Annotated in this window: 49 protein-coding genes and 3 pseudogenes (2 of these 52 cut by a window edge); 44 read left to right on the top strand and 8 right to left on the bottom strand. The window is 34.8% G+C overall.

The window, feature by feature from the left end:
* Both NLG42_RS09225 and NLG42_RS09230 read left to right on the top strand, forming a co-directional pair.
* Positions 1-400, top strand: the 3' portion of a protein-coding gene (locus tag NLG42_RS09225) for a hypothetical protein (protein WP_257683560.1). It extends 560 nt beyond the left edge of the window; the window shows 400 of its 960 coding nt (coding positions 561-960); its start codon lies off the left edge, out of view; the stop codon is at positions 398-400.
* Positions 401-438: 38 nt separating this feature from the next.
* On the top strand, positions 439-1,470 hold the full coding sequence (locus NLG42_RS09230; RefSeq protein WP_257683561.1) for a hypothetical protein: 1,032 nt from the start codon (positions 439-441) through the stop codon (positions 1,468-1,470).
* A 511-nt stretch (positions 1,471-1,981) separates the two neighbouring features.
* On the opposite strand, the gene NLG42_RS09235 is transcribed toward NLG42_RS09230, so the two are convergent.
* Positions 1,982-2,446: a JAB domain-containing protein gene (locus NLG42_RS09235; protein WP_035685144.1), complete on the bottom strand. Its 465-nt coding sequence runs from the start codon at positions 2,444-2,446 to the stop codon at positions 1,982-1,984.
* A 390-nt stretch (positions 2,447-2,836) separates the two neighbouring features.
* Between NLG42_RS09235 and NLG42_RS09240 the strand changes: the two genes are divergently transcribed.
* The 28 genes and pseudogenes from NLG42_RS09240 to NLG42_RS24475 all read left to right on the top strand — a co-directional run.
* Positions 2,837-3,880, top strand: a complete 1,044-nt coding sequence (locus tag NLG42_RS09240) for a tyrosine-type recombinase/integrase (protein ID WP_035685141.1) — start codon at positions 2,837-2,839, stop codon at positions 3,878-3,880.
* Positions 3,881-4,079: 199 nt separating this feature from the next.
* Positions 4,080-4,685 (top strand): hypothetical protein, encoded by a 606-nt coding sequence (locus NLG42_RS09245; protein WP_257683562.1) that lies wholly within the window; start codon positions 4,080-4,082, stop codon positions 4,683-4,685.
* A 283-nt stretch (positions 4,686-4,968) separates the two neighbouring features.
* On the top strand, positions 4,969-5,196 hold the full coding sequence (locus tag NLG42_RS09250) for a helix-turn-helix transcriptional regulator (protein ID WP_257683563.1): 228 nt from the start codon (positions 4,969-4,971) through the stop codon (positions 5,194-5,196).
* Positions 5,196-7,028, top strand: coding sequence for a site-specific DNA-methyltransferase (locus NLG42_RS09255; protein WP_257683564.1), 1,833 nt, complete (start codon positions 5,196-5,198; stop codon positions 7,026-7,028). Before NLG42_RS09250 ends, NLG42_RS09255 begins: the two co-directional genes overlap by 1 nt.
* Positions 7,025-9,493 carry a DEAD/DEAH box helicase gene (locus NLG42_RS09260; protein WP_257683565.1) on the top strand — a complete coding sequence of 823 codons (2,469 nt, stop codon included), beginning with the start codon at positions 7,025-7,027 and terminating at the stop codon, positions 9,491-9,493. The genes NLG42_RS09255 and NLG42_RS09260 overlap by 4 nt, the downstream gene beginning before the upstream one ends.
* 378 nt (positions 9,494-9,871) lie before the next feature.
* Positions 9,872-10,273, top strand: coding sequence for a hypothetical protein (locus tag NLG42_RS09265; RefSeq protein ID WP_257683566.1), 402 nt, complete (start codon positions 9,872-9,874; stop codon positions 10,271-10,273).
* A gap of 4 nt (positions 10,274-10,277) precedes the next feature.
* Positions 10,278-10,502: a LapA family protein gene (locus NLG42_RS09270; protein WP_257683567.1), complete on the top strand. Its 225-nt coding sequence runs from the start codon at positions 10,278-10,280 to the stop codon at positions 10,500-10,502.
* 215 nt (positions 10,503-10,717) lie between these two features.
* Positions 10,718-11,038 carry a hypothetical protein gene (locus NLG42_RS09275; RefSeq protein WP_257683568.1) on the top strand — a complete coding sequence of 107 codons (321 nt, stop codon included), beginning with the start codon at positions 10,718-10,720 and terminating at the stop codon, positions 11,036-11,038.
* A gap of 248 nt (positions 11,039-11,286) precedes the next feature.
* Positions 11,287-12,282: a helix-turn-helix transcriptional regulator gene (locus NLG42_RS09280; protein WP_257683569.1), complete on the top strand. Its 996-nt coding sequence runs from the start codon at positions 11,287-11,289 to the stop codon at positions 12,280-12,282.
* A gap of 107 nt (positions 12,283-12,389) precedes the next feature.
* Positions 12,390-12,791 (top strand): hypothetical protein, encoded by a 402-nt coding sequence (locus NLG42_RS09285; protein ID WP_257683570.1) that lies wholly within the window; start codon positions 12,390-12,392, stop codon positions 12,789-12,791.
* 4 nt (positions 12,792-12,795) lie between these two features.
* Positions 12,796-13,020 (top strand): lipopolysaccharide assembly protein LapA domain-containing protein, encoded by a 225-nt coding sequence (locus tag NLG42_RS09290; RefSeq protein WP_257683571.1) that lies wholly within the window; start codon positions 12,796-12,798, stop codon positions 13,018-13,020.
* Positions 13,021-13,038: 18 nt separating this feature from the next.
* Positions 13,039-13,617: a hypothetical protein gene (locus NLG42_RS09295; protein ID WP_257683572.1), complete on the top strand. Its 579-nt coding sequence runs from the start codon at positions 13,039-13,041 to the stop codon at positions 13,615-13,617.
* A 62-nt stretch (positions 13,618-13,679) separates the two neighbouring features.
* On the top strand, positions 13,680-14,393 hold the full coding sequence (locus NLG42_RS09300) for a sll1863 family stress response protein (RefSeq protein ID WP_257683573.1): 714 nt from the start codon (positions 13,680-13,682) through the stop codon (positions 14,391-14,393).
* A complete protein-coding gene (locus NLG42_RS09305; protein ID WP_257683574.1) occupies positions 14,374-15,174 on the top strand; it encodes a transporter in 801 nt (266 codons plus the stop codon). The genes NLG42_RS09300 and NLG42_RS09305 overlap by 20 nt, the downstream gene beginning before the upstream one ends.
* A gap of 1 nt (position 15,175) precedes the next feature.
* On the top strand, positions 15,176-16,045 hold the full coding sequence (locus NLG42_RS09310) for a mechanosensitive ion channel family protein (protein WP_257683575.1): 870 nt from the start codon (positions 15,176-15,178) through the stop codon (positions 16,043-16,045).
* A 184-nt stretch (positions 16,046-16,229) separates the two neighbouring features.
* Entirely contained in the window at positions 16,230-17,030 is an 801-nt protein-coding gene (locus NLG42_RS09315; protein WP_257683576.1) for a hypothetical protein, read from the top strand.
* 196 nt (positions 17,031-17,226) lie between these two features.
* On the top strand, positions 17,227-18,381 hold the full coding sequence (nhaA, locus tag NLG42_RS09320; RefSeq protein WP_076388494.1) for a Na+/H+ antiporter NhaA: 1,155 nt from the start codon (positions 17,227-17,229) through the stop codon (positions 18,379-18,381).
* On the top strand, positions 18,371-19,669 hold the full coding sequence (locus NLG42_RS09325) for a DUF389 domain-containing protein (protein WP_257683577.1): 1,299 nt from the start codon (positions 18,371-18,373) through the stop codon (positions 19,667-19,669). Before nhaA ends, NLG42_RS09325 begins: the two co-directional genes overlap by 11 nt.
* A gap of 243 nt (positions 19,670-19,912) precedes the next feature.
* Positions 19,913-20,314 carry a hypothetical protein gene (locus tag NLG42_RS09330; RefSeq protein ID WP_257683566.1) on the top strand — a complete coding sequence of 134 codons (402 nt, stop codon included), beginning with the start codon at positions 19,913-19,915 and terminating at the stop codon, positions 20,312-20,314.
* Between the two features lie 4 nt (positions 20,315-20,318).
* The gene (locus tag NLG42_RS09335) at positions 20,319-20,543 is read left to right on the top strand and encodes a LapA family protein (protein WP_257683567.1); all 225 of its coding nucleotides are present in this window, start codon (positions 20,319-20,321) and stop codon (positions 20,541-20,543) included.
* Positions 20,544-20,758: 215 nt separating this feature from the next.
* Positions 20,759-21,079, top strand: coding sequence for a hypothetical protein (locus NLG42_RS09340; RefSeq protein ID WP_257683568.1), 321 nt, complete (start codon positions 20,759-20,761; stop codon positions 21,077-21,079).
* Between the two features lie 259 nt (positions 21,080-21,338).
* Positions 21,339-21,770, top strand: coding sequence for a hypothetical protein (locus NLG42_RS09345; RefSeq protein WP_257683578.1), 432 nt, complete (start codon positions 21,339-21,341; stop codon positions 21,768-21,770).
* A gap of 20 nt (positions 21,771-21,790) precedes the next feature.
* Entirely contained in the window at positions 21,791-22,618 is an 828-nt protein-coding gene (locus NLG42_RS09350) for a hypothetical protein (protein ID WP_257683579.1), read from the top strand.
* Between the two features lie 35 nt (positions 22,619-22,653).
* A complete protein-coding gene (locus NLG42_RS09355; RefSeq protein WP_257683580.1) occupies positions 22,654-22,890 on the top strand; it encodes a hypothetical protein in 237 nt (78 codons plus the stop codon).
* Between the two features lie 525 nt (positions 22,891-23,415).
* Positions 23,416-33,555, top strand: a complete 10,140-nt coding sequence (locus NLG42_RS09360) for a choice-of-anchor L domain-containing protein (protein WP_257683581.1) — start codon at positions 23,416-23,418, stop codon at positions 33,553-33,555.
* Positions 33,556-33,612: 57 nt separating this feature from the next.
* Positions 33,613-34,521 (top strand): PorP/SprF family type IX secretion system membrane protein, encoded by a 909-nt coding sequence (locus tag NLG42_RS09365; protein WP_257683582.1) that lies wholly within the window; start codon positions 33,613-33,615, stop codon positions 34,519-34,521.
* A 2-nt stretch (positions 34,522-34,523) separates the two neighbouring features.
* On the top strand, positions 34,524-36,464 hold the full coding sequence (locus NLG42_RS09370) for an OmpA family protein (protein ID WP_257683583.1): 1,941 nt from the start codon (positions 34,524-34,526) through the stop codon (positions 36,462-36,464).
* 522 nt (positions 36,465-36,986) lie between these two features.
* Positions 36,987-37,361: pseudogene (locus NLG42_RS24475) on the top strand (DDE-type integrase/transposase/recombinase); the annotation flags it as partial.
* 481 nt (positions 37,362-37,842) lie between these two features.
* Here the strand turns inward: NLG42_RS24475 and NLG42_RS09380 are convergent.
* Entirely contained in the window at positions 37,843-38,244 is a 402-nt protein-coding gene (locus NLG42_RS09380) for a hypothetical protein (protein ID WP_257683584.1), read from the bottom strand.
* Positions 38,245-39,480: 1,236 nt separating this feature from the next.
* Here NLG42_RS09380 and NLG42_RS09385 point away from each other — a divergent pair.
* The 11 genes and pseudogenes from NLG42_RS09385 to NLG42_RS09435 all read left to right on the top strand — a co-directional run bounded on the left by NLG42_RS09385 (position 39,481) and on the right by NLG42_RS09435 (position 46,609).
* The gene (locus tag NLG42_RS09385) at positions 39,481-40,056 is read left to right on the top strand and encodes a tyrosine-type recombinase/integrase (RefSeq protein WP_257683585.1); all 576 of its coding nucleotides are present in this window, start codon (positions 39,481-39,483) and stop codon (positions 40,054-40,056) included.
* 11 nt (positions 40,057-40,067) lie between these two features.
* Positions 40,068-40,733: a hypothetical protein gene (locus NLG42_RS09390; protein WP_257683586.1), complete on the top strand. Its 666-nt coding sequence runs from the start codon at positions 40,068-40,070 to the stop codon at positions 40,731-40,733.
* Between the two features lie 42 nt (positions 40,734-40,775).
* A complete protein-coding gene (locus NLG42_RS09395) occupies positions 40,776-41,021 on the top strand; it encodes a hypothetical protein (protein WP_257683587.1) in 246 nt (81 codons plus the stop codon).
* Positions 41,022-41,118: 97 nt separating this feature from the next.
* Complete coding sequence (locus NLG42_RS09400; RefSeq protein WP_257683588.1) at positions 41,119-41,562, top strand: hypothetical protein; 444 nt, start codon at positions 41,119-41,121, stop codon at positions 41,560-41,562.
* 134 nt (positions 41,563-41,696) lie between these two features.
* Positions 41,697-43,244: an IS21 family transposase gene (istA, locus tag NLG42_RS09405; RefSeq protein WP_257683589.1), complete on the top strand. Its 1,548-nt coding sequence runs from the start codon at positions 41,697-41,699 to the stop codon at positions 43,242-43,244.
* Between the two features lie 22 nt (positions 43,245-43,266).
* Positions 43,267-44,007, top strand: a pseudogene (gene istB, locus NLG42_RS09410) (IS21-like element helper ATPase IstB).
* A 110-nt stretch (positions 44,008-44,117) separates the two neighbouring features.
* Complete coding sequence (locus tag NLG42_RS09415) at positions 44,118-44,843, top strand: tyrosine-type recombinase/integrase (RefSeq protein ID WP_257683591.1); 726 nt, start codon at positions 44,118-44,120, stop codon at positions 44,841-44,843.
* Between the two features lie 46 nt (positions 44,844-44,889).
* Positions 44,890-45,021 (top strand): hypothetical protein, encoded by a 132-nt coding sequence (locus NLG42_RS09420; protein WP_257683592.1) that lies wholly within the window; start codon positions 44,890-44,892, stop codon positions 45,019-45,021.
* Between the two features lie 221 nt (positions 45,022-45,242).
* A pseudogene (locus tag NLG42_RS24480) lies at positions 45,243-45,362 on the top strand (hypothetical protein); the annotation flags it as partial.
* Positions 45,363-45,419: 57 nt separating this feature from the next.
* Positions 45,420-46,112 carry a JAB-like toxin 1 domain-containing protein gene (locus NLG42_RS09430; protein ID WP_413614450.1) on the top strand — a complete coding sequence of 231 codons (693 nt, stop codon included), beginning with the start codon at positions 45,420-45,422 and terminating at the stop codon, positions 46,110-46,112.
* Between the two features lie 11 nt (positions 46,113-46,123).
* Positions 46,124-46,609, top strand: a complete 486-nt coding sequence (locus NLG42_RS09435; protein WP_257683593.1) for a hypothetical protein — start codon at positions 46,124-46,126, stop codon at positions 46,607-46,609.
* Positions 46,610-46,853: 244 nt separating this feature from the next.
* Here the strand turns inward: NLG42_RS09435 and NLG42_RS09440 are convergent, their stop codons facing one another.
* Positions 46,854-48,098, bottom strand: a complete 1,245-nt coding sequence (locus tag NLG42_RS09440; RefSeq protein ID WP_257683594.1) for a relaxase/mobilization nuclease domain-containing protein — start codon at positions 48,096-48,098, stop codon at positions 46,854-46,856.
* The gene (locus NLG42_RS09445) at positions 48,086-48,475 is read right to left on the bottom strand and encodes a MobC family plasmid mobilization relaxosome protein (RefSeq protein WP_257683595.1); all 390 of its coding nucleotides are present in this window, start codon (positions 48,473-48,475) and stop codon (positions 48,086-48,088) included. Before NLG42_RS09445 ends, NLG42_RS09440 begins: the two co-directional genes overlap by 13 nt.
* A gap of 744 nt (positions 48,476-49,219) precedes the next feature.
* Between NLG42_RS09445 and NLG42_RS09450 the strand changes: the two genes are divergently transcribed.
* Complete coding sequence (locus NLG42_RS09450) at positions 49,220-49,435, top strand: hypothetical protein (RefSeq protein WP_257683596.1); 216 nt, start codon at positions 49,220-49,222, stop codon at positions 49,433-49,435.
* 88 nt (positions 49,436-49,523) lie between these two features.
* Here NLG42_RS09450 and NLG42_RS09455 read toward each other — a convergent pair whose 3' ends face one another.
* Positions 49,524-49,769, bottom strand: coding sequence for a hypothetical protein (locus NLG42_RS09455; protein WP_257683597.1), 246 nt, complete (start codon positions 49,767-49,769; stop codon positions 49,524-49,526).
* Between the two features lie 1,039 nt (positions 49,770-50,808).
* Here NLG42_RS09455 and NLG42_RS09460 point away from each other — a divergent pair.
* A complete protein-coding gene (locus NLG42_RS09460) occupies positions 50,809-52,329 on the top strand; it encodes a MauE/DoxX family redox-associated membrane protein (RefSeq protein ID WP_257683598.1) in 1,521 nt (506 codons plus the stop codon).
* Positions 52,330-52,419: 90 nt separating this feature from the next.
* Positions 52,420-52,689, top strand: coding sequence for a DUF6520 family protein (locus NLG42_RS09465; RefSeq protein ID WP_166920144.1), 270 nt, complete (start codon positions 52,420-52,422; stop codon positions 52,687-52,689).
* 81 nt (positions 52,690-52,770) lie between these two features.
* Here NLG42_RS09465 and NLG42_RS09470 read toward each other — a convergent pair whose 3' ends face one another.
* The 3 genes in view from NLG42_RS09470 to NLG42_RS09480 are tightly spaced (at most 20 nt apart) and all read right to left on the bottom strand, a layout consistent with a single transcriptional unit that may run on beyond the window.
* The gene (locus tag NLG42_RS09470) at positions 52,771-55,410 is read right to left on the bottom strand and encodes a S9 family peptidase (RefSeq protein ID WP_257683599.1); all 2,640 of its coding nucleotides are present in this window, start codon (positions 55,408-55,410) and stop codon (positions 52,771-52,773) included.
* A gap of 20 nt (positions 55,411-55,430) precedes the next feature.
* The gene (locus tag NLG42_RS09475) at positions 55,431-56,861 is read right to left on the bottom strand and encodes a RagB/SusD family nutrient uptake outer membrane protein (RefSeq protein WP_257683600.1); all 1,431 of its coding nucleotides are present in this window, start codon (positions 56,859-56,861) and stop codon (positions 55,431-55,433) included.
* Between the two features lie 16 nt (positions 56,862-56,877).
* Positions 56,878-57,671, bottom strand: partial view of a SusC/RagA family TonB-linked outer membrane protein gene (locus NLG42_RS09480; protein WP_257683601.1) — the final stretch only. Its footprint extends 2,140 nt past the window's final position; 794 of the gene's 2,934 nt are visible here — the last part of the coding sequence; its start codon lies beyond the right edge, outside the window; it ends in the stop codon at positions 56,878-56,880.

The following is a 57,671-nucleotide window of genomic DNA, read 5'->3' on the forward strand; positions in this document are numbered from 1 at the left end:
TGATTTAAGTGAAGAAGACCCAGGGAAATTAGAAAAGGAAGTTAAGGAAAGACTAAACGAAATTGCTGGTTTATATCGTAATAAAGATATTGAAGGCATAGCAAGAGAACAAGTAAAAAGATCAATAGAATTAGCCCAGGCATATTATTTTAACACAAAAGAGAAAACAGCAACATGGGAAAGTGAATTACAAGACGCTCTAAATGAATCTAAAGGTATTGAAGTACTTAGTGGTAAAATGAAACTAATGGCTAATGGTAAATTAGTTACAATACTTGTAAATGATGGTCCATTTAGATGTGAATCTATAATCCGTAGTGACGTAGGTGATTCCTATGATTTTTATCCTCAATATTTCTATCGACCTAAGGAAGGAGCTAAACTAGAAGTAATACGTTAGAATATGAGAGAAGCATTTATATCCATAAAAAATTTAAAATGAAATTCAAACAATTAATATTAACAATATTTCTTACGCTCACAATTATAAGCTGTAATTCACAAAATAAAGAAACATATTGGGAAATAACCAATATTTATAGAGAAGATAAAGAAGAATTTAAAGGTTTGACAGGTTACTATATGCAAGAAATACTTGATAATAACTTTCATTTTATAAAAAAAAATGACAATCTCTATTTTGAATTACCTGAAAAATTTAATGTAAATCTCAAAGATTTTAAAAGTCTGGAACAAATAAAAATAAAAACTCGCAATTTGCTTAACATGTATGATTTTGTTTTTAGTGGTCAAACATTCAAAATAAAGTTTAAAGATGAGGCAACCTTTTCAAATTCAAAAAACACTATTATTGAATTTAGTCAGATTTCAAAAGAGAAATTTGAAAATGATATCAAGGAGGAGCTTGCCTATGCAGAAGAAGTAAAACAAAAAATAAATACTTTAAAAAGTGATTTAGTTTTAAAATCTCAGATAAAATTAAATGAAATCGTAAAACTCCCACTTAAAAAAGATACAATACAAAATGACAAAGGACAAAACATTGTATTGAAAATTCCTCAATACACTAAATTAAAAGAATCTGGCGATATAAAAAACCAGGTGTTTGATGCTATAAAAATTGGAACTTTTAAGGATTATTCTAAAATTTATGATTTTATAGACCCAGAAAATGATTACGGATTAAGTCAGCTCACAGTTTGGGTTTCTACTGATCAAGCAAATTTTGATATTGAGGACTATGTAAATGAAAATACAAATAATGTTATTCTAAAAAAAGAAAACAATTATATTGTTGGATATCAGATTAGTTATGATTTTAACACTGAGAAAGCAGTTGCAAACTCCTTATTTTGTCTAAAATATTATAAAATAGATAAATCTCATGTGTTTATTTACTCTGACATATATTTATATGAAAATGGCAAGATTATTCCTGTCGAAAAAGTAAATAAAATTTTGAATTTCAATCATTTAATATCTCAAAACATTATAATTGAAAATAAATGATTACGTATTATTATATATCCAGATCGCTCCGATATTTAGACAACGATAGCGCAGATTTGTAATCTGGGCACGCAAAGAGAATCAGAATCAGATAAAACCAAAAAAAGCTTTAGATTTCTCTGAAGCTTTTGCCTCGCTCCTCGAAGAGTTCTTACGAAAGGCTGTGTGAATGTCTCTGACTTCGCACCCGCAATCTAAATCAAATTCTAGTGTTAACAACAAAAAAGCTCCAGATTTCTCTGAAGCTTTACTTAGTAGTTCGCCGCGGCGAAGGCTCGAACCTGTGTCCGCCGCGGCGGATATGAGCTTGACTAGCTGTTAAAATTTTGAATAAAAAAAAACACCATCTTTTTCAAGTGGTGTTTTTCTTAGTAGCGGGAAGCATTCAATTATCTAACCATTTTATTGAAGATTACTATATAATTATTGCACTTGCATCTTAAAAATATACATAGGATAATCTTTAACTTTTTTGGATATCTTTTATAGATAAAAATAGTTAAAAAGGCGCTTATAAAGCGCCTTCATCAGCAAAGGAGTAGTAGGATTCGGAAGTTATAATTAATGAATCCAGTAAGGTGATGTCAAGGAGCCTTCCTGCTTCTTTTACTTTTCGAGTTATCTGTTTATCGGCTTCAGAGGCTGTTAGGTTTCCTGAAGGATGATTGTGGATCATCATCAAAGATGTGGCATTTGCCTTAAGAGCTGCTGAGAATATTAATCTAAGATCTACAACAGTTCCTGCAATTCCTCCAGAAGAAATTTCGTAAATACCAAGTGCTTTATGAGCGTGATTCAAAAGCAATACTTTGAACTGCTCGAAGAATTCTATTTTATTATAATCCCAAGCTGAAAGCATTAGTATATATGCATCTTTTGAAGATTTGATTTGTGGTCTTTCAGAGTTTTTTACTTTTGTTTTGTAGATCAGTTCAATTTCAGATACAGTCTGCCAGTTTTGATTTAAAGTTTCCATAGTTTCTATATTTTATATTAATTATGGAACATTCGCTGGGAATCGCTCAGCAAGCGCAAAAAGCAACGCAATAAAGCAGGAATTTTTTCCTGCATTTATGGGGGAATTTTTTGCTAGCGCCCGCAGGTGATTCCCGAACTTTGTGACGAAATTAAATAAGATTAAGAAGAATAAAGAGCCGTTTGATTACCTAATTTTAATAGTGAAAGATCACTATACTATGAGTGAAGAAAAATTAAACTCTTCGATGATTAAAATATAAAACTTTGAAGGGAATTGATAATTGCACGATCTATCAAAATTCAGCTTATTTTATTACTCTTCTTTTGTCTTTATACTCATTTTGAGATTGATCTTAATTTATTATTTTAGTAGTTAAATTGCATAAGTATGAGATGGGAAGCCAAAATTATTACTCATAAAAAAGAAAAAAGAATTGCAGTGTATTTTGAAAAAAATGCCGAATTAATAGTTCGAATAAAAAAGCTAACAGGTTCTCGCTGGAGTCAAACTTTGGGAGTTTGGCACCTTCCTGATACGGTTGAAAATAGAGAGCGATTTCATTTGGCACCTCCCTCTTATTCCTTACCATCAGAAGACGGCATTGAGCAAATCGAAAAATTCAAACAAATACTGCGTTCCAAACGTTACAGCGAAAACACTGTTACGACTTACAGCGAAGCCCTGAAATCTTTTTTGGTTTTCTACCGGGAGAAAGCGGTTGCCGAAATTACGAACGAAGATGTGATTGTATATAATAACGAGTATATCTTAAAGAATAATCTTTCGGCTTCTTACCAAAACCAAATCGTTAATGCTATTAAATTGTTTTTTCAAACCATTCGAGAAACCAAGATGATAGTGGATAAAATTCATCGTCCCAAAAATGCCAAAACCCTACCTAATGTTTTGAGCAAAGAGGAAGTCAAATTGATTTTGAATGCCCATAGTAACATCAAACACAAAATGATGCTTTCGCTGATATACAGTTGTGGCTTGCGCTGTGGTGAATTATTAGCGCTTAGACCTGTTCATATCGATTCTAAAAGAAATATTGTATTGCTTAAAAACTCCAAAGGGAAAAAAGACAGAATTACACCTTTATCTCCTAAAATTTTAGAAATGCTTCGGGAATACTATGTCTTATTTAAACCCACAACCTATTTGTTTGAAGGTGCAAATCCTGGTGAGCCCTATTCAGAAAAAAGTTTGCAAAGTGTATTAAAACAAGCACTCAAAAAAATTGGCATAACAAAACCTGTAACTTTACATTGGTTGCGCCATAGTTTCGCTACACATTTACTTGAAAGCGGAACTGATTTAAGGTATATTCAAGAACTATTAGGCCATCAAAGCAGTAAGACCACCGAAATTTACACCCATGTTAGTACGAAAAGTATTCAACAAATAAAAAGTCCGTTTGATGATTTATGAAATAAAAATCCTATTTTTGAAAAGAAATAATACTGACAATTGTCAGACATAGCGACCCAATTTGGGGTAGATAAGTCGGACGTAGTCAGACATATATACAAGTTAGCAGAGATTTTGAAAGAAACCCGTAGAAATGAAGTATACAATATTGTTTTTAATAGTTTTTATATCTTGTGACAATCCGAGAAAAAATCAAAATATGATTCCTAAAAAAAAGATTTCTAAAGAAAATGTTCTTAAGGATATTTCAATTTTGAGAAAATGTGGATTCTTTGAAGATTTAAAAAAGCTTAATGATGAAGAAGTATTTGAAAAATTACATTTGAATAGAATTGAGAAGTATTCCAAAATATTTGAAAAAAAATACGACCCAGGAATGGAATTGGACGAATTTGATTTAGCTTGTCTAGATGAGCGAAAAATGATTTATTTAGATTTAGAAGCTGATGTTTGTGCTGAAAACAATGTATATACAAACGTAATTGAAATGTTTTCAAATCTATCAAATGGCTCATTCAAACCTCAAAACATTACTGAAAAATGGCAAAGTCCTTCCGGACCAATTACAATTGAATTTAAACTAGATGATGAAATTATAAAGTTCAATCCCAAATATTCTGAAGATTGGTTAGACTCAAAAGTATTTGAAATTTGTCAAGAAAAAACAAAAGCAAAAAATACTAGAATAGTTGAATGTCTTGGCGAAAGCAGATATGGATACGGTCAAAATATTGCTTTTATGAGAATAACCGAAACTGAACAAAAAATTTTAAAAGACAATTACAAATATAAATTCCGTGAATAAAACCTCTGCTAACACACGCTACAAGCAATTTGGGCATTTGGCACAATGGGAAAATTGGTTTGTATTTGGAAGATTTGGCAAATCCGAAAGATAACGCTTCCTTAATCCCAAACTGCTTGTAGCGCGAGAACGTTGTGCGTCAGTGTAAAAAGCCAACGCTCGGTCAAGCACATTTGGTTTTTGCCAACACATATAGCCAACGCTCAAAAAACCAAAAGAGCTTGCCCTTACCCACCGCTGAAAAAAAACGACATTACGTCAAAAGTTTATATATTTGCACCTGATGCTAATTAATATGAATAAAAAAGCAATTAACAGACTGAAAGTTGTTTTGGTAGAACAAGGTAAGACCAATAAATGGCTTGCCGAAAAACTCGACAAAAACGAAACGACTGTTTCAAGATGGTGCACGAATGAAGTGCAACCGTCTTTAGAAACCTTAATTCAAATTAGCGAACTACTTCACATTGACGTGAAAGAATTGATAATATCTAACAAAGAGAATATATAATGGCGACAGAAAAGGAACTACTTGCTGAAATAGAGGCACTAAAAAAGAAATTGGAAGTTGCCAACAACCGAATTAAAACCGAGAAATACGGAATTACTTGGTTGGACGTGCCAGAAGCATTTGAGGAAGAAAGCGAAAACCAACTTCCTATTTTGACAGAAGTAAAAGAAAAAACCATAAAAAATGAGGATGGAAAGCCAACCCACATTTTAATTGAAGGCGACAATTATCATTCTCTTACTTGCTTAAACTACACACACAAAGGCAAAATTGACCTAATCTATATTGACCCACCTTACAACACAGGAAAGGACGGATTCACATATAAAGACAAAAGGATAATCGACAAATTTCCTGATGGAACTACTGTACCAAAAGACTCACCATTACGTCACAGCTATTGGCTTTCTTTTATGTACAAAAGATTGGATTTAGCAAAAGACCTACTCAAAGACACAGGAAAAATAGTTATAAGTATTGACGACAATGAAGTAGCTAATCTTGTCTTGCTTTGTGCAAAAGTATTTGGAAGTTATAATCAAGTAGCGGTTTTGCCTACGATAATGAATTTAAAGGGTAATCAAGACGAATTTGCATTTGCAGGTACTCACGAATACACAGTTATTTTTGCAAAGGATATTTCAAAATGCAAATTCAATCAATTTGATTTAGATGATTCTGAATTAGAAAAATGGGATGAAGATGATATTGGACACTTTAAAAAAGGTGCACCAATGAGAGCGACAGGTGAAGAAGATAAAAGAGAAGATAGAGCAGAAATGTTTTATCCAATTTTCATAAAAAATGAAGAAGCCTTTATTTTAACTGAACAGGAACATTCAAAACTGTACGATAAAGAAACTAAAACATTTGATGATGATTTTTTAAAAAAGGTAATAGCCAAATACGAACAAGAGGGATTTGAAACAGTTTTACCATTTTCAGGAAGTGAATATGGTAGATGGCGTTGGGGATTTTCAGAAAAAAATAGAAGGAGACTAAAAACTGATGTAATAATAAGTCGTACTAAAAATGGCATTTCGTTATACAAAAAACAACGACCTGATTTAAACGAACTACCAACAAAAAAACCAAAATCGCTCTTTTACAAACCAGAATATTCAAGTGGTAATGGAACAGCACAATTAAAGAATATTTTAGGTTACAAAGCTTTTAAAAATCCGAAACCAATTGATTTAATCATTGATTTAATTCAATTATCAACAGACAAAAAATCAATTGTTTTGGACTTCTTTGCAGGTTCAGGTACAACACTGCACGCTTGTTTAGAACTGAATAAACAGGGGCATACTATCCAAAATATTATTTGCACAAATGATGAAGGTAATATTTGTTCAGAGGTTACATATCCAAGAATCAAGAGAGTAATTGAGGGATATACCGATTTAAAGAAAAACAAAATAGAAGCTCTTGGAAACTCGTTAAAGTTCTACAAAACCGATTTTGTTGGTTCAAATAGCATTCTTTCAGCCACTGATGAAGATAAATCTTTATTGGCTCACAAAGCAGGCTATTTGCTTGCCATTGCAGAAAGCACATTAGAAGAAATAGAATTAAGCAATTGCTTTCAACTCTTTGAAAACGATAAAAAAGTAACAGCAATATATTTCAAAGAAGAAATGACAGAAATGGAGACTTTTTTAGAAAAAGTTGAAAACATAGAAAAACCAATCAATTTGTATCTTTTTAGTTGGGGCAACAAAAGTGAGTTTGAGGCATTGTTCGACCATTTGGAACACATTACCATTAAAACTATTCCACAGCCTATTTTAGAGATTTACAAAAAGATTTACAACATAGTTACAGTATGAGCAGATTTAATCCCTTAAACTTTCAGCAGAAAGCCATAGATAAATTGGTTTCCACTTTCACGAAATTGTGGGGCAACGCAGAACCGCAAAGACTTTTAGCGTTCAAATCACCAACAGGAAGTGGAAAAACATTTATGGTTGCCAATTTTGTGCATAGCCTAAACGGTATGCCAACTTGGGATTATGATAAAGCCTTTATTTGGATTACGTTTTCGGAAGATTTGGCAATGCAAAGCAAAGATAAATTTCACGAGTATTTTGATACCAATCTTGAAAATGGTTTGCTTACGGTAAACGATTTTAAACAAGGTAAACTCTATAAAAATGATATTCTTTTTATCAATTGGCAAAAGTTGGTCGCTTCTAAAAAAGAAAGCAGATTATTAAGACGACCAGACGAAGAAGAATTTCTAAAAGAGCAAGGTTACTATTTTGAGGACTTGATAGAAAACACACATAAAGAAGGTAGAGAATTTGTTTTAATCATAGACGAAAGTCACAAAAACCGTGATACGAATTTAGCGCAGGATGTTATTGATATTATATATCCAAAAGTAATTCTCAATGTTTCCGCAACACCAAAATACATACCTAATAGAGATGAAGAAGATGAAGGACTTGCAGGGTATGTAAGCGTAAAACGTGAAGAAGTAGTTGAAGAAGGATTAATCAAAGAAAAAATCGCAGTTCAAACCGAAGAAGATTTAGCAAAATATCCAAACAAAGATTTAGACGAGTTGCTTTTAGATTTGGCAATTGAACGTCAACAGGAACTCAAAGCAGAATACAAAAAATTAGGCAAAGACATAAATCCATTGATTTTAATCCAATTGCCAAATGACGATAGTCGTTTGAAAGAAGCAGGACAAAAAACCAAAGAGGAAATAGTTTTAGATTACCTTCAAAAAAAGAAAATCAACATAGACCGAAATGTTGCTTTATGGTTTGACGGCAAGCAAAAAAATATGGACTTCATTACGCATAATGAAAGTGATGTGGGTTTTATGCTTTTCAAACAAGCCGCAGGAACAGGATGGGATTGTCCGAGAGCACATATTTTGGTGATGTTCAGAGAGATTAATTCTGCTTCCTTTTATGTTCAAACAATTGGTAGAATATTACGAATGGCAGAACCAAATCGTAAAGACGATTACAAAAACAATCCGAATTTAAGAACAGGATATTTATACACCAACTACAAGCGTAATGATGTAGAAATCCCAGACCAAGGAACTAAAAACAAACCATTTATCTATACTTCAAAACGCAAGGAAGATTTAGAAAATATTGAAGGTTTATATTCAGACTTTGTTTCTCGTGTAGATTATGGCGATTTAGGTCACGCAGTAAAATTTCAAATGGGTTTCTTAAAATCATTTGACAATTATTTTGGTTTTGATGAGCAAGACCACCCAGCCATTATGCGAGAAAAAATTCAAGCAAAAGGCATTGATATAAACCCAAAATTAACCAATAAATTGATTGTTGATGCAGAGTTTACAGACTATGATAAGCTCAATTTAGACTTTGCCAAAAAAGGACACGAAGAAGATTACGAAATTTCAAGAAATGATGTTGAGAAATTATTCAATTGGTATTGCTTTCAACTTCTTTCAGAACAAACAGAAACAGAAGCAAAAGTTTCAAACGTTTCTCGTTCTTGGTCGCCTTTAAAATCGGCATTCAGAGTTTGGTTTAAAAGCATATTTGACCAAGACAGCAATTTGTACTACCGTATTCTAATCAATGATTTAAACAAGGAGCAATCAAGTATTTTCAGACAAGCCTTAACTAAAACTTTGAAAGACTATTATCCTGTAAAAAAGGAATATCTTGAAAAGCGGAAAAAGGAAATAGAAAAACGAGAAGCACCACTTTTTGAGATAAAAGAAGAATACACTTTTACAGAAGATTATGCAGAACTTACTGCACAAGAAGGAACTTCTGCATTAAGTGCAATCCAACCTTTCTACTTGAAAAAAGAATACAAAGGACGTGAGAACGAACTCAAATTCTTAAACTATCTTGAACAGAAAAATGACAAGTTAGATTGGTGGTTTAAAAATGGAGATTCAGGAAAAGAGTTTTATAGCTTGAAATATTACAACACAGCGAAAAAAGAAGAAGCACTTTTCTACCCTGATTGGATTTTGAAATTCAAAGACGGTAGAATTGGAATATTTGACACCAAAAGCGGACAGACAGCTCAAAATCCAGAAGGACGTGCTGAAGGACTTGCCAACAAACTGAAAGAATTAAATGAAAGCGGTGGAAAATATGTTGGCGGTCTTGTAGTATTGGAGAATAACCAATGGTATTATTTCAATAATGAAAAGTATTTGTTAGAACCGACAGTAAACGGAGTTGAAGAACCACAAGCGGAATACAGAGTGAAATTCGACTACGATTATACACCAGGGAAATTGACAGAAAATTGGAAACCATTTAATGAACTGTTTGACTAATGCCAACGCTAAAAGCCATACACATTTGCAATTCGCACCAGCCCAAGCGAAAGCCAAAAATTGCAAAAGAGTATGTCTTTTCCAACGCTGACAAAAATACGTGCAAACGAATGAAAATCAAGACGAAAGAAGAACACCGAACGCACAACAGCACCTACACGCAAGTGGGGGTTCAGTGCTTCTATGAAAGTGAAGTGCTAAATCCAAGTTCTGTACTTTTACTGAAGTTCAGAGCTAAAAATCCCCACCTGCGTGTAGGTGCAAACCGTTATAGCCAATGGTAGGACGACAGACACAGCAAAATGACCACACATTTCAAAGGAGAGAATGCCGAAAATCTTTAAGAGTAGGTATTAAATAAAATTAAAAACAAAAAAAATGAGAACAATCAAACATTTAGCAATTATCGGAGTGGTAGCACTAATGTCAGCTTGTGCAAGCACAGCCAATTTTCCCGTTTCGAGCACAGTACCTGCTGCGAATATTACCGCTACAAAAAAGCAGGACAAAAACAAAAATTTTGTAATTGAAGTAACTGCAATAAACTTAGCGGAAGCTAGTAGATTAAATCCCCCTAAAAACAACTACAGTGTTTGGATAGTTGTTGAAAATGGAACCACTAAAAATGTTGGTCAATTAATTAACAAAAATGCTAAAAAAGCAACATTGAAAACAACAACTCCATTTAATGTTAAGGAAATTTTCATTACAGCTGAAGAACAAGGAAATTTGAATTACCCAGTTGGGACAGAAATTTCTCGAACTACTTTCAATAAGTAATGTTATGAAGTTTTTAAAAACATTTGTACTGCTACTCCTTTTTGGAGTAGCAGTTATTTTTATTGTACAAAACTTAGAAACCGTACAGTTGTCTTTTTTAAAATGGAGTGTTACTATACCTTTATCGTTTGCAACTGCTATAATTTACATTTTAGGTGCAATTTCAAGTGGTTTAATATTTTCAATTCTGAAAAAACTAACAATTGAAGATTCTGATAAGATAAGTTAATTTCTAAAAACAAACAATATGAGTACAGAAGAAAAAAATAATTTTGTTGAAACCTCTCAAAGTAAAACCAAAACACATTCAAAGAAAAACTTGTTGGCTTTTTCAAAAACAATAAAGCTGCAACAGTTTTAATCGTATTGTTGTTGGTCGTTTTTATCTCGTTTTCCATTAAAATTCGCATAAACGATAAAACCTTTAATAATGAGAAAACACAATTGATAACTCAATATGAAAGCAAAATTGACAGTTTGCAAATAAAGCACCTTGAGTTTGCTACAGAAGTTTTTTCGTGGTCAGTAAGAAGCGAATTACTAAGGAATAACACTGAAAATCTCAATCAATTACTCAGTATTTTTGTCCGACAGTCTGGAGCAGATTTGGTGCAACTTGTAAACCCAAAGGACAATATTGTTCTATTATCGTCAGACAAGAAATTTGAAGGAACTACTCTTGAAACAACAGGTTTTTCAAACCTTACAAACACTAAAGTTTATACAAAAGAAATTTTAGTAAAAATTGTCAGTCCTGTAATGTGATTTAACGATAAAATTGGGGTTCTGCTAGTAGTGTTGAATAAATAACCACTGGCTATAACAGCAGTTTGGCAAAATGGCGGGTTCAGTGCTAAATTGAACATTCGGTTTTCAAATGAAGTTTAGTGCTAAATTGAAAGTAAGTGCTTCTAAATCCGCCACTTCGCCAAGCTGCAATCCGTTATAGCCAATGGTAGAAAGTGTACTTTCCTGAAATAGGTTGACTAAAAATTAAAGAATCCAAGAAGAAAATGATAATAGATATAAATAACGGTAAAATTGAAAATTTACATAAATCGTTTAAAGCCAAATTAGGTACTAAGTTTGCGAAAAATGGTTATGAATACAAATCTGTAATTAGAAAAAAAGGAAATGATTTTACTATCAGCGGCTTTTCTTTCGGAAATGGATTTGATTTTAATTCAATAAATGGAAGTATTGAATCTCAATTTCAACTGGCAATAAAAGAAGATAATAACAATTATTTGCGTTTTATAATTATTAAGAGTGGTGAATTAATTCATACATTATCCAAAAATATTAGATACCGCTTGAATGATGGCTTTTCTTCAATTGTGGCAGCAAAAGGAATCAACCAACAATCAATAATACTTCCAAATCAAAAAAATATTGAGCTGTTTATTTTGCAAGTCGACACAAATAGATTTGAATTTGATTTGGATAATGCTTTTTTTTCAATTCCTAAAAATTTTGTAAAAGTACTTGGCAATGATGAAATGGAAGAACATTTTATTTATCAAAGTCACTATAGTTATTCTATTTCGGAAGTTCTCTCCGAAATTTTAAATACACCAAAAGAAGGTTTAACCAAACGATTTTTTCTCGAATCAAAAGCATTGGAACTTCTATGGATTAGCACAGAACAATACCTAAACGAATTGAAATATGGGTATGACAATACAGTGCTGAAAAAAGTAGATATGCAACTAATAACTAAAGCTAAGGAGTATATTCATCATAACTTCAACACACCTATTACACTCAGTATTTTGTCTAAAGAATTGGGAACAAATGAAACAAAGCTAAAAACAGGATTTAAAAAACTATACGGAAAGAGCTTCCTAAATATTTTAATGGCAGAACGTATGAATAGAGCTAAACTGTATTTGGAAGAAGAACAATTAAGTATAAAAGAAATTGCATTTGCTTGTGGTTATAAAAGCGTTTCAATGTTTACCTCAAGATTTAAAGAATATTATGGAATTTTACCAAGCAAGTTCAAATAATCTCAAAAAGGTGTATTTCTATCTGATGCGGGTCTAATAGTATACACCTTTCAAAATAAAGCTAATGAATATTATCTTTGCTAATAATAAATAAAATTAAAAAAAAAATGACAACAATTAAAAATTTAGTAATCATTGGTGTAGTTGCACTAATGACATCTTGTGCAAGCACAGCCAAGTTCCCTGTCTCAAGTACAGCACCTGCTGCGGATATCACCGCTACAAAAAAACAAGACAAACATAAAAATTATGTTATTGAATTAACTGCAAAAAACTTAGCGGAAGCTTCTAGACTGAATCCACCAAAAAACAACTACAGTGTTTGGATAGTAGTTGAAAATGGGGCAACTAAAAATGTTGGCCAATTAATTAACAAAAATACTAAAAAAGCAACCTTAAAAACAACAACCCCATTTAATGTAAAGGAAATTTTCATTACAGCTGAAGAACAAGGAAATTTAAATTACCCTGCTGGGATAGAAATTTCTCGAACTACTTTCAATAAGTAATGTTATGAGGATTATAAAAACATTTGTACTGCTAATCCTTCTTGGAGTAGCAGTTATTTTTATTGTACAAAACTTAGAAACCGTACAGTTGTCTTTTTTAAAATGGAGTGTTACTATACCTTTGTCGTTTGCAACTGCTATAATTTACATTTTAGGTGCAATTTCGGGTGGTTTAATATTTTCAATTCTAAAAAAACTAACAATTGAAGACCCTGATAAGAAAAGTTAATTTTTAAAAACAATCAATATGAGTACAGAAGAAAAAAACAATTTTGTTGAAACCTCTCAAAGTAAAACCAAAAACACATTCAAAGACAAAATTGTTGCCTTTTTCAAAAACAATAAAGCTGCAACAGTTTTAACCGTATTGCTGTTGGTTGTTTTTATTTGGTTTTCTATTAAAATTCGCATAAACGAGAAAAATTTCAATAATGAGAAAACACAATTGATAACTCAATATGAAAGCAAAATTGACAGTTTGCAAATAAAGCACCTTGAATTTGCTACAGAAGTTTTTTCGTGGTCGGTAAGAAGCGAATTACTAAGGAATAACACTGAAAATCTCAATCAATTATTAAGCGTATTTGTCCGACAGTCTGGGGCAGACTTGGTTCAACTTGTAAATCCAAAAGACAATATTGTTCTATTATCGTCAGACAAAAAATTTGAAGGCACTTCTCTTGAAACAACAGCTTTTTCAAACCTTACAAGCACTACAGTTTATACAGAAGCAAATTCAGTAAAAATTGTCAGTCCGGTAATGGGTTTTAACGATAAAATTGGGGTTCTAATCGTAGAGTTAAAATCTAACGATTCAGCACTCTGAAAGGCGGAATCCGAACAGCTTTACGAGTAGGAAAATTTAATCAAATTTAAAATCTAAACAAAATGAACAAAGAAGAATTCAAATCGAAAGCTAACCAAACCATTGATGAAATTTCAGCAAAAATCAATGAGTTAAAAGCAAAAAAAGAATCGGTAAAAGAGGATGTTAAGTCAAAATATGAAGAAACTATCAAGGATTTAGAATCTAAAAAATCTGACTTAGAAAGCAAATTTGCAGATTTGGAAAATGCTGCTGAGGAGAAATGGGAAGAAACGAAAGAGGTATTTTCTACCGCTTCCGATTCTTTTAAAGAAGGGTTTGATAAGTTAAAATCCTTATTTACTATCGTTGTATTGGCGTTAATTTTAGCGTCTTGTGGTTCGTCTGACAAAGACAATAAAGAAACAACTATAGAAGATGTTAAAGAAGAAGTATCTGATGTTGTGGATGTTTCTAAAGATTTAGCTGCTGAAAAATGGGAAGAACTAAACAAACAAGTTGAAGAAATGAAAGCTGACGTTGCATCAAGAGCAGATAAAGCGGAAGCAAAATATAAAAGTTTGAGTAAAGTGGTTCAGGAAAAACTAAAAACTCAAAAGCAAAAGGTAGATGGACAACAAGCTACACTAAACAAAAAAATGGAAGAATACCAAGCAGCCGCTAATGACAAAAAAGAAGAAGTAAAGGCTGAAATAGACCAACTAAAATCTGCTTTAGATGAAAGTATTTCTACTTTTGAGAAAGAAATGGAAGAAAATGAAAAACAAAAAAAGTAACCTGAAACTTACCGCAGTCCTATTTTTTTTTATTGTTTCAAGCACATGTTTTGGTCAGTTTAACGAAATTATTAGAACAGGTAGACCTGGGCAATCCATAGGTGCATTTACCGTTGGAAAAAATGTATTGCAATTTCAGCAAGGTATAAATTACTATTCCATTGAAGACACAAATCCTATAAAAGGGTTTGTGTCTAATAATATTATTAGATATGGTATTTCAGAAACAATTGAAGTAAGCACATTAATAGACTACCAAAATGAAGAAATTAGTTTTGAAAACAATACTTATAAACATAGAGAAGGCATAAGTAATTTACATTTTGGGTTTAGAGCACATATTAATGAGCAAAAAGGTTGGTTCCCTGTTACTGGGTTTCAAATGCGTTTAAAAATCCCAAATGTTTCTTGTGAGTTTGAAACTAAATACGTTGCGGCAGATATGATTTTTGTTGCCAATTGGGTTTTACCTAAAAACATGAGTTTAGCTACTAACTGGGTAATGTCATATAGTGGCAATGACCCTAATCCGCTTGGTAAATATGTTATAAACTTTGGTTTTCAAATTCATAAAAAGTTAAGTGGTTTTGTTGGTAACTATGGACAAATTAATCAATCTGTTTTTCAAACTCGTTTTGAAGGAGGGTTTGCTTATCTAATAAATAATGATTTTGCTATCGACTTGTCTTCTGGCTTCGGAAAAAATCAAGGTCTTACTGATTATTTTGTAAGTACAGGGATTAGTTATAGGTTTCTTAAATTTAGGAATAGTGTAAAATAATATGGAAAAATCAATACAGTTTTACAACGCAGTAATTCAATATTTTAGAGAAAACTACATCAACCTTGTTTTTATTTTAGCATTTGTAGTAGTTGGGTTTATAATTTCCAACTTCCTGCAACGCAGAGTGAAATTGAGGTTGGCCAAGAAATCGCCTAATCACATCACGGCTAATTTCACCTCGCAAATAGTGGGTTTTGTTCTGAAGTCAATTGTTGTTTTCACTACTCTTTATTTACTCGGGTTAAGTTCATTTACCAATAAGTTACTTTCTGGTGCTGGATTATTAACCTTTGTAATAGGTTTTGCATTAAAAGATATTGGCGAAAACTTTTTGGCGGGAATTATTCTCGCATTTAAAAGTCCGTTTAGGTTGGATGATTTAATTGAAGTAAACGGCATAACAGGTCATGTAAAAGATATAAGCATTCGAGAAACAATGGTAAAAACTCCCGATGGAAAAGATGTTTTTTTACCCAATGCCATTCTTCTCAAAAATCCCTTATTCAACTATACCTTGGATGGCTATCTGCGGTATGAATTTACAGTAGGCATTGCCTATGAAAACAACCCAACGGAAGCCATTAAAATAATCATTGAAAGAGTAAATAATGTGGAGGGTGTTTTGGAAGGCGACAAAAAGCCAATAATAGCGATTGATGAACTGGCTACAAACTCTATCAATATCAATGTGAAATTTTGGATAAATACTTTTAAATCTACCAAACGTTCTGTCCATAATAACATTCGTTCGCAGGTGATGAATGACGTTGTTGAAGCTCTAATAGCAGGCGGTTTTAGTTTGCCTGCAAATATTGTAGAGTTAAAAAACTATGACTTAGCGAACAAGCTAAAAGTAACAAGAGATTAAGTATACTAACTTGAAAGAACCACTGGCTATAACATCACCTATACGCAAGCAGGGGTTTCGTGCTTCGTAGGACAGGAAAGTGATAAATTTGAAGTTCAGTTCTTCGTAGGAAATTCAGTGGTTAAAATCCCTGCCTGCGTATAGCTGAGAAACGTTAGCACTCATTATAACAGAAAGATACCGAATGAAAATAAACTTCGACATCGACAAATTTGTAAGGCACTTAGAAAAGTATAAATCTGACTTGCCAACTTTATACAATTGGAACGCAAAAATTGAAAGGCTTGTTGAATTGGAAACCCTAACAGAAAGTCAAGTAAAGGAAATTAACGCATCATCTCGTTACGAAAAAGAACTTCAACTTAAAAAAATCGTCGGACGAAAACTAAACGAAACATTAAAGACAAATAAACCTTTATTTGACAAACTCTGTTTATGGGTTATTAAAGATTGGGGAGGTATTTTAACAGCCAAAGACGATGATACAATAAATCTTATCACGACCTTCTTAGAGCAAGACAAACCTGATTTTAATAGAATTGCTAGTTCTTCAAAAGTTGGCTCATATTTATTTCCAGACAGAAACATAATTTACGACTCTCGTGTTGCGTACTCAATTAATTGGATTATTTTATCAGAAAATGCAGGACAACAATACTTTCCAATTCCAGAAGGTAGAAATTCAAAAATGTCTGCATTTGATCTAAACGTATTGATTAGACTAAAAAATATTTCCGTTTATCACACACCTGACATCAAACATTTAGACCACAAACTTTTTATAAAAAACTCCGACAAGAAACTTTTCATAAATAAAAAAGACGCATACTACGAACTGAATAATCTCGTAAAGCAGATAAATCAAAAGTTATGGAAAGGTGACAAAGAAAAAGAGGAAAATTTATACTACACAGAAATGCTATTGTTTTCAATCGCAGACAGAGAAGTATTTATGGATATAACCAAAAGGTATTCTGAAAATTGACCGAAGAATAACGAGTGCTAACACACGCTACAAGCGATTTGGGCATTTGGTTTAATTTAAAAATGGTTTTGTATTTGTGAGAATTTGATTAAGCCGAAAAATAACGCTAATTTAGACCCAAACCGCGTGTAGCGCGAGAACGTTACCTGCAACCCTATGACAGAACGCATAAACAATCAACCGAGAGACAAAATAAATGAAAGCAACTAAAATATTTACAGATTTTTTTAACAGCGAAAAAGCAGGTGGTCTTGTTTTAATTGCTTGCACAATTTTATCATTGACACTTGCTAACTCAAATTTTGGAGCAAGTTATCACGACTTTTTCCAAAGTCAACTTGCAGGACACAGTTTTGAGCATTGGATTAATGATGGTTTAATGACTATTTTCTTTTTGCTCATTGGATTGGAATTAGAAAGAGAAATTTATCAAGGCGAACTTTCAAATATCAAAGACGCTTTATTACCAATTTTTGGTGCATTGGGTGGAATGCTGATTCCAGCAGGAATATTTTTGTTATTCAATTATGGAACTGCAACGCAATCAGGTGCAGGTATTCCAATGGCGACAGATATTGCTTTTGCTTTGGGAATTTTATCACTGTTAGGCAATCGAGTACCAACTTCTCTAAAAATATTTTTGACAGCATTAGCAGTTATTGACGATTTAGGAGCAATAATTATTATTGCCATTTTCTACACCAAAACTTTACTTTGGACAAACCTATTTATCGCATTAGGAATTTGGCTTTTGTTATTTATCATCGGAAAACTAAATGTGAGAAATTTAATTCCCTACTTAATAGGCGGAGTTGCAATGTGGTATTTTATGCTTCATTCAGGCGTTCACGCCACTATTACGGGTGTTTTGTTGGCATTTGCCATTCCATTTGGTAATGGAGGCGAAAAATCAACTTCGTATATTTTGCAACATTTTCTACACAAACCAGTTGCTTTTATAATTTTACCAATATTTGCGTTAGCCAATACAGCAATAGTTTTTAGTGGCGACATTTCACAAACATTGACAGAAAATAACAGCTTAGGAATAGCACTTGGTCTAATAGTTGGCAAACCTTTGGGTATTTTTCTTTTCGCACTTTTAGCAGTCACTTTTGGACTTTGCAAACTACCATCAGATTTAAATTGGAAGTCAATTTTTGGTGTAGGACTTTTGGCAGGAATAGGTTTTACAATGTCTATTTTTGTAACCTTACTTGCTTTTGACAACGAAACAATAATAAATAACTCAAAATTAATAATCTTAATTTCTTCATTAATAGCAGGACTTTTAGGTTTTTTTGTTTTGAACGGGATTTTAAACAAAACATATATAGACGATGAGCAATAAAGTGTTTGATTTTATTAATCTTCATAATGGTGAAGAGGAGCAAAAAAAAGTTTTAGAAAATATAAAATCCAATATTTCTTTTCGTGGTTCTAACTTATGGATTTTGGCTTGTGCAATCGTAATTGCATCAGTTGGTTTAAATGTAAATTCAACAGCAGTCATCATTGGTGCAATGCTTATTTCTCCATTAATGAGTCCAATAGTTGGAGCAGGATTTGCCTTGGCAATTTATGATTTCGAATTACTAAAAAAATCAGGAAAAAACCTTTTAATAGCAACTATTGTAAGTTTAGTAGTCGCTTCAATTTATTTTTTCATAAGTCCTTTTAAAGAAACTCAATCAGAATTATTAGCAAGAACATCTCCAAATATTTATGATGTTCTTATCGCTTTTTTTGGAGGTTTAGTAGGTGTAATTGCTCTAACAAGAGTAGAAAAAGGGAATCCAATTCCAGGCGTGGCTATCGCCACGGCTTTAATGCCTCCTCTTTGTACAGCAGGTTATGGTTTAGCGATAGGAAATTTTTCATATTTTTTTGGTGCTTTTTATTTATACACGATTAATTGCTTTTTTATATGTATTTCTACTTTTTTGATAATTAAATATCTAAAATATGAACCTGTAAGAAGTTTGAATCCTAAATTTGAAAAACAAATTAGATATGGCATCACTTCTTTAATTTTGATTATGATAATTCCAAGTTTTTATTTGGCATATAATCTACTCAATGAAAAAAAGTACGCTCAAAAAGTAGAACGGTTTATCTCAAATGAGTTTACAAATAAAGGCTACACAATTATTTATAAAAACACAAAATTTAATTCAAATCCTAAAAAAATTGAAGTCGCATTTTTGACCAAAAAATTTAATGCTGAAGAAATAAAAGTGTTAAATCAAAAGTTAGTTCAATACGATATTAGCAATACAAAATTAGAAATAAAACAAGATGCAAAAGATTTAAAAAGTGAAATTTTAAATGAATTAAATAATCAGAATAAAAATTTATCTGAAAAAGATGTTTTAATAAATAATCTTCAAAATGAACTTGGAGAATATAAATTTGATAATTCTGATATTCAGAAAGAATTAAAAATATTATTTCCAGAACTTAAAAATGTATCGTTTGGTAGACATTCAATAAATCAAAATACTGATAGTGCAAAAGTTCTAACAGTTGTTCTTTATCAAATTGACAATAAAAAGGAAAATGTAGATACAGAAAAAATCAGAAATTGGTTAAACCAAAAATTGAAAACAACAAATGTGAAATTAATTAAGCAAGAATAAGGGCAGCAGGTAACAGCAGTTTGGCAAAATGGCGGGTTCAGTGCTAAATTGGACATTTGGTTTTCAAATGAAGTTTAGTGCTAAAATGAAAGTAAGTGCTTTAAAATCCGCCACTTCGCCAAGCTGCAAAACGTTATAGCCAATGGTAGGACGACAGACACAGCAAAATGACCACACATTTCAAAGGAGAGAATGCCGAAAATCTTTAAGAGTAGGTATTAAATAAAATTAAAAACAAAAAAAATGAGAACAATCAAACATTTAGCAATTATCGGAGTGGTAGCACTAATGTCAGCTTGTGCAAGCACAGCCAATTTTCCCGTTTCGAGCACAGTACCTGCTGCGAATATTACCGCTACAAAAAAGCAGGACAAAAACAAAAATTTTGTAATTGAAGTAACTGCAATAAACTTAGCGGAAGCTAGTAGATTAAATCCCCCTAAAAACAACTACAGTGTTTGGATAGTTGTTGAAAATGGAACCACTAAAAATGTTGGTCAATTAATTAACAAAAATGCTAAAAAAGCAACATTGAAAACAACAACTCCATTTAATGTTAAGGAAATTTTCATTACAGCTGAAGAACAAGGAAATTTGAATTACCCAGTTGGGACAGAAATTTCTCGAACTACTTTCAATAAGTAATGTTATGAAGTTTTTAAAAACATTTGTACTGCTACTCCTTTTTGGAGTAGCAGTTATTTTTATTGTACAAAACTTAGAAACCGTACAGTTGTCTTTTTTAAAATGGAGTGTTACTATACCTTTATCGTTTGCAACTGCTATAATTTACATTTTAGGTGCAATTTCAAGTGGTTTAATATTTTCAATTCTGAAAAAACTAACAATTGAAGATTCTGATAAGATAAGTTAATTTCTAAAAACAAACAATATGAGTACAGAAGAAAAAAATAATTTTGTTGAAACCTCTCAAAGTAAAACCAAAACACATTCAAAGAAAAACTTGTTGGCTTTTTCAAAAACAATAAAGCTGCAACAGTTTTAATCGTATTGTTGTTGGTCGTTTTTATCTCGTTTTCCATTAAAATTCGCATAAACGATAAAACCTTTAATAATGAGAAAACACAATTGATAACTCAATATGAAAGCAAAATTGACAGTTTGCAAATAAAGCACCTTGAGTTTGCTACAGAAGTTTTTTCGTGGTCAGTAAGAAGCGAATTACTAAGGAATAACACTGAAAATCTCAATCAATTACTCAGTATTTTTGTCCGACAGTCTGGAGCAGATTTGGTGCAACTTGTAAACCCAAAGGACAATATTGTTCTATTATCGTCAGACAAGAAATTTGAAGGAACTACTCTTGAAACAACAGGTTTTTCAAACCTTACAAACACTAAAGTTTATACAAAAGAAATTTTAGTAAAAATTGTCAGTCCTGTAATGTGATTTAACGATAAAATTGGGGTTCTGCTAGTAGTGTTGAATAAATAACCACTGGCTATAACAGCAGTTTGGCAAAATGGCGGGTTCAGTGCTAAATTGAACATTCGGTTTTCAAATGAAGTTTAGTGCTAAATTGAAAGTAAGTGCTTCTAAATCCGCCACTTCGCCAAGCTGCAATCCGTTAGCGGTCAGCTTCAAAAACGAACCGCAAACGGGAAAGCCGAAAACCGAATGGAGTAAGCAAATTTAAATGGAAAAAAAAATGAAAAAAATAATTTTTACTTTAGCATTATTATTAGTAACTACATTTGGATTCAGTCAAAAACTTACTTATTCGAAAGATTATAATGGCAATACTGTGGCAAAAGACCAATATGGCAATATTGTAGCAACAGGTTCAACAAATTACAATGGAGATTTCGTATGGAAAGACAAATACGGTAATGTAATAAAAACTGATTCTGAAGATTATAACGGAAATACTGTTTCAAAAGACAGTTATGGAAACAAACAAAGTACACAATCTACTGATTATAATGGAAATGAAGTTGTAAAAGACCAATATGGCAATGTAATTTATACTTTATCAAAAGATTACAATGGAAATATTGTAAAAAAAGATAAATATGGAAATACTTTAGGTACTTATAAAAAAGACTATAATGGTAACTTGGTATTTTACCCGAACAATTAGTAAACTAATAACATTTGAAAATGAAATTCATAAAACATATAATTTGTATTCTTTTTTTATCATTAGGTATAAACGCTTATTCTCAATATATTCCAAGTACAACTACTGAATTTTCCAAATCAGAAAACGGAAGTATTGGAAAAGAAAAATTTACTTTTTCGTTATATAATTCATTTATTACTATTGTAGATAATTATTACAATACCTCTAAAAAATATGGCCCGATTTTTCTTGACGAAACAAGTTATGATAAGTATGGATATTATTCTGAATTTTACAAGCCCGACATTAAATCTGACCCTTTTGGTTTTACAAGCGGAAAAGCATTAATTGCTTACGTATTTACTTACACTTCAAAAGGTGGAAATATATTGTTCATTTTAGAAGCAAAAATTAATAGCCAACAAGTCAGTAGAAAAAATTTTTATACAAATGAAGGTTATAATAAACTAATTAGTAACCATTCTTCTAGTAATTCTGAATTAAAAGAAACCAATTTTGACATTTCTGATGTTATAATGAATTCAACTACTCTTTCTCAAATTATGGCTAAAATAAGTTTTTCGTTTGAACAAAGTGGCGAAAAGAAAAGAAGCGTTGATGGAGCATTTGATATTGTTACATACACAAATAGTAGTTTAATTCAAGCTCTTGTTAAATATACATCGCAAGGAAATGTTGCAGAAATTGTCTTTGTAATGCCTAAAACTTTTTCTGATTCAATTGATAATGAACTTATAAGGAAATATGGAACAAAATTTATTAATGGAGAAGAAGTAATTCAAAGAGGAGATTTAACTTATGCCATCAAATCTGATGAAAATATTGGAATTATTGTGATAAATTAAATATTAATAGGAAACGATAAAACCGAAAGTAAATTATGCAGAATAATCAAATGAAATACAAAATAAATCAAAGAGTAATTTGTGGTAATTTAAAGTGTTTAGTTATTGCCAACAAATCAAAACCTTATAGACCAAGTGTTGATGTTTATCATCGAAAAGAAATATTTCCTGAAAAGGATTATTTACTTTTCATATTAAAGGATATTACCACTGAAGAATATTTAGGAACTTTAGATGTTAACGAAAGTGAAATTGAGGATGTTGAATGGTAAAACATTGAAACCGAAAAAAAAGCCGAACCGCTAACAGCCGTTTGGCAAGATTGGGTTTATAGGCTTAATTGAAAGTTGGTTTTGTATTTGGAAAAATTTGTGTTTAACCGAAAAATCTCGCTTCTTTAATCCCCAACCTCGCCAAGCGCCAGAACGTCAGGCTGTGAAAAAACCTCTTTTTCAAACCAAAACCTCCAAATTTCAAGTCACTACAATTCAAATAAAGTCTTATACAGAATCACTTTTTTTAGGCTGCTAATTTCTGGGGATAAAAATTAGTTGTTTCAATATAGTATTTAATTAGAATTTCAAATTAATAATCCTTGTGGTTATTGATGTCCGTGGATGATTTAAAAAAAAACTCTTTTTTTTTTAAAAAATCAGCAACATTTTGCTTTTTATTTGTAGGTTTACAATGTTATTTTAAGTTTTTTTTGTCGGATTTTTTCTTCGTTATAAAAACCAATTTATAATTTATCTTGTATTTTAATTTAATATCCAATTTTTAATTAAAATTTCTATAGTATGAATAATTTTACACTCATTAATTCTGTAATTAAAAGTTTATTATCGATTTTCTATTTTCTATTTATCAAAGTACTATTGATTTTGAATAAGTTATTAAAGTTTAATTCTTTTTCTTTTTTTATAAATGTTTTTTTTCTTTTTAATATATCATCTTCAATATATGCTCAAGCTACTATTGTAACAAATCCTTCAAATTTGCAGATAAATACTGCTTTAAATGGGCCTGGAATAGTTATCGTTGGTGGAACATTGTCGGGAGGTGCAGCTGCTGCAACTTTACGTGCAAATCAAGTTGCCACCTTTTCTAATGGTATTAGTGGCGCTGGTTTGCAGATACCGAGCGGTGTGTACTTTACTACAGGAAGTGCCCCTTTCGAATTAGCAAACAAAAATACTGCTGTCCAAAAAAGTTTTAACCCTGCTGGAGCTACAACATTATCAGATCCCAATTTATCTTTAATTGATCCTACCGCAACACGTGACTTAGTATCGTATTCTTTTACAATAACTTTAGCACCGAATGTTTCGGGACTACTTTTTAGTTATCAATTTGGTTCAGAGGAGTTTCCAGATTATGTAGGTTCTAATTTTGATGATGCTTTTGGTTTTTTTGTTTCGGGGCCTGGTATTTCTGGAGTTCAGAATTTCGCAACATTGCCAAATGGTAATGTCACATCAATAAATAAGGTAAATTCTGGTATTCCTGGATTTAGCTCACCGGCAACACCTGTCGCTGCATACGATGGTTCTCAATCTGCTTTGTATATCAATAATGGTCACATTACAACTACTACTGGAGGTAAATATAACCTGAATACAGCGCCTCAACCAGGACCTTTCCCAATTTTTACAGAACATAATGGTTTAACAAAGTCGATAAAGAAATCCATTGCTGGCTTAACTCCTGGAGGAACTTATACTTTTAAAATTGTAATTGCTGACGCTGGTGATGCATCGTTGGATTCGGGTGTTTTTTTAGATATTATAGAGGGTATAATTTCTGCCGATCTCTCTGTTTCTAAAACTGTAAATAACCCAAGTCCAAATGTGGGAAGCAATGTTGTTTTTACACTCACAGCAGGCAATACTGGTCCCGGTAACGCACCAAATACCAAGATTACTGATTTGTTACCAGCTGGTTACACTTTTGTGTCGGCTACGCCAAGTGTTGGGACATACGATTCCTCGACAGGGGTTTGGGATATTGGTTTATTAAATATAAGCTCTTCCCCAACTTTGCAGATTACTGCTACGGTAAAAGCTGCAGGTCCTTATTTGAATAGTGCTTCTATAGCATCTCCAGATATTGCAGATCCTACCCCTGGAAATAATACCTCTAGTGTTACCCCAACACCGGTTGCACAGTCTAATGTTGGTATAACCAAAACCGCAAGTAGCGCTACGCCTAATGTTGGCAGTAATGTTACTTTTACTTTAACAGCAACCAATGCAGGTCCAAGTGCTGCATCAGGAGTAAGTGTAACGGATATTTTACCTTCCGGTTATACTTTTGTAAGTGCCAGCACAGCTGCAGGAACCTATACAAATGGAACGGGAATCTGGGCCATTGGTACTTTAGCCAATGGAGCGAATGCTACCTTATCTATCATTGCCACAGTCAATGCCTCAGGAACGTATACCAACAGTGCGAGTATCGCTGCCAATGAAGCAGATCCTACCCCTGGAAATAATACCTCTAGTGTTACCCCAACCCCGGTTGCGCAGTCTAATGTTGGTATAACCAAAACCGCAAGTAGCGCTACGCCTAATGTTGGCAGTAATGTTACTTTTACCTTAACAGCAACTAATGCAGGCCCAAGTGCTGCAACAGGAGTGAGTGTAACAGATATTTTACCTTCCGGCTATACTTTTGTAAGTGCCAGCACAGTTAGCGGAACCTATACAAGTGGAACTGGAATCTGGGCGATTGGTGCTTTAGCCAATGGAGCGAATGCTACATTATCTATCATTGCCACAGTCAATGCCTCAGGAACGTATACCAACAGTGCGAGTATCGCTGCCAATGAAGCAGATCCTACCCCTGGAAATAATACCTCTAGTGTTACCCCAACACCGGTTGCACAGTCTAATGTTGGTATAACCAAAACCGCAAGTAGCGCTACGCCTAATGTTGGCAGTAATGTTACTTTTACTTTAACAGCAACCAATGCAGGTCCAAGTGCTGCATCAGGAGTAAGTGTAACGGATATTTTACCTTCCGGTTATACTTTTGTAAGTGCCAGCACAGCTGCAGGAACCTATACAAATGGAACGGGAATCTGGGCCATTGGTACTTTAGCCAATGGAGCGAATGCTACCTTATCTATCATTGCCACAGTCAATGCCTCAGGAACGTATACCAACAGTGCGAGTATCGCTGCCAATGAAGCAGATCCTACCCTTGGAAATAATACCTCTAGTGTTACCCCAACACCGGTTGCACAGTCTAATGTTGGTATAACCAAAACCGCAAGTAGCGCTACGCCTAATGTTGGCAGTAATGTTACTTTTACTTTAACAGCAACCAATGCAGGTCCAAGTGCTGCATCAGGAGTAAGTGTAACGGATATTTTACCTTCCGGTTATACTTTTGTAAGTGCCAGCACAGCTGCAGGAACCTATACAAATGGAACGGGAATCTGGGCCATTGGTACTTTAGCCAATGGAGCGAATGCTACCTTATCTATCATTGCCACAGTCAATGCCTCAGGAACGTATACCAACAGTGCGAGTATCGCTGCCAATGAAGCAGATCCTACCCCTGGAAATAATACCTCTAGTGTTACCCCAACCCCGGTTGCACAGTCTAATGTTGGTATAACCAAAACCGCAAGTAGCGCTACGCCTAATGTTGGCAGTAATGTTACTTTTACTTTAACAGCAACCAATGCAGGTCCAAGTGCTGCATCAGGAGTAAGTGTAACGGATATTTTACCTTCCGGTTATACTTTTGTAAGTGCCAGCACAGCTGCAGGAACCTATACAAATGGAACGGGAATCTGGGCCATTGGTACTTTAGCCAATGGAGCGAATGCTACCTTATCTATCATTGCCACAGTCAATGCCTCAGGAACGTATACCAACAGTGCGAGTATCGCTGCCAATGAAGCAGATCCTACCCCTGGAAATAATACCTCTAGTGTTACCCCAACACCGGTTGCACAGTCTAATGTTGGTATAACCAAAACCGCAAGTAGCGCTACGCCTAATGTTGGCAGTAATGTTACTTTTACTTTAACAGCAACCAATGCAGGTCCAAGTGCTGCATCAGGAGTAAGTGTAACGGATATTTTACCTTCCGGTTATACTTTTGTAAGTGCCAGCACAGCTGCAGGAACCTATACAAATGGAACGGGAATCTGGGCCATTGGTACTTTAGCCAATGGAGCGAATGCTACCTTATCTATCATTGCCACAGTCAATGCCTCAGGAACGTATACCAACAGTGCGAGTATCGCTGCCAATGAAGCAGATCCTACCCCTGGAAATAATACCTCTAGTGTTACCCCAACCCCGGTTGCGCAGTCTAATGTTGGTATAACCAAAACCGCAAGTAGCGCTACGCCTAATGTTGGCAGTAATGTTACTTTTACCTTAACAGCAACTAATGCAGGCCCAAGTGCTGCAACAGGAGTGAGTGTAACAGATATTTTACCTTCCGGCTATACTTTTGTAAGTGCCAGCACAGTTAGCGGAACCTATACAAGTGGAACTGGAATCTGGGCGATTGGTGCTTTAGCCAATGGAGCGAATGCTACATTATCTATCATTGCCACAGTCAATGCCTCAGGAACGTATACCAACAGTGCGAGTATCGCTGCCAATGAAGCAGATCCTACCCCTGGAAATAATACCTCTAGTGTTACCCCAACCCCGGTTGCGCAGTCTAATGTTGGTATAACCAAAACCGCAAGTAGCGCTACGCCTAATGTTGGCAGTAATGTTACTTTTACCTTAACAGCAACTAATGCAGGCCCAAGTGCTGCAACAGGAGTGAGTGTAACAGATATTTTACCTTCCGGCTATACTTTTGTAAGTGCCAGCACAGTTAGCGGAACCTATACAAGTGGAACTGGAATCTGGGCGATTGGTGCTTTAGCCAATGGAGCGAATGCTACATTATCTATCATTGCCACAGTCAATGCCTCAGGAACGTATACCAACAGTGCGAGTATCGCTGCCAATGAAGCAGATCCTACCCCTGGAAATAATACCTCTAGTGTTACCCCAACACCCATAAATATAATTGTTGCGGTAACAGAAACGACCCCTGCGGTTAATGGATTACCAGGAGGCACCACCACGGCATTAACGAGCAACGACACCTTAAATGGAAGTCCAGTAGTAGTAGGTACTGCAGCAGGGAATGTACAAATTACATCAAGTGCGGTTCCAGTAGGATCAGGACTAGTAGTAAATGCAGATGGAACAGTAACAGTTCCAGCCAACACCCCATCTGGAAACTATTCAGTAAGTTATACGATTTGTGAAGTAAACAACCCATTGAATTGTAGTACCATTAGCTCTACGGTAGTAGTAAGTGCCCCGGCGATTGTTGCGGTAACAGAAACGACCCCTGCGGTTAATGGATTACCAGGAGGCACCACCACGGCATTAACGAGCAACGACACCTTAAATGGAAGTCCAGTAGTAGTAGGTACTGCAGCAGGGAATGTACAAATTACATCAAGTGCGGTTCCAGTAGGATCAGGACTAGTAGTAAATGCAGATGGAACAGTAACAGTTCCAGCCAACACCCCATCTGGAAACTATTCAGTAAGTTATACGATTTGTGAAGTAAACAACCCATTGAATTGTAGTACCATTAGCTCTACGGTAGTAGTAAGTGCCCCAGCGATTGTTGCGGTAACAGAAACGACCCCTGCGGTTAATGGATTACCAGGTGGCACCACCACGGCATTAACGAGCAACGACACCTTAAATGGAAGTCCAGTAGTAGTAGGTACTGCAGCAGGGAATGTACAAATTACATCAAGTACGGTTCCAGTAGGATCAGGACTAGTAGTAAATGCAGATGGAACAGTAACAGTTCCAGCCAACACCCCATCTGGAAACTATTCAGTAAGTTATACGATTTGTGAAGTAAACAACCCATTGAATTGTAGTACCATTAGCTCTACGGTAGTAGTAAGTGCCCCAGCGATTGTTGCGGTAACAGAAACGACCCCTGCGGTTAATGGATTACCAGGAGGCACCACCACGGCATTAACGAGCAACGACACCTTAAATGGAAGTCCAGTAGTAGTAGGTACTGCAGCAGGGAATGTACAAATTACATCAAGTGCGGTTCCAGTAGGATCAGGACTAGTAGTAAATGCAGATGGAACAGTAACAGTTCCAGCCAACACCCCATCTGGAAACTATTCAGTAAGTTATACGATTTGTGAAGTAAACAACCCATTGAATTGTAGTACCATTAGCTCTACGGTAGTAGTAAGTGCCCCAGCGATTGTTGCGGTAACAGAAACGACCCCTGCGGTTAATGGATTACCAGGAGGCACCACCACGGCATTAACGAGCAACGACACCTTAAATGGAAGTCCAGTAGTAGTAGGTACTGCAGCAGGGAATGTACAAATTACATCAAGTGCGGTTCCAGTAGGATCAGGACTAGTAGTAAATGCAGATGGAACAGTAACAGTTCCAGCCAACACCCCATCTGGAAACTATTCAGTAAGTTATACGATTTGTGAAGTAAACAACCCATTGAATTGTAGTACCATTAGCTCTACGGTAGTAGTAAGTGCCCCAGCGATTGTTGCGGTAACAGAAACGACCCCTGCGGTTAATGGATTACCAGGAGGCACCACCACGGCATTAACGAGCAACGACACCTTAAATGGAAGTCCAGTAGTAGTAGGTACTGCAGCAGGGAATGTACAAATTACATCAAGTGCGGTTCCAGTAGGATCAGGACTAGTAGTAAATGCAGATGGAACAGTAACAGTTCCAGCCAACACCCCATCTGGAAACTATTCAGTAAGTTATACGATTTGTGAAGTAAACAACCCATTGAATTGTAGTACCATTAGCTCTACGGTAGTAGTAAGTGCCCCAGCGATTGTTGCGGTAACAGAAACGACCCCTGCGGTTAATGGATTACCAGGAGGCACCACCACGGCATTAACGAGCAACGACACCTTAAATGGAAGTCCAGTAGTAGTAGGTACTGCAGCAGGGAATGTACAAATTACATCAAGTGCGGTTCCAGTAGGATCAGGACTAGTAGTAAATGCAGATGGAACAGTAACAGTTCCAGCCAACACCCCATCTGGAAACTATTCAGTAAGTTATACGATTTGTGAAGTAAACAACCCATTGAATTGTAGTACCATTAGCTCTACGGTAGTAGTAAGTGCCCCAGCGATTGTTGCGGTAACAGAAACGACCCCTGCGGTTAATGGATTACCAGGAGGCACCACCACGGCATTAACGAGCAACGACACCTTAAATGGAAGTCCAGTAGTAGTAGGTACTGCAGCAGGGAATGTACAAATTACATCAAGTGCGGTTCCAGTAGGATCAGGACTAGTAGTAAATGCAGATGGAACAGTAACAGTTCCAGCCAACACCCCATCTGGAAACTATTCAGTAAGTTATACGATTTGTGAAGTAAACAACCCATTGAATTGTAGTACCATTAGCTCTACGGTAGTAGTAAGTGCCCCAGCGATTGTTGCGGTAACAGAAACGACCCCTGCGGTTAATGGATTACCAGGAGGCACCACCACGGCATTAACGAGCAACGACACCTTAAATGGAAGTCCAGTAGTAGTAGGTACTGCAGCAGGGAATGTACAAATTACATCAAGTGCGGTTCCAGTAGGATCAGGACTAGTAGTAAATGCAGATGGAACAGTAACAGTTCCAGCCAACACCCCATCTGGAAACTATTCAGTAAGTTATACGATTTGTGAAGTAAACAACCCATTGAATTGTAGTACCATTAGCTCTACGGTAGTAGTAAGTGCCCCAGCGATTGTTGCGGTAACAGAAACGACCCCTGCGGTTAATGGATTACCAGGAGGCACCACCACGGCATTAACGAGCAACGACACCTTAAATGGAAGTCCAGTAGTAGTAGGTACTGCAGCAGGGAATGTACAAATTACATCAAGTGCGGTTCCAGTAGGATCAGGACTAGTAGTAAATGCAGATGGAACAGTAACAGTTCCAGCCAACACCCCATCTGGAAACTATTCAGTAAGTTATACGATTTGTGAAGTAAACAACCCATTGAATTGTAGTACCATTAGCTCTACGGTAGTAGTAAGTGCCCCAGCGATTGTTGCGGTAACAGAAACGACCCCTGCGGTTAATGGATTACCAGGAGGCACCACCACGGCATTAACGAGCAACGACACCTTAAATGGAAGTCCAGTAGTAGTAGGTACTGCAGCAGGGAATGTACAAATTACATCAAGTGCGGTTCCAGTAGGATCAGGACTAGTAGTAAATGCAGATGGAACAGTAACAGTTCCAGCCAACACCCCATCTGGAAACTATTCAGTAAGTTATACGATTTGTGAAGTAAACAACCCATTGAATTGTAGTACCATTAGCTCTACGGTAGTAGTAAGTGCCCCAGCGATTGTTGCGGTAACAGAAACGACCCCTGCGGTTAATGGATTACCAGGAGGCACCACCACGGCATTAACGAGCAACGACACCTTAAATGGAAGTCCAGTAGTAGTAGGTACTGCAGCAGGGAATGTACAAATTACATCAAGTGCGGTTCCAGTAGGATCAGGACTAGTAGTAAATGCAGATGGAATAGTAACAGTTCCAGCCAACACCCCATCTGGAAACTATTCAGTAAGTTATACGATTTGTGAAGTAAACAACCCATTGAATTGTAGTACCATTAGCTCTACGGTAGTAGTAAGTGCCCCGGCGATTGTTGCGGTAACAGAAACGACCCCTGCGGTTAATGGATTACCAGGAGGCACCACCACGGCATTAACGAGCAACGACACCTTAAATGGAAGTCCAGTAGTAGTAGGTACTGCAGCAGGGAATGTACAAATTACATCAAGTGCGGTTCCAGTAGGATCAGGACTAGTAGTAAATGCAGATGGAACAGTAACAGTTCCAGCCAACACCCCATCTGGAAACTATTCAGTAAGTTATACGATTTGTGAAGTAAACAACCCATTGAATTGTAGTACCATTAGCTCTACGGTAGTAGTAAGTGCCCCAGCGATTGTTGCGGTAACAGAAACGACCCCTGCGGTTAATGGATTACCAGGAGGCACCACCACGGCATTAACGAGCAACGACACCTTAAATGGAAGTCCAGTAGTAGTAGGTACTGCAGCAGGGAATGTACAAATTACATCAAGTGCGGTTCCAGTAGGATCAGGACTAGTAGTAAATGCAGATGGAACAGTAACAGTTCCAGCCAACACCCCATCTGGAAACTATTCAGTAAGTTATACGATTTGTGAAGTAAACAACCCATTGAATTGTAGTACCATTAGCTCTACGGTAGTAGTAAGTGCCCCAGCGATTGTTGCGGTAACAGAAACGACCCCTGCGGTTAATGGATTACCAGGAGGCACCACCACGGCATTAACGAGCAACGACACCTTAAATGGAAGTCCAGTAGTAGTAGGTACTGCAGCAGGGAATGTACAAATTACATCAAGTGCGGTTCCAGTAGGATCAGGACTAGTAGTAAATGCAGATGGAACAGTAACAGTTCCAGCCAACACCCCATCTGGAAACTATTCAGTAAGTTATACGATTTGTGAAGTAAACAACCCATTGAATTGTAGTACCATTAGCTCTACGGTAGTAGTAAGTGCCCCGGCGATTGTTGCGGTAACAGAAACGACCCCTGCGGTTAATGGATTACCAGGAGGCACCACCACGGCATTAACGAGCAACGACACCTTAAATGGAAGTCCAGTAGTAGTAGGTACTGCAGCAGGGAATGTACAAATTACATCAAGTGCGGTTCCAGTAGGATCAGGACTAGTAGTAAATGCAGATGGAACAGTAACAGTTCCAGCCAACACCCCATCTGGAAACTATTCAGTAAGTTATACGATTTGTGAAGTAAACAACCCATTGAATTGTAGTACCATTAGCTCTACGGTAGTAGTAAGTGCCCCAGCGATTGTTGCGGTAACAGAAACGACCCCTGCGGTTAATGGATTACCAGGAGGCACCACCACGGCATTAACGAGCAACGACACCTTAAATGGAAGTCCAGTAGTAGTAGGTACTGCAGCAGGGAATGTACAAATTACATCAAGTACGGTTCCAGTAGGATCAGGACTAGTAGTAAATGCAGATGGAACAGTAACAGTTCCAGCCAACACCCCATCTGGAAACTATTCAGTAAGTTATACGATTTGTGAAGTAAACAACCCATTGAATTGTAGTACCATTAGCTCTACGGTAGTAGTAAGTGCCCCAGCGATTGTTGAAGTTCCATCAATTGCCATAATTAAGACAGCGGTATTTAATGATGAAAATAGTAATGGGAATGCTGATGCTGGCGAAACAATAACTTATAACTTCAAGGTTACTAATACTGGAAATGTTCCTTTGTACAATATTACTGTTTCAGATCCATTATCTGGTATTATTATGTCAGGAGGTCCAATAGATTTGAATGTAAATGATACGGATGAAGTTTCTTTTAGTGCTCAATATAGCATCACGCAAAATGATATTAATAATGGAAGTATTAGTAATCAGGCTAGTGTAATGGGTAGTACTCTAAGTGGAATTAAAGTTGAGGATAAGTCCGATAACATAAATAATCTAGGTGACAATCCAACAGTTTTATTATTAAGTGGATGTGTAATCAAAATTTTTAATGCCGTTTCAATAAATGGTGATAGTATGAACGAAAGATTCTATATACAAGGAATAGAATGTTATCCTGACAACACAGTTCAAATTTATAATCGTTGGGGTGTATTGGTTTTTGAAAGAGATCATTACAATAATACCGATGTTGCCTTTAGAGGAATTTCAGAAGGACGTGTTACCATTAAAGAATTAAAAGGATTACCAGAGGGAACATATTATTATATCATAAAATATAAAGACCATCAATCTACTCCTCATCAGGAAGCGGGTTATCTGTACTTGACCAAATAATATTCTATGCTAATTAATTGGCTTGTTGAAGTTGAGCTGTTATTAAAAATGAAAAAAATGAAAAAGTTAATTTTAGTTTTACTGTTTTGTTCAACTGCAAGCTTTGCACAGCAGGATGCACAATTTACACAATACATGTACAATACCATTAATGTGAATCCTGCTTATGCGGGATCACGTGGAGTACTGAGTATTTTTGGTTTATATCGTACCCAATGGGTTGGGTTAGATGGCGCGCCGGAAACAAGTAGTTTTTCTGTAAATACACCAGTTGGTAATAACGTTGGGTTAGGAGTTTCATTAATCAATGATAAAATAGGTCCAACGAATGAGAATAACTTATCGGCAGATTTTTCGTATTCTATACCAACATCGGCTACAGCCAAATTATCTTTTGGTATAAAAGGATCAGCAAATTTATTCAAATTAGATCCAACTAAATTAACACCGGAAGATCAGGGAGATCCGCAATTTCAGGATTTCAAAAATAAATTCACGCCTAATATTGGAGCCGGAGTTTACTGGCATACAGATAAAGCTTATGTAGGTTTATCGGTTCCTAATTTCATTCAGACCAATCGTTATGATGATAATGATGTTGCGATTTACAAAGACAAAATTAACTATTATTTTATCGCAGGTTATGTATTTGATTTAGATCGTTATGAAACCGTAAAATTTAAACCGGCTATAATGACAAAAATGGTCGAAGGTTCACCATTGCAAGTAGATGCATCGGCTAACTTTATGTTCAACGATAAATTTGTAATTGGAGTGGCTTACAGATGGAGTGCTTCGGTAAGTTTATTGGCTGGTTTTCAAATCACAGATGGTTTGTATTTGGGTTATGCTTACGATCGTGAAACAACCAAATTAGTGAATTATAATTCAGGATCGCACGAGATATTCCTTCGTTTTGAATTCTTAAACAAATATGGACGTATAACTTCACCAAGATTTTTCTAATTATGAAAGTTAAAAATATAATTTATGCTGCTGTTTTGTCGTCTGTTTGTTTTAACGGAACGGCTCAAAAAACAGTTTTGAATAAAGCAGAGAAGGAGTACAATCAATATGCTTTTGTAGACGCTATTGCTATTTATGAAAAAGTAGCAGAAAGCGGATATAACGATGAAAAAATGTTTCAGAGATTAGGAAACTCCTATTATTTTAATGCCGAATTACCGAAAGCTGCAAAGTGGTATGACGCGCTTTTTGCTTTTAACGAGCAGCAAGAACCTGAATATTATTATAGATATGCTCAGGCACTGAAATCTGTGGGTGATTATGCGAAATCAGATAAAATGCTGGAAATTTTTAATTTGAAAATTAAAACCGATACAAGAGGAGTTTTATTCCAAAACAATAAAAATTATCTGGAGCAGATTAAAGCGAATTCAGGAAGATTTGATATCGCAAATGCCGGAATTAATTCGCAACAATCAGATTACGGAAGTACAATTTATAATAATAAATTAGTATTTGCTTCTGCTCGTGATACCGGAAGTGTTGTTAAAAAAACATTTAAATGGACTAATAAATCGTTTACGAATTTATTTGCTGCGGAGTTAAAAGCGGATGGAACTTTAGAAAATCCAATTCGGTTTGAGAAAAAGATCAATTCTAAATTCAATGAATCTTCTCCGGTCTTCACCAAAGATGGCAAAACAATGTACTTTACCCGAAACAACTTTGTAGGCGGTAAAAAAGGAAAAGACAATAAAAGAGTTACATTATTGAAATTGTACAAAGCCGATTTTATTAATGATAAATGGACCAATATTATAGAGTTGCCTTTTAATAGTGATCAATATAGTATTGCGCATCCTGCTTTAAGTCTGGACGAAAAAAAGCTGTATTTCGCATCAGATATGCCGGGAAGTTTAGGACAATCAGATTTGTTTAGTGTTATTATTAATGAAGATGAAACCTTCGGGAAACCTGAAAATTTAGGAACTGTAATTAATACCGAAGGAAGAGAAACATTCCCTTTTATATCCGGAGATAATGAACTTTATTTTTCAAGCGACGGACGTCCTGGATTAGGCGGACTTGATGTATTTGTGGCAAAAATCAAGGAAGATGCTACTTTTGATCTGGTACAAAATATTGGAGAACCCGTAAATACCAAGTCGGATGATTTTGCTTTTATAATTGACAGCAATACACGTAAAGGTTACTTCTCATCCAACAAAGAAGGCGGAATTGGAAATGATGATATCTATAAATTCACAGAAACAAAAAGACTGGATTGTGAAAAAAAATTATTTGGAATTGTTTCAGATTCTCAAACGAACGAAGCTTTAGCCGATGCGAAAGTAATTTTGCTTGACGATAAGTTTAAGGAAATTGCAACAATAATTTCGGATAAAAACGGAAGTTACAATTTTGATGTAAAATGCAATCAAACCTATTATGTAAGAGTTTCAAAACAAGATTATGAAACTAATGAAAGTCCGATTACAATTCAGCCAACAAATGATAAGCCTGAAGTAGATATTAAATTAAATAAACAAATCAAGCAAATAGAAGTAGGGACAGATTTGGCTAAAACCTTAGAGATTCCTATTATTTATTTTGATCTCGATAAATCATTTATTCGTCAGGAAGCTGCTTTTGAATTAGAGAAAGTACTTGCTGTAATGAAACAATATCCTGAAATGAAAATCGATGTTCGTTCTCATACAGACAGTAGACAGACTCAGGAATATAATATGAGATTGTCTAATAAAAGAGCAAAAGCAACAATCGAATGGTTTGTAAAACGAGGAATTGCCCCAACCAGAATATCAGGGAAAGGATATGGCAAAAGTCAGTTAATCAATAAATGTTCAGATAATGTAGCTTGTACAGAAGATGAACATCAGTTAAACAGAAGAAGTGAATTTGTAATTGTTTCAATGCAATAAGAACTTACAAATCATTATCGATAAAAACACAGTCCTAAAAAGTGTGTAAGTTTTAAAAATAACGGGTTTAACTTTTTAAATAAAGTTGAACCCCTTTTTCAAATATAGTTAAGAACTGATTGAGTATTAATTCCTAATTATGGATTAGAATAGCCCGTTTTTTGGTCAGTTCTATTCAAATAGACCTATATTTCTTAAAAGGGTTCTGTCGCATTTGGGAATAGCTTTTATCTTTGGAATTTTAAAACTAAAAAAAATGAATACCAAATGTCAGAGCTATCCAAAATCTATTCTTCTTCGGGCAGTGTATTTTAAATTAAGATTTACCTTACTTACAGGGATGTATAAGAGATCATGAACATGTGAGGAGTTCATGTTGATCATGCTACTATTCAGCGCTGGGTTTATAAGTTTACACCTTTCATCGAGTTAGAAATGAAGAAGAGAAAAGGCAGAGTGGGGACGAGCTGGAGATTGGATGAGACCTATATCAAAGTAAAAGGTATATAGTGTTATTTATATCGAGCGGTAGATAAATTAGATAATACGGTTGACTTTCTTTTGACCAGAAAAAGACAAAGAATGAGCGCTCAGTCTTTTCTAATTAAAGCAATTAATAATAATTGCCGGCCAAGAGTAATAAACATTGATAAAAGCGGTTCTAATACTGCAGCGATCAAAGTCTAGAACAAACGTTCATTCTCAAAGATTAAAATCCGGCAGTGTAAATATCTCAACAATATTGTCGAACACGACCATCGATTTATAAAATGGAGGATACAAAATGGGTTAGGTTTTAAAAGTTTTGAATCGGCCAGACTAACACTGAGCGGAATTGAAGTTGTACATATGCTAAGAAAGAATCAGATGGTTAGACCATGGGGTAACTATGTTTAAATCATTCTGTAAATTGGAGGGACTAACTTTAAAATTACTTAAAGTGTTATATTTGATTCTGACAGATGCGACAGAACCATTGTTGAAGGATTTCTTGATTTATGAAATGTAATAATCAAAAAATTTAAAAAAGTCCTTTACTCTTTGTAAAGGACTTTCTGTTTAAATTCAAATCTTCCAAATTTAAATTTGTTTAGGGGACTAAACTAAAGTAAAGATAGATAAATTAAGCTTTAGTTGTTAGAAAAATATTTAAATAAAAAAGTTATTGTAAATACCATAAAATATTTCTGATCATCCGTAATCATAATCTAAGTTTTTTAATTCGGTAACTAATCTGATATTTTCGGTTTTAGATTTTTAAGTATATGTCAATTTATATAACAGTAGTAAAAAAAAGGTATCGACTCCAAATGCCATGTACCATATTTTTGCCACAAAACTTATTACTAATTTTTTAAACATTTTTAGATATAGAATTCTATTCCTTGGTGTTGTGATCGCGAATCGAACCTGTGCTTGTTCCAGTAGTCAGTGCGTCGATTATCTTGGTGTAGATATAGGTATTGTCGGCATTTTTGGTCTGCTCGTGCAGTATTGTAGCGTTAAGGGCTTTCCATTTGGAATCCGTATAGTAGGTACTGGCTAGGTTGGATAAGAATACCAGACACTTTTCAACGGCTATACCAATATTAGAGTCAACTTCTTTAAGCAGGGCTTTAGAAACGTATTTGCTTAGGTTGTACTGGGCTTTCTTTGGTATTAGGATAGAATTTACGTTTGGGAAACGCAGTGCTGATTCTGACAGCTTGTAATCGTTTAGGAGAACGTCTAAGTCTCCCGTATCGCCAGTATAGGCAATGTAATCATTTGTAAGGTTCATTGTGATATTCTCTTATTTTCGTTCCATCACTGAGGATGGATTATTGTCTCTTATTCTCTTGATAAGAGATGCTGGGGCATGACTCCCAGCAATCAAGGATTTTAATGAGTTTTCTCTCAGTTATTGCTTTATTATCAAGTATAATTCTAATTCAAATAACAATCAATAGTTTTGGACAACTATTTTTTAAGATATTTGATATTATTTTGCAGACCCACATTTTCAATAGCGCAAACTGCGCATAACGTCATGGTCAAAATACGTCTGTATCCCTTGCTATTACTGGTGTTATTACATATCTATAATAAGTAACATATATAATAGAGAAAGGAAGAGAGAGAGATAGAAAAGCTCCTCAGCATGGTCAATAGCGCAAACTGCGCATAACCTCACAAGAGACAATACTCTGTTAACCCTTGATAGTACAAGGATTGTGCTCTAATTTTCTCTATACATATTAAGTAGCATATATGATAGAGAGAGGAAGAGAGAGGAAGAGAGAGGAAGAGAGAGATTTTCCCTATCTGTTCCTTATAGTACCCTAAACCCCTAATAATGTACCTATAAGGCTACAGATGCTCCTGTAAACGCTGGTAAGCCTGTAAAGTGGATAATCTACCTCAACAGACCACTGCGTGACCACACAGACCCCCGTACTCCCTGTAAACACTAATGCTCCAGAGCCAAGTTACCCACCCGTGTACATCCGAAAAAGTGTACTTCTCCTGACCCGTAGCTCGGATATATCCGTGAACTGCGCTACCAAAATTCAGAAAAAAAATTCTGAGGAAAAAAACGGAAAAAAATTTCTGAGAAAAAATCTCGAATTTGATTTCCGACCATATTTATAGTAAAAGAGAACATGAAAATAGTAATAAGCTTATCCCAACTAAAACAAGTACTTAAGACCCAAAATATCAGATACCCGCTGTCATTCAAAGCAGGTAATTTTACGGACAAGGAACTTGAAGAGTTTTCACGATTGATACAATCCAAAGAACGAGGCTAACGACCTCGTTTTTTTGTGCTCTGAAATGACCAAAAAAGCTGTGAGCCCAGGAAAATCAGGATTTTTCTTGTTTAATCCAAAATAGACCTGGACATTTGTTTCACTCTTTGAGATAAGTGAAAGCAACCGTGTAAACCCAGTGAAATCAAGGGTTTGCGAAAGATGAAGAATCGACCGCTTTCAGATACATATATTAAGGTAGAAAAGTGAAACTTAAATAGAGCATTATGGCATTAAAAGGACAAAAGACAACAAGTGATTTTTTAGAGTGGGACAAGATGCAGACCATCGTTTTGAAACTGGAGCGTGATAATGACCTGAAATTTGCGCTACTCATTGCAACAGGTTCTTACATTGGACTGAGGATTTCAGACTTGCTTCAACTCAGATGGAATCAGGTTTTGAATCAGGATTACTTCACCATCACGGAGAAGAAGACCAACAAAATACGAAAAGTGACCATCAACCCAGAACTACAGACCATACTTAAAAGGTTATTTGTTCAGTTGGAAGCTAAAGAAACTGACCTAATGTTCGCCAACCGCTCAGGAGAAAAGCCGTTCAGCATCCAATATGTGAACAGCAAGCTGAAAGATATTTTTACCAGATACAACGTGAGAGGTCAGTATTCCAGCCACTTTATGAGAAAAACACTGGGTCGCAGAATTTGGGAAGTGAACAAGTATTCTGACCAAGCCTTATTACTTCTATCGCAATTGTTCAATCATACAAGTATATCGACCACTAAAATCTACCTAGGAATTAGAGAACAAGAAATCAGTAACCTATATTTGAGTGTCTAAAAATAATCATTATGACCAAAAAGGAACGATTAGAATACTACATACTGGTAGAACCAAAGTTAAAGGCAATTTTTATAAGCAACGGATTTATTGCTCCAAACGAAGAAGATTTCCAAAAAATGAACCTCTCCAAGAAAAACAGAGATGAATTTTTAGCTTATTTTAAGGATAGGTGGTTCAACGCTGAGCATTTTGAATCGGAGGAACTTGCTTTGGAGTTGAAGGAAAATTCAGCATTCCTTGAAAAAAAACTGGGTTCTGAGGCAATGAAGCACATTTCAGGTTCAGATGAGAATCCCGCCAAATTACAGTTACCCAGCAGTTCAGCACTGTTTCAAATCAGCAGGAACATTGATATTGACAAATTTCACTATCATTTAGGGAAAAGGTACACTTTTATCGTAGTTCACAAGCAGACTGGTGCGGTTGCAGGCGGTGCAAATTTAAGCACGCTTTCAATAAGTTATAAAAACGTACTAGAAATCATTAAAAAAGATACCACCCAATTTGAAGTTTTCGAAATTGAAGACCATGTTTTATTCTGTAAGCTTTTGGAAGACGGAGACTTCAAGAAGATAAAAATGGAAAAGTTATTCGAGAATGAAATCTACGAAGTCCCAGATGATTATCCACTGTCTACTATTTTGAAAAGAATAAAATTGTATGAATTTTCCTAGGCTCTGAATGAAGGTAAGCCACTGATAAGATATGACTTGCGCATGCGATGGTATTCGACCTTTAAAGGTATACAGGATTATCATTCATTCAACGATACCTATAACAATGTTCTGGAATTGGAAGGATTTAATGCCATTGACAGGAAAAATGATACAGGATATGTGTGGTTCTATGCAGAAAATCCAATTCAAATTCATCAGGAATTGGTCTTTGAAAACTTCAAAATCCTAAAAAGAATAAAAATTATCGAAAATATTTATACTTTTTTATCTAATGATGGCGTGTAAAATGAGTTTTTTACTCATTTACCGCACCTCCACAACCCTTGTGAAACTTGTGAAACCCCTTGATTCGTAGTATATTTGTAGAAGAAATAAAGGCAGAATGAAAAAAGATTATAAGAAACATTTCAATATTCATGACATCGTCAGGCTGGTGCAACATCTTGTAAAAGATGAACAATATGGATATGGTTTTATGCTAATGGTTGGGAGCACATTAGGATATAAAATAGGAATGCTATTAGAGATGAAATGGGAAAACTTTGTTGATACCGATGGAAAATGCCTGAGCGAAATCAGAACTGGAATTAGTGAGCCCAGACCTGTAATGCTATTTTTGAGAGGTTTTATTGAATACGTTTACCAAAAATCGGGTAATCCGCAGTTGGATTCAAGTCCTTTTGTTAATCATGAGACAAAGGAAAAGTTCAATACCCGAAACCTGAACAGGGAACTCAGGAGAATACAAAAGAAATATGCCTCTGTTGTCGGGATGCCTTACCCACTTTGGAAAAACCGGTCAATTTGCAGCACCCCATTCCGGTAAAAGAGAGCAATTGATTCCGGTTCAAAGTGAACACCTTATTCTTGTAAAAGAGATCAAGTGATTCCGGTTCAAAGTGACCACCTCAAAAAGTAGTGTTTATAAAGAATATCTTACTTGTTTTTAAAACAAAAGATATGGCAAATAAACGACTGGATATGAGAAACATTTTGCAATTATTACGTTTATATACTCAAGGAGTAAGTAAGCTCCAAATAAGCAGACAATTAGGCTTATCGCGCAATACTGTAAAGAAATATATTGAATCATTTCATCAAAATTCTTTTACATATCAAGAGTTATCAGGTCTTAGTAATGAAGATCTGGAAGAACTCTTTGATGGCCAGATAAAACCCGTTCCCGAAAAAAACATAGTTTTAGAATCCTTATTTCCCACGATAGAAAAAGAATTAAAGCGAGTTGGTGTTACCCGCCAATTGCTCTGGGAAGAATATAGGGTAAATCATCCTGATGGCTACAGTTATTCTCAGTTTTGCTATCATTATCAAAATTTGCGAGGCAAACTCAAGCCATCGATGCATATGCATCATAAGGCAGGGGATAAAGTTTTTGTAGACTATACAGGAAAGAAATTATCCGTTATTGACCAGTCTACAGGAGAACTGTGTGAAGTAGAAGTTTTTGTAAGTGTCTTGGGAGCAAGCGGACTTACTTTTGTAGAAGCTACCAGAACCCAAAATAAAGAAGACTTTATGGGAAGTCTGGTAAAAATGCTAGACTATTATCAGGGTGTTCCAAGCGCTATTGTAACTGATAATTTAAGAACAGCTGTTAAAAAGAGTGATAAATATGAGCCTTTAGTAACGGAATATTTATTAGACTTTGCTTCTCATTACGGAACCACAATACTGCCTACCAGAGCTTATCATCCAAAAGATAAAGCTCTGGTTGAAAATGCAGTAAGAATAATTTATACCAGAATTTTTGCTCCTTTACGCAAAGAAGATTTTTTTACTATAGAAGCCTTAAATGACGCTATTTTTCAACTTTTAGAAAAGCATAATACAATGTCTTTTAAAGGCAGAAAATACTCAAGATTAGATTTATTTAATGAAATAGAAAAAGAAACACTATCATTCTTACCTGTCAATCCCTATCAACTCAAAGGCTTTACTAAGGCAACCGTTCATAAATCCAGTCATGTTTATCTCAATAAAGATAAACACTATTACAGTGTCCCTTTTATTTATATGGGCAAGAAGGTGTTGATTATTTACAGTAAAACTACCGTTGAAATTTATCATGGACAGCGCATAATAGCCAGTCATCGGAGAGACTACTCCAAATACCTTTATACGACAAATAAAGAACACATGCCTACATCACATCAGTTTGTGGCAGAGTGGAATCCTGAGAGGTTTATCCAATGGGGAGCTTCTGTTGGAGAATTTTGCAAATCATTTATTATACAAATATTAGATAAAAAACAGCATCCCGAGCAATCTTATAAATCCTGTACCGGTGTATTAAGTTTAGCCAATAAAGTAGGCAATGACAGATTAAACAATGCTTGTAAGAGAGCGATGGATTATGAAAAAATCAATTACCCAATCATCAAATCTATCCTAGAGAAAGGATTAGACTTAATCGATGAAGATCCTACTATTGAAGACAAAGAAATACCCAAACATAATAATATCAGAGGTCGGGAATATTACAAATAATAACCATTAATAAAATAACAATATGAATGATCAAACATTAGAAAAAATGAAATAATTAAGGCTCTACGGAATGTCCAGAGCCTTTAATACTACTTTAGAAGCAAGTACCATCGATTATACAAATGATGAACTTATTGCCTATTTAATTAACTCTGAATACGATGACAGAGAAAATCGAAAAGTAGAAAGATTAATCAATACTGCCAAGTTTAGATATAAAGCTTTTATGGAAGAAATCGATTTTGACAGTTCCAGAGGAGTAGATAAAAACTTGATAAACAGACTTGAGTTTTGTGATTTTATAAAAAACAAACAAAACATCCTGGTCTGTGGAAGTATGGGTGTTGGTAAAAGCTTTATAGCTACCGCAATTGGCTATAAAGCCTGTATGATGGGCTACAAAGTAATGTATTTTAATATCAATAAACTTTTTTCCAAACTTAAAATGGCTAAAGCTGACGGCTCTTATATAAAAGAAATTAATAAAATAGAAAAGCAGGATCTCATTATTCTAGATGATTTTGGGTTGCAATCATTAGATAATCTTAAAAGGCAGGATCTTATGGAGATAATTGAAGACAGGCATGGGAAAAAATCAACTATTATTGCTTCGCAGCTACCAGTTGAATCCTGGCATGAAGTTATTGCAGAACAAACCATTGCAGATGCAATTTTAGATAGAATCGTTCACAATGCTCTTCGGATAGAATTAAAAGGAGAATCAATGAGAAAAAAGAAAATAGAAAAACAACCGATAGAGTAAAATAATTTTATATTTTTAAACTACTTTTTAGACACCTTTTTGAGTTCATTTATACTGCTCACTTTTATCCAGAATTAGGTGCTCACTTTATCCAGAATATCCATGAATACATGGAAGAAATCGGAAAGCAACAGCCAAATGCCAAATATCGGGTCGTTATCCTTTCAGCTATCAAGAAATATTATGATTATCTGGTTATGAGCGGTTACAGAGAAGACCATCCCTGCAAAAAACTCAATATCAAGGTCAACAGCAATCAGGCTGTACAGGTGCAGGATTTGTTCAGCTCAGAAGAACTTCAACTGCTCATGACTCGTGAGAACCGATACCAGAATCTGGACACCAGAAACAAAGTTCTTTTGAATCTGCTGATTTACCAAGGATTAACCAGCGATGAGATTATCAGACTAAATGTTCAGGATATTGATTTAGATGCGGGAACAATCTACATCAAAGCTTCTAAGAATCTCAACAGGAGAAAAGCCAAACTCTTACCTCAACAGATAATGCCTTTTTTTAAATACATCAACGAAGTCAGACCCAGAATGCTCAGAAGCGCAACCGATAAGCTAATCATTGGAAAACTAGGAAAGCCAATAACTGTTGATAGTGTTCATGCCATGATTCAGCCGTTAAAGCCGTTGTTCCCAGATAAGAACCTTAATCCGAAGACCATCCGAATGAGTGTTATCTGTAACTGGCTAAATGAACAAAAACTGCCTCTGGAACATGTTCAGGAACTTGCAGGTCATAAGTGGCCTGGCACTACTGAGAAGTATTTCAAAGTAGATAGTTTTCAACAAAGAGAGTTGATAAATAAGTATTTTCCTCTTTGAAAAATTGACTATATTTGAGATATCTAACCAACTAATTTTTTAAATTATGGCACTTAAAACAGGACCAAAAAGAATAGCAGATTCAACAGGAAAACCAGACCAACGTCAGCGTGATAACAAAGGTACGCCTGGAAATACACCATCGGTGAAACCATCCAAAAATTCTCCTAAAAAGTAAAATTTCGATTATCCGAATAGACGGATTTTAAAAGCAAATGCATTATAAACCTATCATTGATTTGATAGGTTTTTTTTATGCCATATAGTTAGGAATTTCGTAAGATTACTTCTATTTTCGTCACGGAAAGTAAGTTCTTTGAATTACATAACGACTGACAAAGCGCACTAATTTAAGGAAATTTTGTAAAACCTTATAAGTATAAGTACAACGGCAAGGAATTGCAGGATGAGAATATTGGTGGTAATCAACTGAATGTTTACGATTACGGAGCACGTAATTATGACCCTGCACTTGGTAGATGGATGAATATTGACCCATTAGCTGAAAAAAGTCGTCGATGGTCTCCATACAATTATGCTTATAATAATCCAATATCTTTCGTAGACCCAGACGGGATGTTGTCTCAGTCATTTATGAATGAATTATGGAATAAGTCTGGAGACGGAGAAACTAAATGGACTAATAATAATGGGACATTTTCAGCTGATAATGGTGCTACTGTTAATGCAAAGGATGATGATGATGCTTATACTGTAGATAAAAATGGAAATGTGAATCGTGTCGATGAGAAAAAGTATAAAGATAAGAATGGTAAAGAAGTAGATAGATTAATAGCCTTAGATGATAAAGGAAAAAGAACTTCTACTACCATGGATGTCGACGCAGGGACTATAAATGGTGGAACGGGTGGTGAAAAAGGGACGTCTAAATTTGGAAGTTACAGATACTATTTTCGGAAAAATAATGCGAATATCAAACAATTATTCAATTTCCTTGCTTATAATACAAATGTTGAGTGGTCAATAGTAGCATCTTCACAAGAAGCATACATAGCAACTGCTCAGAAAACCGATATTGAATTTGGAGGTATCTCACTGTTAAATGGATTTTTAGAAGAAAATGGGACTATAAAATATACGTATACTCATAGCCATCCAAACGGATATTCTTTGACACCTTCAGGATATGATGGAAAGGACAATTCTCACGGAGGCAATGACATGAAGGTTAAAGCATATTTTAATAGATGGTATCCTGGAAGAGTTACAAATTATATTTACCATATGGGTAAAATTGTAAAATTTTAAAAAAAATAAATATGATAAAATTAATGTTTAGAGTTATTCCTTTAATTGTTTTTGTAATGATAAGTAGTTGCCAAACGGAAAACAAAGATGTTTCGTATAAGGAATTATTAAATTTAAATAGCACTCATGAGATAAAAAAATCTATTCTCACCAAAACTCTAAATGAAGTTTTGAATGATACTGTAAATTACAGTAAATATGATTACCCAATATTATTAATTATTAGTGAAAAATTGTCAACAAAATACAAAGTATGCGTTTCAAAAACTGATTATAATATTTTTAAAAGTAGCCGTCCTGATACGTTTAGTAAGCTTATTGGTTATTCAATTTACAAAGATATTCCAGTTCTACTATTTGGGGACAGTAATAAGAACGTCATAACTTTAGAGAATATTGATTTTTATAATGTATTAGGTAAAATGCCTGAATATGGACGTGGAAATCCACCAATAATTTTTGAGCCGAGGATGAAATGTTATGAAGAAAAATGGTAGTGCTGCAGATTAGGTGTTTTTATAATGTAACCACGTAACTAACTGAAAAAGAATATAAAATTTTAATTGTTGAATAGAAAAACAGACGACCAACAGGTCGTCTCTTTCTTTTTTTGTCTTTTAATAAGCCTTAAAATGCTTTTGTCTTACCTTGGTGTTTCAAATTAGGTCATGAAAATAAAATGGATATGCTAACCAAAATCGGAGAAATAGTTAAGGGTGCAAAATGCACCCTTAATCATTTTTAGATCCCTTTAAGAAGCCTCTTTTTCTTTTTTTGTTTAAATTGTTTCGGAACATAGTCATTTACTTTTTCCCCACGAAGCAGAATATCTGCCAGATTTTCTTTTATATATTTTTTTAATTCAAGATCTTGAAAATTCTCTGAATTTGTTGAAATAGAGTTTTGATGCTTTCTTTCAAGTGTAACAATGTTCATAGCACAGTTTTCCTGAATCCCTTTTGCACTGAATTCTTTTCCAAGACTGCTTCCATTGACAACCGACTGTGTTTTAAAGTCTATAAAAGTAATTCCATAAAGTTTTCCCTCACTGCTTTTTCTTAAAATAGTATGAATGGCTTCATCTTTGAGCCTTTCGGATAATTTCCCGACAGAAGTTATTCTTTCATTTAAAAAAGCCTGTCTCAAAGCATTTCTGACACGGCTTTTACAGTATTGCTTCTTTGATTCATTTATCCTGAATTTTTCTTCCAGAAATTTTAAGGTAGGTCTGCTGCAGAATTCGCTGGCTTTTATCGGCACTCCAATCGGTTTTGAATTCTGGTCAAGTATCTTGTAAAGGAGTCCATTGTTTTTAAAAACTCTCGATTCCTCGCTTCCTCTGTCAGCATGAACATTGTAAAGATTTAAAACTGCATTTAGTTCCGGCAGACTTGAATATTTATAATCAAACAAAACTTTGTTTAAAACTGAATTAATCGCCTTTCTGGAATCTGCTTTTCCGTATTGGACTCTGCCGACATCTATCGGATTTAACGAAAATTGTTCTTTCTGTTTTCTTCCTTCGGCTTTTACAAGTCCGAACATTTCTTCAATTTCTTTTCGGGCAGGCTCTGATTTTCTGATTCCCAGTAAATGCAGATCGATTCTTTTCCCGTCTCTCTGAATGTTGTTTGTCACTATATGGCAGTGCGGATGTCCCGCATCATAATGCTGGTATACCAGATATGGCTGTCTGCCGAATCCGATTTTTTCCATATAAGTGTCTGCAATTTCAGCCAGTTTTTCTTTCGAATGATTTTCCGAGGGATCAAAGTTGAGCGAGATATGCACCGTATTCCGCTTCGCATTGGTATTGAGTTCTGCCAGTTTTAGAAAGCGGTTTAATTTTGAAGTAAAATTTAGTTTTTCCAGTTCAAGAGGATAATTCACAGCACTAATGCATTCCGCTTTTCCGATCTCAACTTTATTTTCGTTGTAATTCAGAATGCCCCTTATCGACGAGCTTGTTTTTATCACTGCAACCATTTTTCTGCTATTTTCTGGGTGTGGCCTGAGACCTCTTCCATTTTATCAAAAAGCCTTTTTCTCTGGATTTCGAACAGATAAAGATGTCCTTTGAAATCGGGAACTGTGTTGAGGGTGTTTATCTTTCTGGCAATCTGATTGATATTATTGCCGATTGCCCGTAATTCGGAAGTAAGTACAGCTGTCTCTTCCATCAGTTCGTCTAAAGACTGGTTTCTGTAGGTGGCGATAATGGGTTTGTTGAATAAGTGGCTTCTGATGTGGTCGCTTAATTTTCGGCAGGTGCTTGCTCTGAATCTTTTTTCCAGTTCGGCATACTCCAAAGGAGTGAATCGCAGTCCCACGATTCGTGTTCTGTTTGAATTTTCTCTTTTCATCATCTATCATTTTCATTGTTATCAAACTCTTTTCTTTTAAGTTTCTCCACCGCCGAGTTCCGAGGCAATGGGTGGCAAGATAGGCGGTTGTTAAACAACCGTTCATCTTGCTGACTGCAGGAACGTGGCAGTATTTTAGACTTTTAAAAGGTAAGTACTAAATTAAATAGAATATTTGGAACTAGACCAACATGGACATATTTTGACCATGACATCTATTGATAGTTGGAAAAAAGCTAAGGTCATATTTAGTTTTTTTCTTTAAAAGAAAGAATTGATCAAGGAAAAAATCATCTATTAGCGTAGCTAAATTTTACTTCGAAAAATTAAATAATTCAAAAGGAAATCTATGTGATATAAATAAAAAGGATGTGGTACGGGAATCCGTAAGAATATCTTTTGCAAGTTTAATATCTTTGGAATAATGAAAGACAGATACCAAAATATAGTCGATAGGGAAAAAGCCAAATTAAGTTTTGAGTTGGCTAAAATTGATCGTCGTTATAAACGAATTATCTTTACTTTGTATGGGACTTTTTTAATCATTCTAATTTGTTGCGTTTATTTCTTTTGCGTTACTTTTTAACGAACTTGTATTTCCGGAAGAAAGGTTGATATTTATTGCTTTAAATTTAAAGTTTTAGGGTGTTAAATTCAAGTGTTTTAAAGTAGATGTTTTTTTAAAATTGAAGATTAAATTTACATTTCAAAAGAAAAAAAGGAAAAAAAGAAAGCAATCTAAAAATGGGACATTCAGGCAAAGGAAGTGCTATAAGTCCCGAAGGGTTACAAGGCGAGGAACGAGGCGTGTCATTATGCGCACTTCGTTTGCCGATGTCCAATAAATTAGCTTGCTTTTTATTCTTTTTTGAAGAGGTTTTCAAGTCTTTTGAAAGTGTACACTTCTTAAAACCCAATGAAAAAATAATAAAAGAAGAAGTGTACTTTTTCAAACCATAAGACTTATATAATCCACAAAATTCTGAATGTTTTTATGAAGATTTTTGTGGATGTTCTGAAAACATAAATACAATCTGAAATTATCTCTTTAGAGTAAAGTAATTGTGTCAATTAGATTATTGACAGAGATATAATCCAATACAAAATCTTCCGCTTCTTTTTTGTGTTCAACAGAAATCGAAAAGGAGTTGAGATAAAAATCTTCATTTTCATCTGCAATGTGAATAATTTCAGTGTAGCCTTTGGTAATTAAAGAACCTTTTAGTTTTAATATTTTAAGCTCATTACTTCTGTCAATTTCTTTCTTTACTCGGAGTTTTATAGTTTTATCCATGGTGTCAGTTTTTGGTAGTTCTTTGGTGTAAATCAAATAGTATTCCAAAACAAAAAAGAGACAGAAAGTCTGTTTGTGTCCATCAACTTGCGTCCTAGATAAGCAGAGGATCAATTTTTGTTCTTTTATTAACTGAAACTACAACATCTTTTTTTACTATTTCAGTTTGTTTTTTCATTAGGGGCAAGATCATAATTGCGAGGTACTTATGAGAAATTAAACTTAGTACTTAGTCATTTTTTTTATTGAACATATTGATGCTCAGTTCTACTTTTAGAATGTTTTTTTGAAAACTTTAACTAAAATATCGGATTTTGACAAATTGATGCCGGATTTTGATAACATGTTATCAAAAAGGCTATTGTAATTTTGTTTCATCAGAATTATAAATAATTAAATGAGGAACAAAAAACTTTTTTAATAAATGTAATTTGAATTGGATGTCGAAATCTATTGGATAACAAAACAGAAAAAATAGTCTATTTTTCTTCAAAACAAGAACCTCAGACATTTTGAATTCCATCTTTTACAAACTACAACTAAAAAATTCTTTTTTGACAAGTTTTACTCCGTTTTGGATAACAAGCAATCAAAGAGCCTGTTGTAATTTTGTTTCAGCAGCAATCGCAAATAGAATTTAAAAAAAGACATTAAAATTTATTGTATCGGTATCGAAAAAAGTTAGAAATAAGAATGTTTTTTAAAACACTAATTGGATACAATTTAATTTACAAAATATTTTTATAAGAAAAACATTTCTTTTTGAATTATTCGCAATAAAAATGGCAGGAAAAGTAAAAATTTTGGCAGGATTTTGACAACACTTTGTAAAACAATCTATTGTAGTTTTGTTTTGATCTAACTCTAAAAAAAGAAACAGGATTAAAATGTTTTTCTTTTTGAGTTTAATGGAATTTGATTTAGTGAGTACAATTTAGTATTTGAATAATAGCAAAAATTGAAAACTGAAATAAAAATTTCCATACCAATCATATATGATTTGATATTTCATAATTTAATCATTTAAAGATTAGAAAACATGAAGCTAAATATAAAAATCAAAAATGCAATTCTGGAGATAATTTGCCTGTTGTATGTAATTCTATTTGTATATGCGGCGCTGAGTAAATTACTTAACTTTGAGAACTTTCGTGTGCAACTCGGACAATCCCCGCTACTGAGTGCTTTTGCAGGATCAATTGCATGGATTGTACCGACACTTGAATTACTCATAGCCGTACTTATTGTTTTTAAAAAATGCAGATTAAGTGGTTTTTTTTCAGCCTTTAGTTTGATGGTTATGTTTACGACATATATCTATATTATTTTAAATTACAGCTCCTTTGTTCCGTGTTCCTGTGGAGGAATCCTGGAGAAAATGGGATGGAAGGAACATCTTTTTTTTAATTTTGTTTTCATAATGCTGGCAGCAGCGGGTATACTGATATTGGCCGGTGGGATGCCAAAGGTATCCCGGATTTCAAAACCCGCTGTTCTTGTCAGTTCCTTTTTGGGAAGTGTTTTTTTTAGTATTGGAATTGTTGTGGTAATGTTTGTTTTATCAGAGGATATCATGCATCATCGCAATAGTTTTATACGCCGTTTTCCACATCATCAGGCAGTAAAAATAAGCGAAGTTGATTTACGGTATAATTCATATTATTTTGCTGGGGCAGCAAACGGAAATTTGTATTTAGGGAATACTACAGCGCCATTACATATTGTGACACTCGATAGTATTTTAAAAAACAAAAAGGTATTTCAAATAGAATTGGACAAAAGTAATTTTGGATTTAAAGCGGTTTCCATTAGTATTTTGCCACCCTACTTTTTTGTTGCTGACGGGAATGTACCTTGTTTGTTTAGAGGGGAACTATCCAATTGGAAAGCCTCACTTTTTATGCATGATAAAGCTTATTTTTCACGCATCACACCAATGGATTCCAGCAGGCTTGCCTTTAGGGGTCAAGCTGTAAATAACAATGAAAATATTATTGGATCTATTGCAGTTGGGAAAACTGTAAATGTGAAATTAAACCCGGATTTGTTACAAAAACAAATTGATGGTGTTTTTGATACTGATGGCATGCTGCATTACAGTTCTGGACTAAAACGTATTATTTATGTTTATTTATACCGTAATGAGTTTGTAGTGGCTAATGATTCGCTTGATTTAAAATATACAGGAAAAACTATAGATACTACCAGCAAGGCTCAAATTAAAGTTTCCTATCTCTCAGACAGTAATCAAAAGAAAATGTCAGCGCCACCGCTTATCGTTAATAAAACCAGTACTGTTTATAAAAATTTACTTTTTATTCATTCGCCGGCTCATGGCTTATATGAGTCCAAAGACATGTGGAGTCAGGCAAGTACTGTTGACGTTTATAATTTGAATGATGCTTCGTATGTCTCAAGCTTTTATATCTATAAGATTGGAGATGATAAAATAAGAAGCATACTGGCGCATGAGAATTATCTCTATGCACTTATCGGCAATCATATTGTTTGTTACAAGTTTAGTAATTCACTTTTGGAACATTATAGGAGTGAATTATGATTATCATATACCAGGGCCCGGGTATCAGGAATGTAATCGAACACCTGTAGAAAAAAGTAGATATTTTTTTTAAATTTAATTTTTATTACCATGAAAAGATCAAATGTAAAAATGCTTTTGCCAACGGCTGCGTTTGCTTTAGCAATTGTAGGTGCTTTTGCCTCAAATCCAAATGGCAAAACAGCAAATGTGAGTGCTCCTGAACAAGGATATATTCATAATCCGGATCCATGTACTGAATCTGTTGAATGTGATAATCAAGGAGATGTAATTTGTACCATTGAAAGTACAAATGAGCAAGTTTTTGGTTTGAATGCCAGTGGTACTACTTGTAACAGAGTATTGTACAAATTGAATTAATTTAAAGAACTTAAAGCCAGAGTGCTGGGTTCATTTACAATGCAGTTCCCCATTTTATAATTGGAACTGCATTGTTTTTGTTTATAATGATTTTAAAGCAGTAGTACCCCAGGAAGGTGCATTATGATTTTGAAGATAATAGTCAAACCACTGTTTGATATGTTCACTTAGGTCTTTTTGATTTTTCGGATTCATAATTGTATGTTTTTCCTGCGGATACACGAGCATAATATGTTCTTTATTCAATCTTCGGAGCGCCAGATAAAATTCTATACTTTGGTACCAGTGTACCTGCCGGTCTTCTTTACCTGTCCAGGAGAGTAACGGCGTTTGAATATTGGTTACATATTCCAGTGGAGAGTTTCGTTTATAAGCTAACTTATCTTCAAAAAGTGATTTACCCATACGCCATTGCTGATTTTCAAAACGCCAGATCTCCGGGGTACCGGTGTTCCATCCCATTGTTAAATACCAGCTTGTCAAATCTGCTACACCGGCGCTCGATACCACAGTAGCAAACAAATTGGTCTGTGTAATGATGAAATTAGCCTCGTAGCCTCCGAAAGAATGCCCAATAAGACCAATTTTATCTTTTTGTATAATACCCTTTTCGATTACACACTGTGTTGCTGCCACCACACAATTAGTTGCCGAAATTCCGGGATTGCCAATTTCATAGATAATATCAGGACACAAAACAAAATAGCCCTCAGAAGTATAACTGGTTACATTAAATCCTGTTTCATCATACAATGAAGGATTAATATATTGATTCGACTCGTACAATTTTAATTCATATATCTTCACTATCATTGGATATTTTTTAGAAGGCTTATAATTTGCCGGATAAAAAAGAGTTCCCGTTAAGGGTATTCCTTTCGTATTGAAGTAGTGAATTTTATCAGCCTTACCCCAGTAAAAATCTTCCTGCTGTTTGTTGCTTTGAACAATTAATTGTGCCTTGCTTTTTTTATTTTTTTTGAACCAGAGCGAAGGCGGTTTGTCATAATGCTGCTGTTGAAAAGCATAACTTTCACCTTGCTCGGACTTCATAAGATAATTATTTCGCATCGCATTAAAAACCATAGGTTTTTCTCCAGTGGTTTTGTTCCAAATGAAATAACCATTTTCATCATTACTTTTTGCCTCTAAAAAAAGGTCATTACTCAGATCAATATCGAAGGCATAAAAACCATCGTAGGAGGCTGTTTTTACAATATCATAGAATTGTTTGGCTGCTCTAAATTGTATGTTTTTCTCTCTCCCATGAGTTAATCGATTGGCTTTTTTTCCATCGGGAGTTACCTCCCAAATATCAAACCGGTCATACAACAAGAATGAATCATCGTTTTTTGTCCATCCCAAAAAGCCATAAGGCGGAACTTCACCTGCTGCGTTAAAGTCCTGATCCAATAGAGGCTGATGTATGTTTACAGAGCAGTTAAAGTGCACTTTTTTCCTTATATCGTAAACCCACCATTTTTGATCTTTAAAATAAGTTACAAAATTGCCCTTTGGGGAGATAACGGTATGATTTTTATTTCCGGAATGTTTGATGAGTATTCTGGTGGAATCTCCTGTTGTAAGGTTTACTAAGTAAAGATCCCGATCCGCTTGTTGTTTATATTGGGGTTCGTATTGTGCTGGATTAAAGGTAAGGGCAAATTTTTGTTCTGCTGCCAGGATCACTTTGGGAAGCTGGTTATTTGTTATTTGCCTGAATTTATTTTCAAAAGGCTTCCAAAGAGCCAGCTTGGCTACTTTTTCCCATTGTCCGATTTCTTGCTGTTGGGGATATAACAGTTTATCGGATGCGTTCCATACCTGTACCCCAGTTGTGTCTATTGCCTTCTCATTGGATTCTCTTTTTTTAATTCCAAAAAAAACGCTCTGCCCATCATCAGAAATAAATAGTTTAGTTGATACAGTAGGACTAATTGTGAAATCAGCAGGGAAATTTGAAAAATTTTCAGTGTCAAATTTGAAAAGGTTCTTGTCATTGAGCTGATAAAAAAATAAACTGTTCTGCTCTGAATCTGCTCCTTTTTGCAAAAAAGCAACTGCATTTCCGTTGTTTTGCCAAATTAGGTTATAAAACGGTGCTGAAGCATTTTCGATAATCATGGTTTTCAGTACTTCCTGATTTAAAGTGATAAATCCGACAGTATTAACCCCTGCACTAAAAAGTACAGCATTTTGCTGTGGGGCTATTTTGTACTGCTGAACATTATTGATCTTCATTAGGGTTTCCCCTGAAGTGTTTTTTATTTCGAGAATCGGATCTGCTGTTTTGCTGTAGGTGATTATGTATTTTTTATTTTTTGTGTATTGATATTGTATGACCTTTGCAATAGTTTTTATCTCACCACTTTTTAACCTAAGTATTTGCAGTCCTTTTTTGTCAATACAGGCAAAGCTTTCTTCTGAATTAAAATTCCCGTCAGTACCTTGTGGAAAAACATATTGTTTATGGGTTTGCGTGTTTTTAATAAAAAGGGTGTCTTGCCCATTTGGATAAGCTAGTTTATAACTGATCCAATTTCCATTTTCAGAAATCTTATCAGATTGCAGGGTATGCCAGAGGTGATAGTCAGACTGCTGAAGTGTCCTCTTTTGTTTTACCTGCCCCGTTAAAGGGCAGGCTACTAAAACAAAAATTAAAAATATAATACGGGCTAAAAATGACTGGGCCAGTATTAGTCTTGTGTTATGGATTTTCATTTTGAAAGTATAAAAGTTTTTTAATATCCTTCGTTTTGGGGCAATAGGTTTGGGTTTACTCTTAATTCTGAGTCGGGAATTGGAAAAAGCCTGTTAGTGGTGTTCCATCCGGATTTTTTACCAGAGAGGATATTGTCCAGATTACCTGTTCTTTTAAGATCAAAAAAACGGTGCCCCTGTTCGGTAAAAAACTCAAGTTTTCTTTCATTTAAAATAGCTTCAAGCACTTCTTCTGCTGTATTAGCAGTTGTGTTTTGAAGACCGGCACGGTTTCTAATTTTGTTTAAATCTTCTTTGGCTTCTGCTAATTTGTTTAAGTGTGCCCTAGCTTCGGCGCGAATTAAATACTGCTCTTCCAGGCGCAGTACAATCGAATATTCAAGGGAAGTCCCCGTTGGAATTCTTTGTTTGTATTTACTGGCGTGATACCAAGTTGAAGTACCACTGGTAATTGCTTTTATCCAATGGGTTTTGCGCAAGTCATCAGTAGTGAAAGCAGTAACCAAATCAGTATTTAAAGCGACAAGTGTTGGCGGTCCACTGTTAAAAATAAAAACAGTTCCTTCATCGGTATTTTTACCGGCTGTGGAAGGCATTAACTGCCAAATTGTTGAAGTGCTTTCTTTTAGAAAGACTTTATCGATATTGTTTTCTAAAGGGTATAAATTAGTATTTTTAATCACCAAAGAGGCGGTTTGTTCCGCTGTATCCCACTGATTTTTGTATGAATAGATTCTTGCCAGTAAAGCGTTTGCTGTCGAATTATTGGGACGAACACGACCTGCAGTGATGTAATTATCAGGCAATAGTGTTATTGCTTTTTGTAAATCAATAATGATATCGGCATATACCTCATGGACTGGTTTTCTGGAAATAACAGCATTTGTCTGGTAGGAAGTTGTAGTTATATAAGGAATATTATCAAAGAGATTAACCAGGTAAAAATGAAGTAATGCCCGGATAAAAAGAGCCTCGCCTAATAACTGATTTTTGTCTGATTCTGCCAGTTTAGTAGTTTTGGAAACTCCCTCAATAATTGCATTAGTGGCATATATTTGTTTATAGCTATTATTCCACCATCCTGTAACAGTGGTATTGGATGGTATGACAGTGTTGTTATAAAAATCTTTTGCAGAATTTCCATCTGCTCCATAAAAGGTTAATTCGTCGGTGTAATTTCCTAACAGATTGGATATTCCGTTTGATTTTCCGGTCATAAGTCCGTTATCTCTTATCTGGGCATAAATATTAGCCAGCGCTGCATTGGCTGTATTTTTATCATCAAAGATGGTGTTTCCTGTTAATTGGGAAGTAGGTAAGTCTACTTCGACAAAGCTATCACAGCCGTACAATAGCAAACAAAGCAGGCTCAGCGAAATGAAGTTATAGGATAACCTGATTCTTTTATCTTTAAAAAAATGATATTTTAGTTGTTGTACATGATTTTTCATGATCTATTTTTTAGTGTTAAAAACTAAGTTGAATTCCCAGCGCATATATTTTCAGCGGAGGTAAAAAACCTGATGCAATAAACTCAGGGTCGGCTCCTTTATAAGAAGTGAATGTTAGTATGTTCTGACCTTGAAGCGAGATACGGCATTTCATGTTTTTTATGCTGTTCTGGGGAAGATCATAGGATATTGAAATGTTTTTAAGCCTGAGGTAGGATGCGTCAGTTATGGCTGCAGTGCTGGTTGTATACCAGCTATTGGCACTTACGACGGAAGAGTTTGTTCCCGAACTGTACATTTGATAAGGACCTGAATCTCCGGGGTTCTGCCAGCGGTTTAAGACTTCAACCGTTTTATTAGCCATGCCACCGGGCAATCCCAGCATATTTATGGAATTCCAATTTTCCTGTTTAACGTATTGGAATAAAAAATCAAGCTGCCATCTTTTAAAGTTGATTTGATTTTGCAGGCCTGCGTAATATCTTGGACTGAAATCTTTGATAGCCTGACGGTCATCCGGAAATGAAATTTTTCCGTCTTTATTGACATCTTCAAATTGATAGATTCCGGTTTGGTTATTAAGACCGGTATAGTTGTACACTTTTTGAATGTTAATGGATTTTCCAATTACATATTGATTGACGTAGGTTGAGTTCTCTAATTGTGGAAAGGCTACTAATTTATTTTTTGGAACGGTTAAATTCAGATTGGTTATCCATTTAAAATTTTGTTTCTGGATATTTACAGTTCTAAGAGTAGCCTCAAGCCCTGTATTTTCTACTGTTGCATTTAGATTGGCTAAGATGGAAT

It is taken from the genome of Flavobacterium plurextorum (assembly GCF_024638035.1).
GTDB lineage: Bacteria > Bacteroidota > Bacteroidia > Flavobacteriales > Flavobacteriaceae > Flavobacterium > Flavobacterium plurextorum.

What these genes read in the sequence shown, in the direction of transcription:
- NLG42_RS09270 (WP_257683567.1), top strand. Translation starts at nt 10,278, where the DNA reads ATGAAGTTTTTAAAAACATTTGTACTGCTACTCCTTTTTGGAGTAGCA.
- NLG42_RS09450 (WP_257683596.1), top strand. Translation starts at nt 49,220, where the DNA reads ATGGGACATTCAGGCAAAGGAAGTGCTATAAGTCCCGAAGGGTTACAA.
- NLG42_RS09360 (WP_257683581.1), top strand. Translation starts at nt 23,416, where the DNA reads ATGAATAATTTTACACTCATTAATTCTGTAATTAAAAGTTTATTATCG.
- NLG42_RS09235 (WP_035685144.1), bottom strand. Translation starts at nt 2,446, where the DNA reads ATGGAAACTTTAAATCAAAACTGGCAGACTGTATCTGAAATTGAACTG.
- NLG42_RS09440 (WP_257683594.1), bottom strand. Translation starts at nt 48,098, where the DNA reads ATGGTTGCAGTGATAAAAACAAGCTCGTCGATAAGGGGCATTCTGAAT.
- NLG42_RS09245 (WP_257683562.1), top strand. Translation starts at nt 4,080, where the DNA reads ATGATTCCTAAAAAAAAGATTTCTAAAGAAAATGTTCTTAAGGATATT.
- NLG42_RS09260 (WP_257683565.1), top strand. Translation starts at nt 7,025, where the DNA reads ATGAGCAGATTTAATCCCTTAAACTTTCAGCAGAAAGCCATAGATAAA.
- NLG42_RS09390 (WP_257683586.1), top strand. Translation starts at nt 40,068, where the DNA reads ATGACCAAAAAGGAACGATTAGAATACTACATACTGGTAGAACCAAAG.
- NLG42_RS09380 (WP_257683584.1), bottom strand. Translation starts at nt 38,244, where the DNA reads ATGAACCTTACAAATGATTACATTGCCTATACTGGCGATACGGGAGAC.
- NLG42_RS09335 (WP_257683567.1), top strand. Translation starts at nt 20,319, where the DNA reads ATGAAGTTTTTAAAAACATTTGTACTGCTACTCCTTTTTGGAGTAGCA.
- NLG42_RS09255 (WP_257683564.1), top strand. Translation starts at nt 5,196, where the DNA reads ATGGCGACAGAAAAGGAACTACTTGCTGAAATAGAGGCACTAAAAAAG.
- NLG42_RS09395 (WP_257683587.1), top strand. Translation starts at nt 40,776, where the DNA reads ATGCGATGGTATTCGACCTTTAAAGGTATACAGGATTATCATTCATTC.
- NLG42_RS09355 (WP_257683580.1), top strand. Translation starts at nt 22,654, where the DNA reads ATGCAGAATAATCAAATGAAATACAAAATAAATCAAAGAGTAATTTGT.
- NLG42_RS09445 (WP_257683595.1), bottom strand. Translation starts at nt 48,475, where the DNA reads ATGAAAAGAGAAAATTCAAACAGAACACGAATCGTGGGACTGCGATTC.
- NLG42_RS09475 (WP_257683600.1), bottom strand. Translation starts at nt 56,861, where the DNA reads ATGAAAAATCATGTACAACAACTAAAATATCATTTTTTTAAAGATAAA.
- NLG42_RS09385 (WP_257683585.1), top strand. Translation starts at nt 39,481, where the DNA reads ATGGCATTAAAAGGACAAAAGACAACAAGTGATTTTTTAGAGTGGGAC.
- NLG42_RS09310 (WP_257683575.1), top strand. Translation starts at nt 15,176, where the DNA reads ATGGAAAAATCAATACAGTTTTACAACGCAGTAATTCAATATTTTAGA.
- istA (WP_257683589.1), top strand. Translation starts at nt 41,697, where the DNA reads ATGGCAAATAAACGACTGGATATGAGAAACATTTTGCAATTATTACGT.
- NLG42_RS09350 (WP_257683579.1), top strand. Translation starts at nt 21,791, where the DNA reads ATGAAATTCATAAAACATATAATTTGTATTCTTTTTTTATCATTAGGT.
- NLG42_RS09325 (WP_257683577.1), top strand. Translation starts at nt 18,371, where the DNA reads ATGAGCAATAAAGTGTTTGATTTTATTAATCTTCATAATGGTGAAGAG.
- NLG42_RS09315 (WP_257683576.1), top strand. Translation starts at nt 16,230, where the DNA reads ATGAAAATAAACTTCGACATCGACAAATTTGTAAGGCACTTAGAAAAG.
- nhaA (WP_076388494.1), top strand. Translation starts at nt 17,227, where the DNA reads ATGAAAGCAACTAAAATATTTACAGATTTTTTTAACAGCGAAAAAGCA.
- NLG42_RS09295 (WP_257683572.1), top strand. Translation starts at nt 13,039, where the DNA reads ATGAGTACAGAAGAAAAAAACAATTTTGTTGAAACCTCTCAAAGTAAA.
- NLG42_RS09230 (WP_257683561.1), top strand. Translation starts at nt 439, where the DNA reads ATGAAATTCAAACAATTAATATTAACAATATTTCTTACGCTCACAATT.
- NLG42_RS09400 (WP_257683588.1), top strand. Translation starts at nt 41,119, where the DNA reads ATGAAAAAAGATTATAAGAAACATTTCAATATTCATGACATCGTCAGG.
- NLG42_RS09365 (WP_257683582.1), top strand. Translation starts at nt 33,613, where the DNA reads ATGAAAAAGTTAATTTTAGTTTTACTGTTTTGTTCAACTGCAAGCTTT.
- NLG42_RS09465 (WP_166920144.1), top strand. Translation starts at nt 52,420, where the DNA reads ATGAAAAGATCAAATGTAAAAATGCTTTTGCCAACGGCTGCGTTTGCT.
- NLG42_RS09285 (WP_257683570.1), top strand. Translation starts at nt 12,390, where the DNA reads ATGACAACAATTAAAAATTTAGTAATCATTGGTGTAGTTGCACTAATG.
- NLG42_RS09470 (WP_257683599.1), bottom strand. Translation starts at nt 55,410, where the DNA reads ATGAAAATCCATAACACAAGACTAATACTGGCCCAGTCATTTTTAGCC.
- NLG42_RS09290 (WP_257683571.1), top strand. Translation starts at nt 12,796, where the DNA reads ATGAGGATTATAAAAACATTTGTACTGCTAATCCTTCTTGGAGTAGCA.
- NLG42_RS09265 (WP_257683566.1), top strand. Translation starts at nt 9,872, where the DNA reads ATGAGAACAATCAAACATTTAGCAATTATCGGAGTGGTAGCACTAATG.
- NLG42_RS09460 (WP_257683598.1), top strand. Translation starts at nt 50,809, where the DNA reads ATGAAGCTAAATATAAAAATCAAAAATGCAATTCTGGAGATAATTTGC.
- NLG42_RS09300 (WP_257683573.1), top strand. Translation starts at nt 13,680, where the DNA reads ATGAACAAAGAAGAATTCAAATCGAAAGCTAACCAAACCATTGATGAA.
- NLG42_RS09415 (WP_257683591.1), top strand. Translation starts at nt 44,118, where the DNA reads ATGGAAGAAATCGGAAAGCAACAGCCAAATGCCAAATATCGGGTCGTT.
- NLG42_RS09305 (WP_257683574.1), top strand. Translation starts at nt 14,374, where the DNA reads ATGAAAAACAAAAAAAGTAACCTGAAACTTACCGCAGTCCTATTTTTT.
- NLG42_RS09240 (WP_035685141.1), top strand. Translation starts at nt 2,837, where the DNA reads ATGAGATGGGAAGCCAAAATTATTACTCATAAAAAAGAAAAAAGAATT.
- NLG42_RS09345 (WP_257683578.1), top strand. Translation starts at nt 21,339, where the DNA reads ATGAAAAAAATAATTTTTACTTTAGCATTATTATTAGTAACTACATTT.
- NLG42_RS09280 (WP_257683569.1), top strand. Translation starts at nt 11,287, where the DNA reads ATGATAATAGATATAAATAACGGTAAAATTGAAAATTTACATAAATCG.
- NLG42_RS09435 (WP_257683593.1), top strand. Translation starts at nt 46,124, where the DNA reads ATGATAAAATTAATGTTTAGAGTTATTCCTTTAATTGTTTTTGTAATG.
- NLG42_RS09250 (WP_257683563.1), top strand. Translation starts at nt 4,969, where the DNA reads ATGCTAATTAATATGAATAAAAAAGCAATTAACAGACTGAAAGTTGTT.
- NLG42_RS09430 (WP_413614450.1), top strand. Translation starts at nt 45,420, where the DNA reads ATGTTGTCTCAGTCATTTATGAATGAATTATGGAATAAGTCTGGAGAC.
- NLG42_RS09330 (WP_257683566.1), top strand. Translation starts at nt 19,913, where the DNA reads ATGAGAACAATCAAACATTTAGCAATTATCGGAGTGGTAGCACTAATG.
- NLG42_RS09370 (WP_257683583.1), top strand. Translation starts at nt 34,524, where the DNA reads ATGAAAGTTAAAAATATAATTTATGCTGCTGTTTTGTCGTCTGTTTGT.
- NLG42_RS09455 (WP_257683597.1), bottom strand. Translation starts at nt 49,769, where the DNA reads ATGGATAAAACTATAAAACTCCGAGTAAAGAAAGAAATTGACAGAAGT.
- NLG42_RS09420 (WP_257683592.1), top strand. Translation starts at nt 44,890, where the DNA reads ATGGCACTTAAAACAGGACCAAAAAGAATAGCAGATTCAACAGGAAAA.